Source organism: Streptomyces ruber, assembly GCF_014648075.1.
GTDB lineage: Bacteria > Actinomycetota > Actinomycetes > Streptomycetales > Streptomycetaceae > Streptomyces > Streptomyces ruber.
Map to the genome: position 1 here is coordinate 1 of NZ_BMQK01000022.1, position 56740 is coordinate 56740.

A 56740-nucleotide genomic window follows, 5' to 3' on the forward strand; every position below is an offset into this window, starting at 1 on the left:
GCTCCTGGCAGGAGGGCACCGTCATCCGCTCCTGGCTGCTCGACCTCGCGGTCAACGCCCTCGACGACGACGAGCACCTGGACAAGCTGCGCGGCTATGCGTCGGACTCCGGCGAGGGCCGCTGGACCGTGGAGGCGGCCATCGACAACGCCGTCCCGCTGCCCGCGATCACCGCGTCCCTTTTCGCCCGGTTCACCTCCCGCCAGGAGGACTCCCCGCAGATGAAGATGATCGCCGCGCTGCGCAACCAGTTCGGCGGCCACGCGGTCGAGAAGAAGTAGTCCACACCCTGGGGGTGGCATCCTGCCCTCAGGAGTGACCCGGTTGTCCACAGGTCGTGGACAACCGGGGGAGGAACCCGCAGCCCGGCGGGCCCCGGCAGCCGGGGACGCCCTGAGCACCACATTGGGGAGGTCGGCTCACGACCATGCACGTCACGCATCTGTCGCTGGCCGACTTCCGGTCGTACGCCCGGGTCGAGGTCCCGCTCGGCCCGGGCGTCACCGCGTTCGTGGGCCCGAACGGGCAGGGGAAGACGAATCTGGTCGAGGCGGTCGGCTACCTGGCGACCCTCGGCAGCCACCGCGTCGCCTCGGACGCGCCTCTGGTCCGCATGGGCGCCGAGCGCGCGTACATCCGGGCACAGGTCAGCCAGGGCGAGCGGCAGCAGCTCGTCGAGCTGGAGCTCAACCCGGGCAGGTCCAACCGCGCCCGCATCAACAGGTCCTCGCAGGTCAAGCCGCGCGACGTACTCGGCATCGTGCGCACCGTACTGTTCGCGCCCGAAGACCTCGCCCTGGTCAAGGGCGACCCAGGGGAGCGGCGGCGCTTCCTCGACGAGCTGATCACGGCGCGCTCCCCGCGCATGGCCGGCGTGCGCTCCGACTACGACCGCGTCCTCAAGCAGCGCAACACGCTGCTGAAGAGCGCCGCGCTCGCCCGGCGCCACGGCGGCCGCTCCATGGACCTGTCCACCCTGGACGTGTGGGACCAGCACCTCGCGCGCGTGGGTGCCGAACTGCTCGCCCAGCGCCTGGACCTGGTGGCCGCGCTCCAGCCGCTCACCGACAAGGCGTACGACCAGCTCGCGCCCGGCGGCGGTCCGGTCGCCCTCGAGTACAGGGCGTCGGCGCCCGGCGAGGGCCACACGCGCGAGGCGCTCTTCGAGCAGTTGACGGCCGCCCTCGCGGAAGCCCGCAAGCAGGAGATCGAGCGGGGCGTCACCCTGGTGGGACCGCACCGGGACGACCTGACCCTCAAACTCGGCCAGCTGCCGGCCAAGGGCTACGCGTCCCACGGCGAGTCCTGGTCGTACGCCCTGGCGCTGCGCCTCGCCTCGTACGACCTCCTGCGCGCCGAGGGCAACGAGCCGGTCCTCGTCCTCGACGACGTCTTCGCCGAGCTGGACGCCCGCAGGCGGGAGCGGCTCGCGGAGATCGTCGCCCCCGGGGAACAGGTCCTGGTCACCGCCGCGGTGGACGACGACGTACCGGACGTGCTGACCGGGACGCGGTACACCGTGTCCGACGGCACGGTGGAGCGCGCATGAGCGGCGACGGACCCGCCCCGGAGGCGAGCGGACCCGCGGCACGGAAGACGCCCGAGCCGTCCGGCGTCGACCTCGCGCGCGTGGCGCTCAGGGCGGCGAAAGAGGCCGCACGCGCGCGTGGCGATGCCGCGCAGCAGAAGCGGCAGGCCAGGCGCGGCGGCGGGTTGCGCTCCGGCGCGCGTGCCGACGGGCGTGATCCCATGGCGCTCGGCTCCGCCATCAACCGTCTGATCACCGAACGCGGCTGGGAGGCCCCCGCCGCCGTCGGCGGTGTGATGGGGCGCTGGCCCCAGATCGTCGGTGAGGACCTGGCCAAGCACTGCGAGCCGGAGCGGTACGACGAGGACGACCGGGTCCTGACGGTGCGCTGCGACTCCACGGCGTGGGCGACGAACCTCCGCCTATTGGCCCCGCAGCTGGTCGCCCGGCTCAACGAGGACCTCGGCCACGGCACGGTGACCGTGATCAAGGTGCTTGGCCCCGGCGGCCCCACCCGGCGCTTCGGCCCGCTGCGCGCCCCGGGCAGCACGGGGCCCGGGGACACCTACGGCTGACCCCGGGACACGCGAGGGTGACCGGAGTCACACAGAGGAATACGTCACGGCGGCCGAGCCCTCGGTGGGGCTTCCGGCCGCCGTTTCGTACCCGTTTGAGTCGGCGGAGCCGGGGGCGGACACCGACCTGACCCGGGGGTAGCCATGGGATCACGGCCCGAAGCGCTGAGTGGCGCTGTGAGCGTCTTGGAGCCCCGTTCCGCATATGGGGAGTCGCGCGAGACCGGTTCAGGGCGGCACATGCGGACTCAGGTACCGGCAAACCCCCATCACTGTCGGCGCTACCGGTAGACTGGAAGCTAATCCAGCCCCATTCGTGGGGACCGTTTCGGAAACACTGTGCAACGCTGACAAAAGCTTCCACCGCAACATGCCGCAGCCGCTCCGGCAGACCTGCCGGGAGTCTGGCTTGCGCTGTGCCAGAAAGGGCGCTTCGTGGCCGATTCCGGCAACCCCAACGAGAACATCCTGTCCACCGACGCCGGCGCCGACGGCGCGGCAGCCTCTTCCAACGGAGGAGTCGCCGCATCGTCGTACGACGCCAGCGCGATCACCGTCCTCGAAGGGCTGGACGCGGTCCGCAAGCGACCCGGCATGTACATCGGCTCGACCGGTGAGCGCGGTCTGCACCACCTGGTGCAGGAGGTCGTCGACAACTCGGTCGACGAGGCCCTGGCCGGTTACGCGGACACCATCGACGTCACGATCCTCGCCGACGGCGGCGTCAAGGTCGTCGACAACGGCCGTGGCATCCCGGTGGGCATCCACCCGGTCGAGAAGAAGCCGGCCGTCGAGGTCGTGCTCACCGTGCTGCACGCGGGCGGCAAGTTCGGCGGCGGCGGTTACGCCGTCTCCGGTGGTCTGCACGGCGTCGGCGTCTCCGTGGTGAACGCGCTCTCCACCAAGCTCTCCGTCGAGATCAGGACGGACGGCTACCGCTGGACGCAGGACTACAAGGGGGGTGCTCCGACCGCACCTCTCGAGCGCCACGAGGCCACCGAGGAGACCGGCACCACGGTCACCTTCTGGGCCGACCCGGACATCTTCGAGACCACGGAGTACTCCTTCGAGACGCTCTCCCGGCGCTTCCAGGAGATGGCGTTCCTGAACAAGGGGCTGCGGATCAACCTCACCGACGCGCGCGAGTCGGCGAAGGCCACGGCCGGGGCGGACGAGGCGGGCGAGGACGAGAAGCACGAGGTCAAGAGCGTCTCGTACTACTACGAGGGCGGCATCGTCGACTTCGTGAAGTACCTCAACTCCCGCAAGGGGGACGTGGTGCACCCCTCCGTGATCGCCATCGAGGCCGAGGACAAGGACAAGAACCTGTCCGTCGAGGTCGCGATGCAGTGGAACAGCGGCTACAGCGAGGGCGTGTACTCCTTCGCCAACATCATCCACACCCACGAGGGCGGTACGCACGAGGAGGGCTTCCGGGCCGCGCTGACCGGTCTGATCAACCGTTACGCGCGCGACAAGAAGCTGCTGCGCGAGAAGGACGACAACCTCACCGGCGACGACATCCGCGAGGGTCTGACCGCGATCATCTCGGTCAAGCTCGGGGAACCCCAGTTCGAGGGTCAGACCAAGACCAAGCTGGGCAACACCGAGGCCAAGACCTTCGTGCAGAAGGTCGTCCACGAGCACCTCACGGACTGGCTGGACCGCAACCCGAACGAGGCCGCGGACATCATCCGCAAGGGCATCCAGGCCGCCTTCGCGCGCGTGGCGGCCCGCAAGGCCCGTGACCTCACGCGGCGCAAGGGCCTGCTGGAGACCGCGTCCCTGCCGGGCAAGCTCTCCGACTGCCAGTCGAACGACCCCACCAAGTGCGAGATCTTCATCGTCGAGGGCGACTCGGCCGGCGGCTCGGCCAAGTCCGGCCGCAACCCGGAGTACCAGGCGATCCTCCCGATCCGCGGCAAGATCCTGAACGTCGAGAAGGCGCGGCTCGACAAGATCCTGCAGAACCAGGAGATCCAGGCGCTGATCTCCGCCTTCGGCACCGGGGTCCACGAGGACTTCGACATCGAGAAGCTCCGCTACCACAAGATCATCCTGATGGCGGACGCCGACGTCGACGGCCAGCACATCAACACCCTGCTGCTGACCTTCCTGTTCCGCTTCATGCGGCCGCTGGTCGAGGCCGGGCACGTGTTCCTGTCGCGTCCCCCGCTCTACAAGATCAAGTGGGGCAAGGACGACTTCGAGTACGCGTACTCCGACCGCGAGCGCGACGCCCTGATCGAGCTGGGCCGGCAGAACGGCAAGCGCATCAAGGACGACTCGGTGCAGCGCTTCAAGGGTCTCGGCGAGATGAACGCCGAGGAGCTGCGCGTCACCACCATGGACGTCGACCACCGCGTCCTCGGCCAGGTCACGCTCGACGACGCCGCCCAGGCCGACGACCTGTTCTCGGTGCTCATGGGCGAGGACGTCGAGGCCCGCCGCGCGTTCATCCAGCGCAACGCCAAGGACGTCCGCTTCCTCGACATCTGAGTCGGTCCCGCTGACCGCTCCAGGAAGGATCTTCACCGGCCATGGCCGACGACAACACCCCTGTGACGCCCGAAGAGGGCGGAGACACCACGCTGCGCATCGAGCCCGTCGGGCTCGAGACGGAGATGCAGCGCTCGTACCTCGACTACGCGATGTCCGTCATCGTCTCGCGCGCGCTGCCGGACGTACGCGACGGCCTCAAGCCCGTCCACCGCCGCGTCCTCTACGCCATGTACGACGGTGGCTACCGGCCCGAGAAGGGCTTCTACAAGTGCGCCCGCGTCGTCGGCGACGTCATGGGCAACTACCACCCGCACGGCGACTCCTCGATCTACGACGCGCTGGTCCGCCTCGCGCAGCCGTGGTCGATGCGGATGCCGCTGGTGGACTCCAACGGCAACTTCGGCTCGCCGGGCAACGACCCGGCGGCGGCCATGCGCTACACCGAGTGCAAGATGGCGCCGCTGTCGATGGAGATGGTCCGTGACATCGACGAGGAGACCGTCGACTTCACGGACAACTACGACGGCCGCTCCCAGGAGCCGACCGTCCTGCCGGCCCGCTTCCCGAACCTGCTGATCAACGGCTCTGCGGGCATCGCGGTCGGCATGGCGACCAACATCCCGCCGCACAACCTGCGCGAGGTCGCGGCCGGCGCCCAGTGGTACCTGGAGAACCCCGAGGCCACGCACGAGGAGCTGCTCGACGCGCTCATCGAGCGCATCAAGGGCCCCGACTTCCCGACCGGCGCCCTGGTGGTCGGGCGCAAGGGCATCGAGGAGGCCTACCGCACCGGCCGCGGTTCCATCACGATGCGGGCCGTGGTCGAGGTGGAGGAGATCCAGAACCGCCAGTGCCTGGTGGTCACGGAACTCCCGTACCAGGTCAACCCGGACAACCTCGCGCAGAAGATCGCCGACCTGGTGAAGGACGGCAAGATCGGCGGCATCGCGGACGTCCGCGACGAGACCTCGTCCCGTACGGGCCAGCGCCTGGTCATCGTCCTCAAGCGGGACGCGGTCGCCAAGGTCGTCCTGAACAACCTCTACAAGCACACCGACCTGCAGACGAACTTCGGCGCCAACATGCTGGCGCTGGTCGACGGCGTGCCGCGCACCCTCTCCCTGGACGCGTTCATCCGCCACTGGGTGACGCACCAGATCGAGGTCATCGTCCGCCGTACGCGCTTCCGGCTGCGCAAGGCCGAGGAGCGGGCGCACATCCTGCGCGGCCTGCTGAAGGCCCTGGACGCCATCGACGAGGTCATCGCGCTGATCCGGCGCAGCGACACCGTCGAGGTCGCGCGCGGCGGCCTGATGGACCTCCTGGACATCGACGAGATCCAGGCCAACGCCATCCTCGAGATGCAGCTGCGCCGGCTGGCCGCCCTGGAGCGCCAGAAGATCGTCCAGGAGCACGACGAGCTCCAGGCGAAGATCAACGAGTACAACGAGATCCTCGCCTCGCCGGTCCGCCAGCGCGGCATCGTCAGCGAGGAACTGGCGGCCCTCGTCGAGAAGTACGGCGACGACCGCAAGACCAAGCTGGTGCCCTACGACGGCGACATGTCCATCGAGGACCTCATCGCCGAGGAGGACATCGTCGTCACGGTCACGCGCGGCGGCTACGTCAAGCGCACCAAGACCGACGACTACCGCGCCCAGAAGCGCGGCGGCAAGGGCGTACGCGGCGCGAAGCTGAAGGAAGACGACATCGTCGACCACTTCTTCGTCTCCACGACGCACCACTGGCTGCTGTTCTTCACCAACAAGGGCCGCGTCTACCGGGCCAAGGCGTACGAGCTCCCCGACGCCGGCCGGGACGCGCGCGGGCAGCACGTCGCGAACCTGCTCGCCTTCCAGCCGGACGAGGCGATCGCGCAGATCCTCGCCATCCGCGACTACGAGGCCACGCCGTACCTGGTGCTCGCCACGAAGGGCGGTCTGGTCAAGAAGACGCCTCTGAAGGATTACGATTCGCCTCGCTCCGGCGGCGTGATCGCGATCAACCTGCGCGAGACGCAGGACGGGTCGGATGACGAACTGATCGGAGCCGAACTCGTCTCGGCAGACGACGATCTGCTTCTGATCAGCAAGAAGGCACAGTCGATCCGGTTCACGGCCACCGACGAAACGCTGCGTCCGATGGGCCGCGCCACCTCGGGCGTCAAGGGCATGAGCTTCCGTGAGGGAGACCAGCTGCTCTCGATGAATGTTGTCCGACCCGGTACGTTCGTGTTCACTGCCACGGACGGCGGGTACGCGAAGCGGACCGCTGTCGACGAGTACCGCGTCCAGGGCCGCGGCGGCCTCGGTATCAAGGCCGCCAAGATCGTGGAGGACCGCGGATCGCTCGTCGGCGCGCTGGTGGTCGAGGAGAGCGACGAGATCCTCGCCATCACGCTGTCCGGCGGTGTGATTCGTACGCGAGTCAGCGAGGTCAGGGAAACCGGCCGTGACACCATGGGCGTCCAACTGATCAACCTTGGCAAGCGCGACGCCGTCGTCGGCATCGCACGCAACGCCGAGGCCGGGCGCGAGGCCGAGGAGGTCGACGGTGACGAGGCCGTGGACGAGACGGCCGAGGGCGTCACGGACACCGGCACGGACGAGGGCGGGCAGTCCTCGGCCGAGTAGCGCGAGGAGTGAGTCATCGTGAGCGGAGCCACGGGCGCCGGATCGACCAGCAGGGAAACGGACGGCGACCGTGGCTCCGCCACGGACTCGACTGCCTCTCACGACTCCGAGGGATCCCAGGGGGGAACCGTGACGGACACCCGAGGTCCGCAGACGCAGGCGCAGGCGACCGGTGGGGGATCCGCTCCCGTCGACCGGCCCACGACCCAGTTCGCCTCGCCGCTGCCCGGCAAGCGCCGGTCACGACAGCAGTCAGGGCCGTACCACCCGCCGCAGGCCTACCGTACGGCCCCGGAGGGCCAGGACGGCATCGGTGAACCGGAAGCCGGACCGGAGGGCCAGGCGGGCCCCACGGGAGCTCCTGCGGGCGCCGTGCGACGCCCGCGCACGGGCGCGCGCACCATGCCGCGTACCCGCAAGGCACGCCTGCGCGTGGCCAAGGCCGACCCATGGTCGGTGATGAAGGTCAGCTTCCTGCTCTCCATCGCGCTCGGCATCTGCACGATCGTCGCGGCCGCCGTCCTCTGGATGGTCATGGACGCGATGGGCGTCTTCACGACGGTCGGCGGCACGATCTCCGAGGCGACCGGCTCCAACGATTCGAACGGTTTCGACCTGCAGTCGTTCCTGTCCCTCCCCAACGTTCTGATCTTCACGTCGATCATCGCGGTCATCGACGTGGTCCTCGCCACGGCGCTCGCGACTCTGGGCGCGTTCATCTACAACCTGTCCGCCGGCTTCGTGGGCGGCGTGGAACTGACGCTGGCCGAGGACGAATGAGCCTCGACCGATCGGGCGGCTGGGCCGGTACGGCCTCGGGGGACCCCTCGGAGGTCATCGATTTTGGGACTGCCCTCGTAGTGCGCTAATCTTCAGGAGTCAGCGCGCGGGACACACCGCAAAGCGCGGCGGGGCTATAGCTCAGTTGGTTAGAGCGCATCCCTGATAAGGATGAGGCCACAGGTTCAAATCCTGTTAGCCCCACCAGCAAGAGAACCCCCGGTCGGACACGACTGGGGGTTCTCTCCATTGCGCTCCATTGCACTTCATTGCACCTCGCAGAACCTCACAGCACGATTGCCCCCGACCGGTCACGGTCGGGGGTTCTCGCATTCGGCGTACGCAAGTCGCCTTGCGAGCGGGATCGGTGCGGATCAGGTCCCGGTCACGTCACTTCGTCACTGCGGATTCGAGGAGCGCGGGGAGCGGGGCGGGTCACTCCCGGAAGACCGGTGCCGGGGCGGAGGGCGTGGCCTCCGTGCGGTCTGTGACGTCGCTGGTGGCCGCCGCGGTGACCGTGGTCGGGCGGTGCCGGCAGGACGGTGAGGAGCCGTGGGCCTCGGCGCGGATGCGCTGTTTCATCGTGGGAGGCAACGAGCCGCCGCGGGACGGGGGCCGCGAGATCGTCGCGGGTACCGTCTCCGCCGGTGCGCTGTTGCACGTTGACTCGGCCTGGGGTACCGCGGCGGACGCCGTGGTCGTGATGAGTCCGAGCGCGGTGCACAGCGACAGGAAGGCGGTGACGAGGGCCGTCCACAGCCTCATGACCTTGTTCCGGGCCACGATCCCTCACTTTCGGGTTGGGCGATTTGCGTACTTTCCTCATGATGTGTATGCGGATCGCGAAGTGGTGGACCGACGCCCGTGGCGTGTCGACCTTCAGATGAACACCACCCGGACGGGCGCATGGGTGTCGATCGCCTCCAGCGCGGTATCCGAGTGGGGAGTTGGCCACCGACGCAGGTCACTGATCGATATCGATCGGTGTGTATAGTCGGGCGCCAGAAGTCCCCTACGTCAAGGAAAGACGAGGTCGCGCGGTGAAGAAGCTTCTCCTGGTCGCACTGGCCGCCATCGGCGGGCTCCTCGTGTACCGCCAGATTCAGGCGGACCGCGCCGAGCAGGACCTGTGGACGGAGGCGACTGACTCCGTGCCCACGGGTTCGTGAGTGGCGACACCTACATCGAAGCAGACCCCGACCGCCTTCTGCGCGGTCGGGGTCTTGCGTTGTACGGGCCGGAGTGATCAGGTCCGCGGAGGGGAGTGATCCGGGCAGTCCGCGGCGGCGAGCGGGTGCTTCCCCTTCCGGCGGGGCAGGATGGCGGGATCCAGGGCTACGACGAGGGGTGGCGCGTGTTGGGGAGGCGTACGTTCCGGTGGCGGGCGGCGGCGGCCACTGCGGTGTTCCTGTGCGCGGTCGGCGCGCCGGCCGGGTCCGCCGGAGCCGCCGGTACGTCCGGTCCGGGGCCGTACGCCTTCGCCGAGGACGCCCGTACGATCGAGGGCGCGACGAGCACCACGGGCGCCGCACGGCTCGACCCCGGAACGACGTACCGGAGCTCCGTCGGAGCGGACGGCAAGCTCTACTACCGGCTCGAACTGGGCAGCGCGGCCAACGCCTACGTCTCCGCCACGGCCGTTCCCGCACCGGGAGCGACGGTTGCCTCCTCCGACGGGCTCAAGGTGACGGTGCAGGACGTCGACGGTCACAGTTGCTCGTCCGACACGGCCCGCTTCGGCCCGACGCGCAGCCCGCACCCGGTCACCGCGTGGGTGGTGCGCGAGGTCGGCCGTGATCCGTACATGTGCCAGGCGTCCGGGACGTACTACGTGCTCGTCGAGCGGGTCAGGACGGTCACCTCGTCGGAGGGGACGCGGAGCGACGAGGGGGACTGGGGGATCGAGCTCACCCATGTGTCGGAACCGTCCTTGCGGAAGGCCGGTGCGAGTACGGCTCCGGAGAGCTGGAGCTCCGCGACCCCCGAGGCTGTCACGGGCGACGGCAGGCCCCGTACGGGCGGTACGGGCTTCGCCTCGGCGAGCCCCGTGGCCGAGGGCGTCTGGCGGGAGACGGGCGACCTGAGGCCCGGTCAGACGCTCTACTACAGGGTGCCCGTGGACTGGGGGCAGCAGGTGTACGCCACGGCCGAGCTGGGCAGCTCCGACGGCGATGGTGACGGCTACGCGGGCAACGCGGCGGTGGTGTCCCTCTACAACCCCGTACGGGCGCTCGTGGACGACGTGACGTCTCCCTACGACGGCCGCCAGCGGTCCGTCGCCCTGGACCCGCTGCCTCCCGTGCGCTACGAGAACCGCTTCGCCGTCGACGACAGGACGAGCGGCATGCGGTTCGCCGGCTGGTACTACCTCGCGGTGCACCTCGGGACGTCGGTCGCCGACCGTGTCGGTGACGGGCCGTACGGGCTGACGCTGCGGGTGCGGGTGGAAGGCTCGCAGGACGCGGCGCCCGAGTACCTCACCGACACCGAGCCGCGGGGTGTGTTCACGGTGACGGCAGAGGACCGGAAGGCCGCGGAGAACGGGGAGAACGGCGGACCGGCGGGCGGGGGCGGCTCCAGGGACTCCGGCGGGGGGAACGGCCCCGGCGGCAGCGCGGCGGCGTCGGGCGGCGACCGGGGGCCGGGGAGCGACACCACCGCCCTGACGGTGCTGGCCGTGGGAGGCATCGGCACCGGCAGCGTGCTGGTCCTGTGGCTGGGGCTGTGGGCGCTCGTGTCCCGGCGGCGCGCGGCTTCCTAGCCGGCCCGGAGCTCAGAGCCGGGCCAGGGCCCAGAAGCCCACGGCGAAGCAGAGCAGGGCGAGGAGCAGGACCGGGACGGCCACCTTGGCGGGCGGGCCGGGGCGGCGCCGTGACGCCTTCTTCTTCGGCCTGCGCCGCGAGTGGCGCGGGACGCCGGAGGACGGAACGCCGACGGAACCGCCGGCGGCGTGGGCGTGCCGCTGCACCGCCGCGCTCGGCTCCTGGGGGCGTACCGGGGGCACCGGGCTCACCGGGTCCAAGGGCGGGAGCGGCTGGGGGGAGAACGTGTGGGTGGAGTCCGCGTGCAGGGGAGCGTAGGCGGGAGCCGGGTTCGAACGCGCCGTCGGGGTGCGGGCGGCGGCCAGGTGGGGCCGGGGTTGCTCCTGGGGGTCGGGTGCCGGTACCGGTGACTGGGCCTGGGGCAGAGGTGGCGGCAGGTGGAAGCTGCCCGTGTCCGACATCGTGGACGGCCGCGAGGGCTCCGGGGCACGCGCCGGCCGCGGTGGTACGGCGGGAGGACCGGGATCGGTGGCGGGAGGCAGCCGTACGGCTCCCTGGGCGGCGTACGGGGACAGGGAGCCGTGGGGGGAGCCGGTCGGCGGGGGCGCGCTGCTCGGCATGGGCGGCGGTGTGACGGGGGGCCTGGGCAAGGGGGTCGCCGGGAGGGCCGGTGGGGTGGTGCCCGTGCCCGTGCCCGTTCCTGTTCCCGTGCTCGCGCCTGCAGCCGGACCCGTGCCCGTGCCGGTGCCCGTGCCCGTACCGGCGCCGGAGGGCCCGTCGGCGCCGCTCGTCGTGCCGCCCGTGGCGCGGACCGGCGCGCCTCCGGTGGTGCCCGTGTCCAGGCCGGAAGCCCTTCTGAGCGGCCCCGCGGGGGCGAATCCCTCAGGCAGCGGTCCCAGTTGGTCGAAGACCTCGACCGTCTCGTCCTCGTCGGGGTCCGGCTCCGGCAGGAGTTCCGCGGCCGCGGCGAGCGCCTTGCGGGCTCCTGTGGCGGTCCGGAAGCGGGCCAGCGGGTCGGGCTGGATGAGCGTGGCCACGACCTGCCACAGCGGCTCGGGGATGTTCTTCGGCGGACCCGGTGTGCCGTGGGCCGCGAAGTGCTCGATCAGCGACCTGGTGTCGGGCTTGGCGCCCTCCAGGAGATAGAGGGCGACCAGACCCACGGCGAACAGGTCGGCCGGGAAGTCGGGCTCCGCGCCCATCATCTGCTCGGGAGCGAGGTAACCGGGGGTGCCCACCACGTAGTTGGTCTCGGTCAGCCGGGGCTCGCCGAGGCGCATCGCGATACCGAAGTCGGACAGGCGCAGATGCGGCCGGGCCGTGCCGGTGGCCTCCAGCAGGACGTTGGCGGGCTTGATGTCCCGGTGCACGACGTCCTCGCTGTGGACGGCAGCGAGCCCGGAGAGGAGCTGGTCGAGCAGGGTGCAGACGAACGCGGGCGGCAGCGGGCCGTAGTCGTTGACCAGGTTGACCAGGGAGCCCCCCGCGACCAGTTGCATGGTGAACAGGACCTGGTCGTCGTCGGCGGCCCAGCTGGTCGGTGCGAGCACGTGCGGGTGATCGATCCGCAGGGCCTGCTCCCGTACGAAGCGCAGCAAGGAATGCGCGTCGCGCTGCTGGAGGACCTTGGCGGCCACGTAGCGGCGCCGCCGGTGGTCCCAGGCACGCCATACGGCGCCCACCCCTCCGTGCCCGATCGGGTCGACCAGTTCGTACCGGCCGGCGAAGACCTCACCCATGGCTGTGCGTCGCTCCCCCCTTCAGTCCCTCCTCGGCTGGTTGCCGTTCGGCGAGCGCTACGGCTCCCTTCGACCGGCTCGGGTGCGACGGCCCGGTCGTTCGGGTTCCCAGCGTTCTCGTTCTTCAGTTCTTCGCTTTTCCGCCTGTCGTGTCCCACTCCCCAGCTCCGCGAGCTGTTATGCCGTGGGCGTCCGGTTGCTTTCCCGGCCGCCGGACCCCCCTGTCGGCGACCGGGAGCCGGCTCAGCTCTGGTGGGCCTGGTAGTGGGCCACCGCGTCGGAGGTGCGGCCCGCGCCGTACACCCGGAGGAACTCTGCCAGTTCCGGGTGGGTCGGGGCGAGGGTGTCCGCCGCGTCGATGATGTCTCCGGCGGCCGCCACCGAGCGCAGCAACGACTGGATCTCACGGACCACCCGCTTGACGGTGGGCGCCCCCGAACTGGTTGTCGTCTGCGTCGTGTTGCTCAGTACCGAGCCCCCCTGTGACTTCTTGATCTCGTCCATGCGCTGGGTCGCCTCCGCGGCGCTCACGCTGCCGTCCGCGACCTGCCCTGCGAGGTCCTGCAGCAACTGCACCCGCTGGACCACCGCGGGGTTGCCGATCTTGGCGCGCTGACCGCTCATGAGCTGCGACAGCATCGGTGCGGACAGGCCCAATATCCCCGCCAGGCGTGCCTGGTTGAGCCCCAGATCCTCGATGAGCCTACGGAAGAGCGCCCCCAGCGGCTCCCCGTACCAGTTCCGCTGCAGCTCCCGGGCTCTTGCGGTCGCTTCCTGCTGTGCGGCGTCCATTGCGTCTCCCCATCGCTTCCCCAAAAACCGTGGTTCGCTGTAGCGAACCACGACGTGCATCTTACGGAGAGTGGTTGTTCACGGGGACCCCCAATCTTTTTGCGAGATCCCGGGGGTGACCCGGTACTCTGGTCTGCGGCGCCCCCGGTCGTGCGGTACTCCGGGCGGACGCTTCCCTTCCGGGGCCTTAGCTCAGTTGGTAGAGCGCTGTCTTTGCATGGCAGATGTCAGGGGTTCGACTCCCCTAGGCTCCACGGTCCGTACACCGGCCCGGTCGCTCTTCGGCGACCGGGCCGGTGTTTTTCCATGCGTGTGCGGGACGTCCGCGACGATCCGTCATCGCGATCGCGATCTGTGCGGATGCCGGGGAAGCCGGTGGTGTCCGGCGGCGAAGCGGGAGGCGTGTCGTGCGGTGTACGCATCTGCGAAAAGTGTGCGTCGGGTCACAGATGTGAGTGCGGGCGGAAGAGGTTGTTCACGATCCGTAATCGTGTTTGTGCGTCCGGCTCGGGTGGTCCGTTTCACGTGAAACAGCGCGGTGGGGCAGAAGACACCAAGTCTTCTGCCCCACCGCGCTGTTGAGTGCAGGTACTGCCGCGAGCGTGGAGATCTGTCGGGTCAGGAGCGGTCGTCCCGCTTCGCCGCCTCTTCCTCGGCCTCCTTGGCCTGGACCTCGGGGTCGAGGACGGACTGGCCGCTGCCGTCCACGGAGGTGAGACGGCCGCTGTCGGGCACCTCGGTCGCGGCCGGGGGCTCGACCAGCCAGTCGGGGTTGGCCTGCTTGTCCCACCACTTCCAGGCGGCGATGGCACCGCCCGTCAGAATCCCCAGGACGACGATCCCCTTCGTGAGACGGGCGGCCCGGGCCCGCCGCTCCTGGCGGCGGACGAGCTTCTGGATCTCCTTGGGCGACACCTGTCCGCGCAGCGCGGCGAGGGCCGCGGAGCCACGGGCCGCGGCCTCCTCCCGGACGGGTCCGGCCGCGGCCACGGCACGTTCCACACGGGGGGTGGTGAAGTCCGCGGCCTGGCGGGCCGCCTTGCGAGTGCGGGCAGCGGCCTCGTGGGCCACGAAGTCGACCTTCGGCGGCACATGCGCGCGGGCCTGCTCCAGACGCGGGGCCACATAGGCGCCGTACTGGAGTCGTGCCTGCTCCGCGGCCTGCGACACCTTGGGTGCCAGTCGCACACGTGCTTCGTGCGAGTAGTGAGCGGCCCTGTCCTTGGCCGTGTCGGCGTAGGGCGCCACCACTTCCGCGGCGTGCCGCACGCTGTCCTTCGCCGACTCGGCCGCTGCGCGCACGCTGTCTTTGCGTGTCACGGGATCCTCCTCCTCGGTGGCGTACGGTAATTCGACTTTCCACCCTTTTACGGATCATGCCTGTCCGCAGGCACTTGGGCATGCGAGAACGGGCATCCGGGTGGGCGTCCGGGGCCCCGGTCGACGGTCCCCGGTGCGGATCGGGTGGAACAGGTGGATCGATGCGATGGATCGCGTGTGCTGTCGATGGGAAGCCCGGCGGAGCCGACCTGGGAGACGATCACGTGCGATAGCGGATGAATGCGGGGCAACGGGCGCTTGTCGACGACAATGCCACGGATCGACGTGCCGCGCTGCTCTCCCGGCCCACTCGACCGGTTTTCATGGAGCGGGAACGGTGAGCCGTGAAGAAGGGCGCCGGAACCGTAAGCAGGCGCCCCGGATGTTCGCCCGGATGTGGTGGCCGGGCGACGCACGGCGCGGTCCGTGCGAGGATCGGGGAGTCACAGAGGACAACGGAAGGCAGATCGTGGCTGAGCAGCTTTACGCCACCCTGAAGACCAACCACGGCGACATCGAGGTACGGCTGCTGCCGAACCACGCGCCCAAGACGGTTCGTAACTTCGTCGAGCTCGCCCAGGGCGAGCGTGAGTGGGTCAACCCGGCCACCGGGCAGAAGTCCACGGACAAGCTCTACGACGGCACGGTCTTCCACCGGGTGATCAGCGGCTTCATGATCCAGGGCGGTGACCCGCTGGGCAACGGCACCGGCGGCCCCGGCTACAAGTTCGAGGACGAGTTCCACCCGGACCTCGGCTTCGACAAGCCCTACCTGCTGGCCATGGCCAACGCCGGCCCGGGCACCAACGGCTCGCAGTTCTTCATCACGGTCTCCGCGACGACCTGGCTGAACCGCAAGCACACCATCTTCGGCGAGGTCACGGACGAGGCCAGCCAGAAGGTCGTGGACGCCATCGCCGGCACGCAGACCAACCCGCGCACCGACCGTCCGCTCAAGGACGTGGTCATCGAGTCGGTCGTCGTGGAGACCCGCGAGGGCTGATCCGCTCCGGGCCGTGTCCCGGGAGGACGCGGCGTCCGAAGGGAACCATTCGCCCCGCTCATCCGTAAGGATGGGCGGGGCGCGGCGCTGCGCCGACGGAGCCTCGTACCGCCCGCCGTGTGCCGACGTACGGAGATGAGGAAACCCATGGACCAGGCGCCGGGCAGCCCGCAGGGCCCGCAGAACCGGGACCCGCAGCACGGCGGTCCGCAGGATCCAGGACCGCAGGACGCCCACAGCCTGCCCGGTTGCTACCGCCACCCGGACCGTGAGACCGGCGTGCGCTGCACCCGCTGTGAGCGCCCGATCTGCACCGACTGCATGGTGGACGCCTCGGTGGGCTTCCAGTGTCCCGAGTGCGTCCGTGAGGGCTCCGGCACGGGCCATGCGCCGGGTGCCTCGCGGCCCCGTACGGTCGCGGGCGGCACCGTCGCCGCGGATCCCCGGCTGGTGACCAAGATCCTGCTCGGGATCAACCTGTTCGTCTTCCTGGTCCAGTACAGGCTGGGGGACGAGTTCACCGACCGGTTCAACCTCATCGGTCTCGTGCTCGACCGTCAACTGGCCTCGCTCGAGGGGGTCGCGGAGGGGCAGTGGTACCGGCTGCTGACGGCGATGTTCCTGCACAGCAGCTACATCCACATCATGTTCAACATGCTCAGCCTGTGGTGGATCGGTGGCCCCCTGGAGGCGGCGCTCGGCCGGGCCCGCTATCTCGCCCTCTACCTGGTCTCGGGCCTCGCGGGGAGCGCGCTCACCTATCTGCTCGCCGAGCCCAACCAGCCGTCGCTGGGCGCCTCGGGCGCGATCTTCGGGATCTTCGGCGCCACCGCCATACTGATGCGGCGCCTGCAGTACGACATGCGCCCGGTCGTCATCCTGCTGGTGATCAACCTGATCATCACCTTTGGCTGGGGGAACATCGCCTGGGAGGCGCACATCGGCGGTCTGGTCGGCGGCGTGGTCATCGGCTACGCGATGGTGCACGCGCCGCGTGAGCGGCGGGCGCTGGTCCAGTACGGCGTCTGCGCGCTCGTTCTCATCGCGGTGGTGATCGTGACGGTCGTCAGAACGGCTCAGCTCGTCTGAGGGCCGAGGGCGACCGAAGTTGTCCACAGACGGTTGCGAATCTTGTGCACACTGTGCGGGAACAGGTGTGCCCCCTGCCGCTCACTCGCGTTTCCGCAGGTGAGGCAGGGGGCGAACACTCTTGCGATTGACGGTAGGTCTGTCGTACCGGCGTCAACGCCCAGACGGTTATCCACAGATCGTCGTTTCTTTTCCCCATGTGGAAAACGCCTGTGGATAACTCAGTGGACAGCTATGGGGAGAACTGGCGGACATCCCGGGTGCGGGCTGTGTTCACCAGGTGGTGACCGTCACTTCCACTGGGTGGAGACGCCGAACCCGGCCGCGATGAACCCGAAGCCGACCACGATGTTCCAGTTGCCGAGCGAGTCGATCGGCAGGGAACCGTCGGTCACATAGAAGACGACGATCCAGGCGAGACCGATGAGGAACAGGGCCAGCATGACCGGTGCGACCCAGCCGCGGCTGTTCAGCTTGATGGTCGCCGCCTGCTTCGTCGGCGGCGGCGTGTAGTCGGCCTTCTTGCGGATACGTGACTTCGGCACGAGGGTCTCTCCTGTCGATGCGCTGCGTGGCCGCGCAGGGATCTGGGGCGGGTGCCGGGGGCGGGGTGCACGGGGACTCCGGAGGCTCCCCCAGGCGTCCGTTAGCGTAGTGCTTCCGCGGCGCCGAAGGAGATAAGGGTACGTTGAGCAATTCCGCCGACACACCCGGGGTGGGGTCGGGCGACTCGCCCGCGAGGGGTTCCGCGCACCTGCCGGAGCCGGGATTCCCGGGCACCTCCGGGACGGACACCGAGGCCCATGACGCCGTTTCCGCAGCTCCCCGCAAGCATTCGGGGACCGCGTCCCGGCGCCGTTTCCCACCCGTCCGCATCCTCACCCTCGCCGTGTTCGCCCTCGCCGGACTCATTTTCTTCACCAGCTTCAACACGGCCAAGGGCACCGACATCCGTACGGACGCCTCCTTGCTGAAGCTCTCGGACCTCATCCACGAGCGCAGCCAGGAGAACGGCCGGCTGGACGAGTCCAACGCGGCCCTCCGGGAGGAGGTCGAGGCCCTCGCCGAAGGCGACGACGGCAGGACACAGGCCGACGCCGACCGGCTCGAGGCGCTGGAGAAGGACGCCGGCACGCAGGAGCTCACGGGCGAGGCGATCACGGTCACCCTCGACGACGCCCCGCCGGACGCCACCGCGAAGATCCCCGGCTACCCCGAGCCGCAGCCCGACTACCTGGTCATCCACCAGCAGGACCTGCAGGCCGTGGTGAACGCCCTCTGGCAGGGCGGAGCCGAGGGCATCAAGGTCATGGACCAGCGGCTCATCTCCACCAGTGCCGTGCGTTGTGTCGGCAACACCCTGATCCTCCAGGGCCGCGTCTACTCGCCGCCCTACACGATCCAGGCCGTCGGTGACCCCGAGGAGCTGCGGAAGGCACTGACCGCCTCCCCCGCGATCCAGAACTACATGGTCTACGTCAACGTCTACGGACTCGGCTGGAAGGTCAGCGAGGACGGGCCGGTGACTCTGCCCGGCTACTCGGGCACGGTGGACCTGCACCACGCGACTCCCGTTGAATAGACGGCGCAGGCAGCCGCCGTGAAGGACATCACAGGAGCCGCCGGTGCGCGTCGTCGTCAGGACCGTCAGCGAAATGTGCGTCACCCTCGGTGTACTCACCGTGCTCTTCGTGACCTACGTGCTGTTCTGGACCGGCGCGGACGCCGGCAGCGAGATGCAGCACCAGATCGCCACGCTGAAGAAGCAGTGGGCGGAGGGCGCCGCGCACCCCTACCGGGACGGTGCGCCCTTCGCCCTGATGTACATCCCGCGTCTTGGTTCCACGTGGAACAAGCCCGTGCTCGAAGGAACCGGGACCGACACCCTCAAACAGGGCCTCGGCCACTACGGGGCCACCGCTCGGCTCGGACAGCAGGGCAACTTCGCGGTCGCCGGCCACCGCCGCACGTACGGCGACCCCTTCAAGGACTTCCCCAGGCTGCGCCCCGGTGACGCGGTGGTCCTCAGGGACGCGACGACCTGGTTCACGTATCGGATCGACAAAGGCCCGTACAAAACCGTGCCCGCGGACGTCGGGGTGATCGATCCTGTCCCACGGGAGTCCGGGTACACCCGTTCGGGCCGCTATCTGACGCTGACCACGTGCGATCCGGAATGGGGTCACAGTCACCGGCTGATCGTGTGGGCGAAGTTGCGTTCCACACAGCCTGTGAACGCCGGGGAACCAGAAGCGTTGCGCCGTTAGTCTGGTGGAGCACGGCCTGAGTCCGGTGCCGTGGCACGAGGGAAGGGACGGCATGTACGGCTGGATCTGGCGGCATCTGCCAGGCAATGTTTGGGTCAGGGCGCTGATCTCCGTGGTGCTGGTGCTCGCCGTGGTCTACGTCCTTTTCCAGTACGTCTTCCCCTGGGCCGAGCCGCTGCTGCCCTTCAACGATGTGACGGTGGACCAACAGTGAGCGCGCGCATCCTCGTCGTGGACAACTACGACAGCTTCGTCTTCAACCTGGTCCAGTACCTGTACCAGCTCGGCGCCGAGTGCGAGGTGCTGCGCAACGACCGGGTGACCACCGCGCACGCCCAGGACTCGTTCGACGGCGTGCTGCTCTCGCCCGGCCCGGGCACGCCCGAGGAGGCCGGCGTCTGCGTCGACATGGTCCGCCACTGCGCGGCCACCGGCGTACCCGTCTTCGGCGTCTGCCTCGGGATGCAGTCGATGCAGGTGGCGTACGGCGGCGTCGTGGACCGCGCGCCCCAGCTGCTGCACGGCAAGACCTCACTCGTCGAGCACGAGGGCCGGGGCGTCTTCGCCGGGCTGCCCTCTCCCTTCACCGCGACCCGCTACCACTCGCTGGCCGCCGATCCGGCGACCGTCCCGGCCGAGCTGGAGATAACGGCGCGCACCCAGGACGGGATCATCATGGGCCTGCGCCACCGTGCACTCCCGGTCGAAGGAGTGCAGTTCCATCCCGAGTCGGTGCTGACCGAGCACGGTCACCGGATGCTGGCCAACTGGCTGGTGGAATGCGGCGACCGGGGCGCCGTGGAACGGTCGGCGGGGCTCGCCCCGGTGGTGGGCAGGGCCTCGGCGTGACGGCGCTGCGCCCCGAGCGCGACAGCTCCCCCTACGGCGGCGAGGCCGCGTACGGGGGAGCCGACGCGTTCGAGGCGGACGCCCGCCGGGCCGAGGCCCGTCTGGCGGAGGCCCTCCGGGCCGAGGCGCTTCTGCGGCAGGCCGTGGACGGACTGTCCGACCCGCTCACCGACCCCCTGCCGGGCCGGCAGGCGCCGCAGTCCCAGTCGCCGGGCCCGCAGGGACAGCGGTTCGCCGGCCACGACGAGACGATGCCGCTGCGGGTGGTGGAGACCCGCCACACGGTCGAGGCGCGGCGGCGCGCGGCACGGACGGGGCCCGAGTCCATGGCCACGGCTCCCACGGCCACGATGCCCATGGTCTCCGAGGCACTCCCGCCGCCCGGCCCCGCGTCTTCTGAGGGCGGCCGTGCGGCCCGCCGGAAGGCAGCCAAGCGGCGAGGGCGGCAAGGTGCGAACAGGGACCGGAACGGCGCTCAGGAGGGCGTCCAGGGCGGCGGGACGCCCGACAGTACGTCCTCCTCGGCGGCTCCCCTGTCGCGCGTGGAGGCACGGCGGGCCGCACGGGCGCGCAGACCCAGCGCCGGGACCATGGCCAGCCGGCTGATCGGCGAGGTGTTCATCACCACCGGCGTGCTGATGCTGCTGTTCGTGACGTACCAGCTGTGGTGGTCGAACGTACGGGCGCAGGCCCAGGCCGGGAAGGAGACCAGCAGTCTCCAGGAGCAGTGGGCGAGCGGCGAGCGTGCGCCGGGGGCGTTCGAGCCGGGGCAGGGCTTCGCCATCCTGCACATCCCGAAGCTGGACGTGGTCGTCCCGATCGCCCAGGGCATCGACAAGTCGACGGTCCTGGACCGCGGCATGGTCGGCCACTACGACGAGAACAGCATCGAGACGGCCATGCCCGAGGACAAGACGGGCAACTTCGGCATCGCGGGCCATCGCAACACCCACGGGGAGCCCTTCCGCTACATCAACCGGCTCCAGCCCGGCGATCCGATCGTGGTCGAGACGCAGGACACGTACTACGTCTACGACATGGCCTCCATCCTGCCGGTGACGCAGCCGTCGAACATCGCGGTGCTCGACCCGATCCCCGCGGACTCGGGCTTCACGGAGGCCGGCCGCTACATCACGCTGACCACCTGCACGCCGGAGTTCACCAGCAAGTACCGGATGATCGTGTGGGGCAAGATGGTCGAGGAACGGCCGCGCAGCGAGGGCAAACCGGACGCGCTCGTCCAATGAGCACCTGATGTCGTGAGAGCACGCGGTACTTGGAACAGACGGGGCAGATGCAGTGGCAGCCACCACCGAGCACGGGGAGCAGCAGCACGAGGAGCGGTCCGCCGACGCGGCCACGGCCACGACCGCGTCGCCGGCACCGGCGGCCCCGCGCCGCCGCGGCACCGGCAGGATCGCGACGGCCGTCAGCGTCTTCGGTGAACTCCTCATCACCGCGGGCGTGGTCCTCGGCCTGTTCGTCGTCTACTCGCTGTGGTGGACGAACGTCGTCGCCGACCGCGAGGCGGACAAGCAGGGCGACAAGGTCCGTGACACCTGGGCCCGGGAGGAGGGGGAGAACGGCGCGCCGGCCGAGTACGACGCCAAGAACGGCATCGGCTTCCTGCACGTCCCGACCATGACGAAGGACGAGATCCTGATCAGGAAGGGCACCTCGACCAAGCTCCTGAACAACGGCGTCGCGGGCTACTACACCGACCCGGTGAAGGCGGCCCTCCCGACGGACGGCAAGGACGGCAACTTCTCCCTCGCCGCCCACCGCGACGGCCACGGGGCCAAGTTCCACAACATCCACAAGGTCCGGGAAGGCGACCCGATCGTCTTCGAGACGAAGGACGAGTGGTACGTCTACAAGGTCTACGCGATGCTGCCGGAGACCTCGAAGTACAACGTCGACGTCCTCGACGCGATCCCCGAGGAGTCCGGCAAGAAGCAGGCCGGCAAGTACATCACCCTCACCACCTGCACGCCCGTCTTCACCTCGAACTACCGGTACATCGTGTGGGGCGAACTGGAGCGGGTGGAACAGGTGGACGAGGACCGGACGCCGCCCGAGGAACTGCGCTAGACGGTCCCCCACGGGGCGCACCAGCACAAACGGTACGACGGAGCCCCGGTGCCCTCTTCGAAGAGGGCACCGGGGCTCCGTCGTACCGCAGCGGTCGTACCGTCAGCCGAAGCCGCCGCCGAAGAAGCCGCCGCCGTTGTTGCCGCCGTTGTTGCCGCCTCCGTCGCCGCCGCCCACGTCCGCGGTCGTCAGGTTCACCGTGGTGCCCTTGGGTACCTCGCTGCCCGCCGCCTGGTCCTGGAAGAAGACGGTGGCGTCGTCGTTCTGCGAGCCGTTGACGTTGACCTGCAGGCCCGCGCCCTCCAGCGCCGCCCTGGCGTCCTTCAGCGACTTGCGGTTGACGTCCGGGACCTGCACCGTCTCCGGCTCGGTCTTCTTGCCGATCTGGATGGTCACCTTGGAGTTCTTGTCGACCGACGTGCCGCCCTGCGGCGACGTCTGGATCACCTTGCCGTCCAGGTTGGCGTCCTCGGTCGGCACCTCGGTGCACTCACCGACGAGGTCGTTGGCCTCCATCTGCTGCTTGGCCTCGTCGCAGGACTGGCCGGTGACGGTCGGAACGGTGGACCTCGCCACCTCCTTGGCCACGGTGAGGGTGATCGTGGAACCCTTCTCCACTTCCTCGCCCGCGGTCGGGTCCGTCTTCAGGACCGTGCCCGGGGTCTCCGCGGACTCCTTGGTCTCCGTCTCGACCTGGAGCTGGTAGTCGTCGCCCTCCAGCTCCTTCGTGACCTCGTCGACGTCGTCGCCGATGACGTTGGGGATGGCGACCTTGGGCGCCCCGGTCGACACCACGACCTTGATGGTGTCGCCCTTGCTGACCTCGGCCTTGGCCTCCGGGGTCTGCTCGCAGACGTTGCCCGTCTGCTGGTCCTCGCAGGGCTTCTCGGTGATCTCCAGCGTGAGGTCGACGTTCTCGGCCATCCGCTGGGCCTCCTCCTGCGTCGACCCGACGAAGTTGGGGGCCGCGAAGGGATCGTTGCCGTCGCCGTTGCCGCTGAACGCCAGCTTGCCGATCACGATGGCTCCGACGAGCACCAGCACACCCGCGACGACCAGCAGGATCGTCGAGGTGTTGTTCTTCTTCTGCTGACGCCGCCGGCCGGGGCGGTCGTCGTAGCCGTAGCCGCCGTCGTCCGGGTTCATCGGGGGCAGCATGGTGGTGGACTGCGCGTCCGTGGGGCGCATGGCCTGCGTCGGCTGCTCGTCCGGGTAGCCGCCGTAGCCGACCGATCCCATGGCCGCCGTGGCGGCGACGGGCTGACCGTCGAGGCAGGCCTCGATGTCGGCGCGCATCTCGTCGGCGGACTGGTAGCGGTAGTCCGGGTCCTTGGTCAGCGCCTTCAGCACGATCGCGTCCATCTCGGGCGTGATCTCGGGGTCGAAGACGCTCGGCGCCTGCGGTTCCTCCCGTACGTGCTGGTAGGCCACCGCGACCGGGGAGTCCCCGACGAAGGGCGGGCGGACCGTCAGCAGCTCGTACAGCAGGCAGCCGGTGGAGTACAGGTCGGACCGCGCGTCGACCTGCTCGCCCTTCGCCTGCTCCGGCGAGAGGTACTGGGCGGTGCCGATGACCGCGGCCGTCTGCGTCATCGTCATGCCGGAGTCGCCCATGGCGCGGGCGATGCCGAAGTCCATCACCTTGACCTGACCGGTGCGGGTCAGCATGACGTTGGCCGGCTTGATGTCGCGGTGGACGATGCCGCTGCGGTGGGCGTACTCCAGGCCCTGGAGGATGCCGATGGTCATCTCCATGGCCCGCTCGGGCAGCAGCTTGCGCCCGCTGTGCAGCAGTTCCCGGAGCGTCGAGCCGTCGACGTACTCCATGACGATGTACGGGATCGACACGTTGTCGATGTAGTCCTCGCCAGTGTCGTACACCGCGACGATCGCGGGGTGGTTGAGCGAGGCGGCGGACTGGGCCTCACGGCGGAACCGGGCCTGGAAGGTGGGGTCGCGCGCGAGGTCCGCGCGCAGCGTCTTCACCGCCACGGTGCGGCCGAGACGGGTGTCCTGCGCGAGGTACACCTCGGCCATGCCACCACGGCCGAGCACATGGCCCAGCTCGTACCGGCCGCCGAGGCGACGCGGCTCTTCCATAGCTACCTACCAGCCCTCTCCGTCGGTCCCGACCGCACCTGTGTGTGGTCCGGCGGTGTGCTGTCCGGGCTTACCGTACCCGGCTCGCCCTGCGTGACCTGGCCACAGTCGCCACCCGTGACAGGACCGGTATCGCAACGTGCGCCGTTGTGCGAGCGACGTGACCCGGGTCACTGCTTGCTGTCGAGTACTGCCTGCATGACGCTCTTCGCGATGGGGGCGGCGAGACCGCCACCGGAGATGTCGTCCCGGTTGGCGCTGCCGTCCTCGACGACCACGGCGACGGCGACGGGCGAGCTGCCGTCGTCGGCCTTGGCGTACGAGATGAACCAGGCGTACGGCTTCTCGCTGTTGTTCAGGCCGTGCTGTGCGGTACCGGTCTTGCCGCCGACCGTGACGCCGTCGATCGCCGCCTTGGAGCCGGTGCCGTCCTTGACGACCGTCTCCATCATCTCCTGCAGCGCCTGTGCGGTCTCCGGGGAGACGGCCTGCGAGTACTCCTCGGGCTCGTGCGTCTCGATGGCGTCGAGGTTGGGCGCCTTGAGCTGGTCGACCATGTACGGCTTCATCAGCTTGCCGTCGTTGGCGACCGCGGCGGCGACCATCGCCATCTGCAGCGGGGTGGCGCGGTTGGACGCCTGGCCGATGCCGGCCATGGCGTTCTGCGGCCGGTTGTCCTCGGGGTAGACGCTCTCGGCGGCCCGGACCGGGATGTCGAGCTCCGGGTCGTCGAACCCGAACTTCTTGGCCTGCTTGATCATCTCCTCGTTGCCCACGTCGTCGGAGAGCTTGCCGAACACGGTGTTGCAGGAGATGCGCAGCGCCTCGCGCAGGGAGACGTTCTCGCAGTTCCCGTGCTCGTTGGTGAGGGGCTTCGTCGACAGGGGCAGCGGGTACGGGTCCGGCGTGTCGGTGGCCGAGTCGATGCCGTCGACCTTGCCGCTCTCCAGCGCCGCGGCGGCCGTGACCACCTTGAAGGTCGAGCCGGGCGGGTACGTCTCGCGCAGCGCCCGGTTCAGCATGGGCTTGTCCTCGTCCTTGTCCAGCTTCTGGAAGGTCTCGCTGTCCTTGGTGCTGATGCCGGCGAACGTGGACGGGTCGTACGACGGCGTGGACGCGAGCGCGAGGACCGCGCCGGTGGTCGGATCGAGGGCGGCGACGGCACCCTTGCGGTCGCCGAGTCCCTCGAAGGCCGCCTTCTGCGCGGCGGCGCTGAGGGTGGTGACGACCTGGCCGCCCTCCTTCTTCTTGCCCGTGATCATGTCGAGCGTGTTGCGGAAGAACAGCCGGTCGTCGTTGCCGGTGAGGATGCCGTCCTCGAGGCTCTCCAGCTGGGTGGCGCCCACGATCTGCGAGGCGTACCCGGTCACGGGCGCCCACATCTCGCCGTTCTTCCAGGTGCGCTTGTACTTGTAGTCCGTGCCCTCGGTGGCGGCCGACCCGGTGATGGCCTGGCCGTCGACGATGATGTCGCCGCGCGGAGTGGCGTACCGCTCGATGGCGACCCGGCGGTTGAACTCGTGGCTCTTCAGCTGGTCGGCCTGGGCGTACTGGAGCCAGTTGTCCCGGATGAGCAGCGTCAGGACGAGCAGTCCGCAGAAGATCGCGATGCGGCGCAGAGGCTTGTTCACGGTCGGACCACCTGGGTCATCTCGGCATCGGGGTTCGAGGCGGGCGTCGGAGCCGGTCGGCGTGCGGTGTCGCTGATGCGGATCAGGATGGCGATGAGGGCCCAGTTGGCGATGACGGAGGAGCCACCGGCCGCGAGGAACGGCATCGTCATACCGGTCAGCGGGATGAGTCCCATCACACCGCCCGCGACGACGAAGATCTGGAGGGCGAAGGCGCCGGACAGACCGACGGCGAACAGCTTGCCGAAGGGGTCCCGGGCGGCCAGCGCGGTACGGATGCCCCGCTCGATGATCAGCCCGTACATCAGCAGGACGGCCATGACGCCGGCCAGGCCGAGCTCCTCGCCGAAAGTGGAGAAGATGAAGTCGGAGTTGGCGGCGAAGCCGATGAGGTCGGAGTTGCCCTGGCCGAGCCCGGTGCCCATGACGCCACCGGAACCGAAGGACATGATCGACTGCCCGATCTGCTCGCAGGCGCCGGAGGTCTTGTAACAGCCGAAGGGGTCGAGCCAGGCGTCGACACGGGCCTGCACGTGGCTGGCGAACGAGGCCACGCCGACGGCTCCGCCGGCGGACATCAGCAGACCGATCACGATCCAGCTGGTCCGCTCGGTGGCGACGTACAGCATGATCACGAACATGCCGAAGAACAGCAGCGACGAACCGAGGTCGTTCTCGAAGATCAGGATGAGCAGGCTGACGGCCCAGATCGTGATGATCGGACCGAGGTCGCGGCCGCGCGGCAGGTAGAGACCCATGAAGCGGCGGCTGGCCAGGGCCAGGGCGTCCCGCTTCACCATCAGGTAGCCGGCGAAGAAGATCGCGATGATGATCTTCGCGAACTCGCCGGGCTGGATGGAGAAGCCGGCGACGTTGATCCAGATCTTCGCGCCGAAGACATCGGCCCCGACACCGGGCACCAGCGGCAGGAGCAGCAGCACCAGCGCGACGGCCATCGAGATGTACGTGTAGCGCTGCAGGATGCGGTGGTCCTTCATGAACACGAGCACCGCGACGAACAGGGCGAGGCCGGCGGCCGAGAACATCAGCTGGTTGGGGGCCGAGGGGCTGAAGGTGCCGTAGGCGCGCTCCGCCAGCTGCTGCAGGCGCTCCGACTGGTCCAGCCGCCAGATGACCACGAGACCGAGCCCGTTCAGCAAGGTCGCCAGCGGCAGCAGCAACGGGTCCGCGTACGCCGCGAACTTCCGTACGACAAGGTGACCGACGCCCGCGAGGAGGCCGAGACCGAGGCCGTAGGCGAGCAGGCCGGACGGCACTTCGCCGTTGATGGCCAGCCCGACGTTGGCGTAGGCGAACACCGGGATGGCCACGGCGAACAGCAGCAGCCCGAGCTCGGTGTTGCGGCGGCTCGGCGCGCCGATGGCACCGATCGTGGACGTGTGCTGCGTCGACGTGTTGGTTGTACTGCTCATCGTATGACGGGGCCCCTCACGGCTTGCCTACTGCTTACCGCACCGCGAGACCAGCTGCTGCTCTTCTTCGGAGAGGCTGGGACCCGGGTCGGGCTCGGGTTCGGCTGTGTTCGTCGCTGATGGCGAAGACTGTGGTGACTCTGATGACGGCGTTGACGGCGACGAGGACGGGTTCGGCGCCGCTGTGGCCTTGGACGTGACGGAGGTCCGTGTGGTTCCCGTGACTCCGCCGGCCTCGCCCTCGCCGGTCTTCGCGTTCCGCTCGCTCTCGGCCTGGCGGCGCTGGGCGTCTTTGCGGCAGGCGGACGCCTGGGTGGCGAGCTCGGCGATCTTCTTCTCGGCGTCCTTCAGACTGCCCTCGGCAATGGTCGCCTCGACCAGCTTCTGCTGGTACGGCGGCAGGTACTTGAGTTCGATCTCGGGGTGGTCCGTCTGGACCTTCGACAGCGAGACCCAGGCGAGGTCCTGGCTGATGCCCCGGTAGAGCGCGATGTGGTCCTCGTTGGCGCCGACGTAGTACTGCGTCTGCGTCCAGCGGTAACCCCCGTACACACCGCCGCCGATCACGGCGAGGGCGAGCACGGTGTAGAACGATCTCTTCAGCCACCGGCGCTGCTTGCGCGGCTTCTCGAAGTCGCCGTCGGCGTAGTCGCCGAAGCTGCCCGCCTGGACGTAGCCGGTGGTGTCGCCCGATCCGGGCGGACCGAACTCGCCGCCGCCCTGGCCGGATCCCTGGCGGCCGAGGCCGGCCGCGCGGCCGGCCGGTGTCTGCATGGCGCCGTTGTCGTGCAGCTGGTGCTGGTTCTCGGCGACCGCGCCCACCACGACCGGGGTGTCGGAGAGCTGCCCGGCCAGGGTGTCGCCGGAGTCGATGTCGAGGACGTCGGCGACGATGACCGTGATGTTGTCGGGGCCGCCGCCGCGCAGTGCCAGCTCGATCAGGTTCTGCACCGTCTCCTGCGGGCCCTGGTAGCTGGCGAGGGTGTCCTCCATCGTCTGGTGGGACACGACGCCGCTCAGGCCGTCGGAGCAGACCAGGTACCGGTCGCCCGCGCGGACCTCACGGATGGAGAGGTCGGGTTCCACGTGGTCGCCGCTGCCCAGTGCGCGCATCAGCAGGGAGCGCTGCGGGTGGGTGGTGGCCTCCTCCTCGGTGATGCGCCCCTCGTCGACCAGACGCTGCACCCAGGTGTGGTCCTGGGTGATCTGGGTGAGGACGCCGTCCCGCAGGAGGTACGCGCGCGAGTCGCCGACATGGACGAGGCCGAGCCGCTGGCCGGTCCAGAGCAGGGCGGTCAGGGTGGTGCCCATGCCCTCGAGCTGGGGGTCCTCCTCGACCATCGCGCGCAGCTGGTCGTTGGCGCGCTGCACGGCGCTGCCCAGCGAGGTCAGGATGTCCGAACCGGGCACGTCGTCGTCGAGCGCGACGATCGTGGAGATCACCTCGGAGGACGCGACCTCACCGGCCGCCTGGCCCCCCATGCCGTCGGCGATGGCGAGCAGGCGCGGACCGGCGTAACCGGAGTCCTCGTTGCCCTCCCGGATCATGCCCTTGTGCGATCCGGCGGCGAAACGCAGTGACAGACTCATGCGCACCTCGCCCGTCGGCTCCGGGTACATCCGCACGGTGCCCACCCTCCGGTCGGGAGCGCGCCGGGGCCCGGGGTGTGGGCCGCCGCGTGCTCGCTCCGCTCGCGCTCTTTCATGACGTAGCACTACTTCCGCAGCTCGATGACGGTCTTGCCGATGCGGATCGGCGCACCCAGAGGGACCGGCGTGGGTGTCGTGAGGCGGGTCCGGTCGAGATACGTGCCGTTGGTGGACCCCAGGTCCTCGACGATCCACTGGCCGTCACGGTCCGGGTAGATCCTGGCATGCCTGCTGGACGCGTAGTCGTCGTCCAGCACGATGGTGCTGTCGTGCGCGCGGCCCAGCGTGATGGTCTGCCCCTGCAGCGCGACCGTTGTGCCCGTGAGGGTGCCCTCGGAGACGACGAGCTTGGTGGGGGCGCCGCGGCGGCCGCGGCTGCCGGAACCCTGCTGGCGCTGTTGCTGCTGCGGCGGTGGCGTCTGTCGCGCGGCCGCCTGCTGCCTGGGTGCCTCACGGCGCGAACCCCGCTGGGTGACGCGCGTACCGAACAGGTCGCTGCGGATGACCTGCACGGCCACGATCACGAACAGCCACAGTACGGCCAGGAAACCCAGCCGCATGACCGTGAGGGTCAGCTCTGACATTGCCCCCGCTTCACCCTTCGGCTTGCCGGTAAATGATGGTGGTGCTGCCCACGACGATCCGCGAGCCGTCGCGGAGCGTAGCGCGGGTGGTGTGCTGCCCGTCCACCACGATGCCGTTGGTGGACCCGAGATCCTGGATCGTCGAGGGCGTTCCGGTCCGGATCTCACAGTGCCGGCGGGACACGCCGGGGTCGTCGATCCGCACGTCGGCCTCGGTGCTGCGGCCGAGTACCAGCGTCGGGCGGGAGATCTGGTGGCGGCTGCCGTTGATCTCGACCCAGTAGCGCGTGCGACCGGCGGCCGTGGGGGCCGCCGGGGGCCGCTGGCCGCCCGCGGGCTGCGGGTAGCCGTAACCGCCGGGGGGCGCGCCGGGCGGCGGCGCGGACGGCATGGGCGGGGCGCCCGTAGGCGCGGCGGGCTGCGGGTAGCCGTAGCCACCGGTGCCGCCGCCCCCCTGGCCGGGCCGGCCGGCCGTGGGGGCCGACGGGGGCGCCTGCTGGCTGGTGGAGGAGGCGAGCGTACGGCTGCGCACCCGGTACAGGCCGGTGTCGAGGTCGTCGGCCTTCTCCAGGTGCACCTTGATGGGACCCATGAAGGTGTAGCGCTGCTGCTTGGCGTAGTCGCGGACCATGCCCGCGAGTTCGTCGCCGAGCTGGCCCGAGTAGGGGCTGAGGCGCTCGTAGTCCGGCGCGCTCAGCTCCACGATGAAGTCGTTGGGTACGACGGTCCGGTCGCGGTTCCAGATGGTCGCGTTGTTGTCGCACTCCCGCTGGAGCGCTCCCGCGATCTCCACCGGCTGCACCTCGGACTTGAACACCTTGGCGAAGGTGCCGTTGACCAGACCTTCGAGACGCTGCTCGAAACGCTTCAGGACTCCCATGGGGCACCTCCTCCGTCGTCGTCGTCCTGCGTACCGCGTACGTACTGCTTACTGATCGTATCCACGCGCCGGGAAATCGGCTGGTTCCCCCTGTCAGCCCGGTCGACGGGTGTCGACGCCCACTGAAGTCCCCTCCCGAATTCCCGTCGGAGCCCGTGTTCGAACTCCGTCGCGCCTTGTCCCGCAGCCGTTCGTGGCGCTGCTGCGGGTACGTCCTGCACAGGTTCTGCAGGAGGTCCTGCGGTTCTTCTGCCAAGGATCGTAGAGGTGACGCCAGACCAGTGTCCCGCACCCGACCACGGACCTTGTCCGTCTCCTGGGGAGATGGCCGGGACCGGTACGAGGTTGATACGTGAACCAGCGTGTGGCGACGTGTGTCGGTGTGCGTCGGCATGGGAGGAGGTGGCTGTGGAGGGGGGAGCTGAAGGAGGGGGGAGGAACGGGAGGGGGGGAAGGCGAGAGAGGGGGAGGGGCGGGTGCTGGTGGGGCGCTGTTGATCAGCAGGGTTGATCGGCCGGCGTGGTCGACAGGGGGAGCGGTCGTGGTCGGTGGCGGTGAGTGCCGGGCCGGACCAAGGGATGTGAATCCACCCGCTCCGGCGTGCTAATCTTCTGCATGTCGGAAGGCGCCAGCACCGAAAGGGGCGGGAGCCGGAGGACACACCCAATGCGCGGGTGGCGGAATAGGCAGACGCGCTGGATTCAGGTTCCAGTGCCCGCAAGGGCGTGGGGGTTCAACTCCCCCCTCGCGCACAGCGGAAGGGTCTCCACCAGGACGGAAGTCCGGTGGGGGCCCTTTCTCGTTGCCCTCCGCGCTCGTGCGAGGTGAGGTATCCGCGCTCGCGCTCGTGCGAGGTGAGGTATCTCACGGTCGGTCGGTGAGGTGGTCGCTGCGGATGGCGCCCAGCCCGCTCACAGTCCGCTCAGGGGTGCGGGTGGGGCTGTGGGTGCGGGTCCGGAAGGGTGGGGTGTTCCAGAGCACGCTGCATGAGGAGCGTGTCGATCCATCGGCCGTGTTTGCGGCCGACGGCCGTCAGGCGGCCGGCCTCGGTGAAGCCGAAGCGGCGGTGCAGGGCGACCGAGCCCCCGTCCCCCGTGTCGGCGATCACCGCGATCATCCGGCGCACCCCGGCCGCGGCGGACCCTTTCAGCAGGGCGTCCAGCAGGGCCGTGCCCAGTCCTCGGCCGGTGTGTCCCGGCGCGAGGTAGACGGTGTCCTCGGCCGTGTGCCGGTAGGCGGGTTTGGGGCGCCAGGGGCTGGCGTACGCGTAGCCGACCACTGATGCGGTGTGGTCGTCGGGGACGTGGGGAACGGCGAGTTCGGCTACGAGGAAGGGCAGCCCGCGGGCGTTCCGGTCCTCGAGGACGCGCAGCCACTCGTCCGTGCTCCGAGGCTCCTCGTCGAAGGTGGCCAGCGTCTCGGTGACGTAGTGGGCGTTGATCGCCGCGATGGTTCGGACATCCTCGGGCGTCGCCGGACGGATCAGCACGGACATGGCAGTTCCCTTCTTCAGCCCTTCCCCAACCCTTCTCCAGCCCCTTCGCAGGGACTCCTCGGGATCGCACGAGTATGTCGTCGTGGAGTCCGGAGCTCCCCGGTTGACCGGTGCCAGTGCCAGTGCCAGTGCCGGTGCCGGTGCCGTGCCGGTGCCGGTGCCGGGGCCAGTGCCGGTGCCGTCGGCGGACGGGCTGTGACTTCGAGGTTGTCCACAGGGTCTGACGCCTCACGTCGAGCGGCTGTACGGTCGTCGGGGGGCCGAGGTGGTGTTCGTGTACGGGGGAGGCGGTGCGGATGCCGGCGCAGGAGGCGGGCGGGGCGCGGTTGCCCTGGGTGCGGGGCTTCGCACGATGGCCCTCGCGGGACTCGCCCAAGGCGGAGGGGAAGGCGCTGCGCGAGCGGGTGCGTCGAGCGGCGCACGCCGAGCTGACGCTCGACGCCGGCCGGCCGGACGCGGTGGCCGCCGTCGAGGCTTCCAACCGGGGCCGGATCCCCGAGCTCATGCCGCTCCGGGTCGGCAGGATGGCCGCGACACCGTTCGCGTTCCTGCGCGGCTCGGCCGGTCTGATGGCGTACGACCTCGTGCGGACGCCCATGACGGGCATCGGCGCCCAGATTTGCGGCGACGCGCACGCGGGGAACTTCGGCCTGTACGGCGACGCGCGCGGCGGACTGGTCATCGATCTCAACGACTTCGACGAGACCGTCCACGGACCGTGGGAGTGGGACCTCAAGCGGCTCGCCACGTCGCTGGTGCTGGCCGGACGGGAGGCGGGCGCGTCCGAGCACCGGTGCCGGGAGGCGGCGCACGACGCGGCGGGGGCCTACCGTCGCACGATGCGGCTGCTCGCCAAACTGCCGGCACTCGACGCGTGGAACGCCATCGCGGACGAGGAACTGGTCTCCCACACCGACGCCCACGACCTGCTGGGCACGCTGGGGCGGGTGCAGGAGAAGGCACGGGCGAACACGAGCGGTCGGTTCGCGGCGAGGTCGACACGGGTGCTGGACGACGGCACGCGCCGTTTCGTGGCCGCGCCTCCGGTGCTGCGTCGCATCCCGGACACGGAGGCCGCGGCGGTGGCGGTCTCCCTGGAGGAGTACCTCGGCACCCTGCCCGAGGACAGGCTGCCCCTCCTCGCCCGCCACGCGGTGCACGACGTCGCGTTCCGAGTGGTCGGCACGGGCAGCGTGGGCACGCGCTCGTACGTCGTCCTCCTCCTGGACCACCGGGGTGAGGCGCTCGTCCTCCAGGTCAAGGAGGCCCGTCCCTCGGTGCTGGTACCGCACCTGGGCAAGGCCGGCTTCGACGTCCCGGAGGTGTCCCACGAGGGCCGCCGGGTGGTCCTCGGCCAGAAGCGCATGCAGGTCGTCAGCGACAACCTCCTCGGCTGGACCACGGTCGGCGGGCTCCCCTTCCAGGTACGCCAGTTCCGCAACCGCAAGGGCAGCGTCGACCCGGCCGAGCTGGCCACCGACCAGATCGACGACTACGCCCGCATGACCGGAGCGCTTCTGGCCCGTGCCCACAGCCACAGCGCCGACCCGCGCCTGGTCGCCGGTTACTGCGGCAAGAGCGAGGAGCTGGACGAGGCCGTCGCGTCGTTCGCCGTCGCCTGTGCCGACCGCACGGAGGCGGACCACGCCGAGCTCGTGACCGCCGTCAGGGAGGGGCGGGTGGCGGCGGAGCAAGGGGTCTGAGGGGCGGCTGCCGACAGTCCGCGGGAGGGGGAGCGGGTGGTGCCCGGAGGCGTGAGGGGGCGGTCCGCGGGTGGTGCCCGGACGTGTGCGGAGGCGGTCCGGTCGGACAGGTGTGGCCTACGCTGGTCGGGTGACGAGCCCGGAAGCCGATCAGTTTCAGTTCCAGCCCGAGACCGATGCCGGGTTCCCGGCCGGTGCCGCCGCCGATGACGGTGCCGCCGCCGAGACCGTCGCCGGCGAGCCGCAGGGGCAGGTGCGGGGCGGCGATGCCGGGGGCGAGCGGCCCGAGGCGCGGCTGGAGCGGGCCGTGCGCGCGGCCGAACATGCGTTGATCGAGTTCGAGATCGCCGTGGAGACCTTCCGCGTCGAGGTGGAGAACTTCTCGAGGCTGCACCACCAGAAACTGGGGCCGATGTACGCCCGGCTCGATGAGCTGGACGCGCAGATCGCCGAGGCGAAAGCCGCGCGCACCGGGGATCCGGAGGACGTACGCGCGGCTCACGAGGCCAGGGCGCGGGTGATGCCCATGCCGGGCGTGGAGGAGCTGTTCCACGGCTGGATGGACTCGGACGGCCTGTTCCCCGAGGCCGCCGCCATGCTCACCGACCAGCCCGTACGGCCGCCGGAGCGGGTGCGGCCGAGCGAGGAGGCCCGCAGGCTCTACCGGGAGCTCGCGCGCAGGGCCCATCCGGACCTGGCGCAGGACGAGGGCGAGCGCAAGCGGCGGGACGAGTTCATCGCCCGGGTCAACGCCGCCTACGGCCGTGGGGACGAGGCGCTGCTGCGGGAGCTGTCCGAGGAGTGGGACGCCGGTCCCGTCGCCGAGGAGAGCAGGCCCAGCCGCAGCGAGGAGCTCTACGCCCGCCTCGAATGGCTCGCCCGGCGCAAGGAGCTGCTCACCCTGGTCGCCCGGGAACTGGAGGAGGGAGCCATCGGCGCGATGCTGCGCCTGGCACCGGACGACCCCGACCGCCTCCTCGACGAGATCGCCGAACAGCTCCTCGCCCAGGTGGCCGAGCGCGAGGCGGAGCTGTCGCGGTTCCTGTCCCAGGGGTAGGCCGCGCTCGGGGCGCCCGCCGGTCGGGTAGCGCCAGCCGGTCGGGTAGCGTCGGACGCATGCATTTCGGAGCTGGTGTGCCCACGGTGGAGGTCGCGGACCTCAAGGACGGCGACTTCCTGCTGGACGTCCGCGAGGACGACGAGTGGCAGGCGGGCCACGCCGAGGGGGCGCTGCACATCCCCATCAGCGAGTTCGTGGCCCGGTACGGCGAATTCACCGAGGCGGCGCCGCAGGACGGCCGGGTTCATGTGATCTGCCGGAGCGGCGGACGATCGGCGCAGGTCACGATGTACCTCGCCCAGCAGGGCATCGATGCCGTGAACGTCGACGGCGGCATGCACGCCTGGGCGGCCGCCGGACGCCCGGTCGTGGACGACAAGGGACAGTCGGGCTTCGTGCTCTGACCGGTCGGCGATCACCTATCGAAGATCACCGATCAGCGGTTACCGATCAGTGGTTACCGGTTACTGGTTACCGGTCGAAGTCCAGCTCCACCTCCTCCGTGGCCGGGTGCGACTGGCAGGCCAGTACATAGCCGGCTCCGAGCTCCTCCGGTTCCAGTGCGTAGTTCCGGTCCATCCGTACCTCGCCCGACACCAGGAAGGCCCGGCAGGTCCCGCACACTCCGCCCTTGCAGGCGTAGGGCGCGTCGGGACGGTTGCGCAGCACTGTGTCCAGCAGGGACTCGCGCTCCCGCACGGGCCAGGTTCCGCCACGGCCGTCGAGACGGACGGTGACCGTGCTGTGTGCGGGAGCGGTCGTGGCGGTGGGGGCGGCGGAGGCCGGCGCCGTTGCGGCGTCGACGTGGAAGATCTCCTCGTGGATCCGGGCGCGGGGCACCCCGAGGCCGCGCAGCGCCCGCTCCGCTTCCTGCACCAGGCCGAACGGCCCGCACAGGAACCACCCCGCCACCCGCCGCACGGGCAGCAACGCCGGGAGCAGTCCGGTCAGCCGCTCCCTGTCGAGCCTTCCGGACGGCAGGCCCGCCTGTTGCTCCTCCCGCGAGAGCGCCGTGACCAGCTGCAACCGCTCCGGGAAACGGTCCTTGAGGTCGGCGACCTCCTCCAGGAACATCGTCGACGCCGAGGTCCGGTCGCTGCGTATCAGACAGAACCGGGCTGTCGGCTCCCGCTCCAGCAGGGTCGTCACGATCGACAGCACGGGAGTGATTCCGCTCCCGCCCACCACCGCCGCGTACAGCCCTGGCGCGGGCTCCAGGGTGAAGCGCCCCGCGGGCGTCATCACCTCCACCTCGTCGCCGACGGCGATCTCCTTCAGCGCGTACGTGGAGAACGCGCCGCCCTCGACCAGCCGCACCCCGACCCGGAGCGTCCGCGGGCCCTCGGTGCCGGGCGCCGGAGCCGGGGAGCAGATCGAGTAGGTGCGGCGGACGTCGGTGCCGTCGGCGGTGCGGCGCAGTGCCAGGTGCTGGCCGGGGGTGTGCCGGTACTCCTCGCGCAGACCGGGCGGCACCGCGAAGGTGAGTGCCACGGAGTCGTCCGTCGGGCGGTCGACCGCGGCCACCCGGAGCGTGTGGAAGCGGGCCATCACAGCTCCTTGAAGTGGTCGAACGGCTCACGGCAGGACAGGCATCGCCGCAGCGCCTTGCACGCGGTGGACGAGAAACGGCTGAGCAGCTCGGTGTCGGCCGACCCGCACCGAGGGCACCGCAGCGGCTCCGTGTCCGGAGCTCCGGTGATCGTCCGGGTCGGGCCGAGTGTCAGCGGTACCGGTGCCGGCGCCGGAGCCCGGGTCGCACGTGGTGGTGCTATGCCGGACTCACGCAGCTTGCGCCGTCCCTCGGGCGAGATGTCGTCCGTCGACCAGGCGGGCGTGAGCACCGTGTGGACGGAGATCTCCCGCACGCCATGCTCCCGCAGGACGCGCTCTATGTCGGAGGACATGGCCTCCACGGCGGGACATCCCGTGTACGTCGGTGTCAGCTCGACCTCCACCGACCCCGCCGAGCCGACGTGCACCGCACGCAGCACGCCCAGCTCCTCCAGGGTGAGCACGGGCAGCTCGGGGTCGGGTACGGAGCCGGCCAGCCGGAGCAGCTCCGCCTCCGACAGGGTCGGCGGGGTCGGCGGGGTCGGCGGGGTCGGCGAGGGCGATGGAGTCGATGGAGTCGATGGGGGCGATGGAGTCGATGGGGTCGTGGGGGTCACCATGACGCCCCCGGGTGGCTGCGGTGCAGGTGCTGCATCTCGGCGAGCATCCGCCCGAAGGGCTCGGTGTGGACGCCCTGGCGCCCGGCACCCGCCGTCCACGCTCCGGTCCGTGGCCCTTCGGGGACCGTCAGGGTGGCCCGACCGAGCACCTGCCCCACGGACTCCTCCCAGGCGGTCCGCAGCTCTTCCCGGTCGACCCCGTCCAGGCCGTCCACCGGCTGGAACATCTCCCCGGTGAAACGCCACAGCGCCGCGCACGCCCGGTCCATCCGCTGATGACTCTCGTCCGTCCCGTCACCGAGGCGCAGCGTCCATTGCTCGGCGTGGTCCTGGTGGTACGCGACCTCCTTGACGGCCTTGGCCGCCAGTCCGGCGAACCGGGTCTTCCCGGCGGCCAGTTGCCCGTAGAGCAGCCGCTGGTACGTGGAGAAGTACAGCTGGCGGGCGATGGTGTGGGCGAAGTCGCCGTTCGGCTGTTCCACGAGCTGGAGGTTGCGGAAGGCGCGCTCCTCGCGCAGATACGCCAACTCGTCCTCGTCGCCGGCCATGGACAGCAGCACTCTGGCCTGGCCGAGGAGATCCAGCGCGATGTTGGCGAGGGCGACCTCCTCCTCGAGGACGGGAGCGTGGCCCGCCCACTCCCCCAGCCGGTGGGAGAGCACCAGGGCGTCGTCACCGAGGGCGAGGGCTGCCAGGGGGGCGGTGGTGGCCGTCACAGGTGCCGCACCCCCTCCGGGATCTCGTAGAACGTCGGGTGCCGGTACGGCTTGTCGGCGGCCGGTTCGAAGAAGGGGTCCTTCTCGTCCGGCGAGGACGCCGTGATGGCGGCGGACGGGACGACCCACAGGGAGACGCCCTCGCCGCGGCGGGTGTACAGGTCGCGCGCGTTGCGCAGGGCCAGCTCGGCGTCCGGGGCGTGCAGGCTGCCGGCGTGGGTGTGCGAGAGGCCGCGCCGGGAGCGTACGAAGACCTCCCACAGGGGCCAGTCGGTGTCCGTCATGCTCGCCTCACTCCCGTCTCGCCGGTGTGTGCGGTCCCGGTGCGCCCGGCTGCCGTGTCCCCGGCTGAGGTCTCCCCGGCTGAGGTGGTCTCGGCTCCGTTGTGCTTGGTCGCGTACGCCGCGGCCGCCTCCCGCACCCAGGCGCCCTCCTCGTGGGCGCGCCTGCGGCGGCTCATCCGCTGTTCGTTGCAGGGGCCGTTGCCCTTGAGGACCTGCTTGAACTCCGACCAGTCGATGGGGCCGAAGTCGTAGTGCCCCCGCTCCTCGTTCCACCTCAACTCCGGATCGGGGAGCGTGAGGCCCAGCGACTCGGCCTGGGGGACGCATATGTCCACGAAGCGCTGGCGCAGCTCGTCGTTCGAGTGGCGCTTGATCTTCCAGGCCATCGACTGTGCGGAGTGCTGTGACTCGTCGTCGGGCGGACCGAACATCATCAGGGACGGCCACCACCAGCGGTCCACCGCGTCCTGCGCCATGGCGTGCTGTTCGGGGGTGCCGCGGCTCAGGGTGAGCAGAAGCTCGTACCCCTGGCGCTGGTGGAAGGACTCCTCCTTGCAGATGCGGACCATCGCGCGTGCGTACGGGCCGTACGAGCAGCGGCACAGCGGGACCTGGTTGGTGATCGCGGCGCCGTCCACCAACCAGCCGATCGCACCGACGTCCGCCCAGGTCAGGGTGGGGTAGTTGAAGATCGAGGAGTATTTCTGGCGGCCGCTGTGCAGTTTGTCGAGGAGCTCTTCGCGGCTGGTGCCGAGGGTTTCGGCCGCGCTGTACAGGTACAGCCCGTGGCCCGCCTCGTCCTGGACCTTGGCCATCAGGATCGCCTTGCGGCGCAGGGACGGCGCGCGCGTGATCCAGTTGGCCTCCGGCTGCATACCGATGATCTCGGAGTGCGCGTGCTGTGCGATCTGCCGGACCAGCGTGGAGCGGTAGGCGTCGGGCATCCAGTCGCGGGGCTCGATGCGCTCGTCGGCCGCGACGGCGGCGTCGAAGGCCGTCTCGTACGCGGACGCGAGCACATCCTCGTCCGACCGGCCGTCCGTCCGGTCGTCCTCCCGCGTCCGGGCCGTCCGGTGCGCTGTTGTCGCCATCGGTCCCCCTTGACCTCTCGCTCCCGACCGATCGTTCGGTCCGCTCTGTGTCCATGGTGAGTGGACGCGCCGTAAGGTGTCAACCGCTGTGGATAACTCCCGTCGACCCGTGTGAGCGGTGTGTTGAAACGACCGCTGTGTCCACAGATGCTGCGCGGGCGGTCACGTCTGAGTACCGTTCCGATGCGAACACCGCGGCGCGGTCGGGCGAACGTACATATGTGCGGAGGGGCTGCGCGGCCGTCAGGGACGGGCCGGGCACGACCCGGACTCGGTGAGAAGCCAAGCGACCGGACATCGGGGATCGGGGCGGAATGAACGCGCACGACAAGGGCTCGGACGCCTCGCGGGGCCCGGACGCCGCGTCCGTGACCAACGCGTCTGGCGGCTCCACCTCCGGCAGGTCACCGGCCCCGGAGCCGGGTGCTCCCGGCATATGTGGCCCCGCGACCCGCTCGCCCGACGGCCACGCCTCGGCGCAATCCCCGACATCGCACGACCGAGCGGCAGACGACCGAGCGGCAGATGATCGACCGGCCGACGCGCCATCGCCGAGCGTCCCGACGGCCACCGAACGATCAGCCGACGGTCCGGCCTCCGACGCCCTGCCGCCAGTCGACGGTCCGGCCCCTGGCGTCCCGTCATCACCAGCCGACCATCCGACCCCCAGCACCTCTCCGAACACCGACGTCCCGGCAATGGACATCCCGGTAATCGACGTCCCGGCCTCCGACGCCCCGTCCCCCCGCGGAACACCGCCGGTCGGCGATGCCTCCGTCGCCGGGAACGGCGGCATCGCCCGGCTCTCCCTTCCCTCCCAGATCCTTGCCGTGTTCGCGCTGGCGGTGGTCGTGGTGGTGGCCTGTGTACATCTCGGGATGGTGTTCCTGCACGTCGCGCCCCCGAACACGATCACCAAGCAGCACGGCCGGGCGGTCGACGCATGGATCTACCCGGAGTTCGAGCAGAACTGGAAGCTCTTCGCGCCGAACCCGCTGCAGCAGAACATCGCGGTGGAGGCACGCGCCGAGGTGTACACCGCGGACGGCGGCGTCCGCACGACCGGCTGGTACGACCTGTCGGCGCTGGACGGCCAGGCCATAGAGGGCAACCTGCTGCCGAGCCACACCCAGCAGAACCAGCTGCGCCGCGCCTTGGACTTCTACGTCGCCTCGCACGACGAGAAGAACCGGTCGACGGGTTTGCGCGGCGACCTGTCCGAGCAGTACCTGCGCCGCGTCGTCGTCATGCGTCTCGAGCGGGAGGACGCCCCGGGGCGGGGCGGGACCGTCGAACGTGTCCAGGTGCGCTCCCGTACCACCCCTGTGCCGCCGCCGGAGTGGAGCGAGGAGAAGGTGCCCGACAGGCCCCTCATACGTGAGCTGCCCTGGTGGACGGTGACCGAGGACGACCGGACGGGGGAGGGCACGTGAGGGCGGGCCGGTTCGCCGCCGCGATCGGCCGCGGCATCGCCCGTGTCACGGACCGTCCGCTGGCGTCGTACCAGACGGCCGTCGTCCGTATCGGGTTCGCGGGGACCTGGCTGTTGTTCCTGCTGCGCGAGTTCCCGCACCGGCACGAGATGTACGGGCCCGACGGACCCTGGAGCTGGGACCTCGCCCAGCAGCTCATCGCGGGGAACGGCGCCTTCAGCGTCCTGATGTGGTCGGACAGCCGGACCTGGTTCGAGACCGTCTACGCACTCGCCGTGCTGTCCAGCGTCCTGTTGCTCCTGGGCTGGCGCACCCGCACCATGAGCGTGCTCTTCATGGTCGGCGTCCTCTCGCTGCAGAACCGCAGCGTCTTCATGGGGGACGGCGGGGACAACGTCGTCCACCTGATGGCGATCTACCTCGTCTTCACGCGCTGCGGCCTGGTCTGGTCCCTGGACGCGCGCCGGGCACGGCGCTCGCGTGCGGCACGCGCGCGTGGGGAGCGGGCCTCACCGGACAGAGCGGGACCCGCCCTGTGGGCCGTGCTCGGTTTCGCGCTGCTCCTCGTGTCGCTCGCCGGCTGGCTGAGTGCCTGGTGGGCGGGCTTCTTCTGGAGCCTGTGGGCCATACAGGGACTGTGGTGGTCCGTCGGGCGCCGGGCACCCGGTCATGAACTCCGGTCGCTGCTCGATCTGATCGCCGACGTCGCCCACAACGCGGCTCTCCTGGTGATCATGGCCGAGACGTGTCTGATCTACGCCACGGCGGGCTGGTACAAGATCCAGGGCTCGCGCTGGCAGGACGGCACCGCGGTCCACTACCCCCTGCACCTCGACTACTTCTCGCCCTGGCCGGCCCTGTCCGAGCTGCTGGCGGCCAACGGCATCCTGGTGATGCTGGTGACGTACGGAACGGTGATCGTGCAGGTCGCGTTCCCGTTCACGCTCTTCAACCGGCGCGTCAAGAACGTCCTGCTGGCGGTGATGATGATCGAGCACGCCGCGATCGCCGTCGTCCTGGGGCTGCCGTTCTTCTCGCTCGCGATGATCGCCGCCGACGCGGTGTTCCTGCCGACGTCCTTCCTCGGCAGGCTGGGCGCGGGGGCGGCCCGCGCGCGGGAGAGACTGTTCCGGCGCCGTGACCGGAGGGACGTCGGCAAGGGCGAGGACAGGGGGGTGTCCTGGCCGGGGGCGCGGCGGCCCGGGGCCCCCGGGCCGGCCGAGCCCGCGCACGTAGGCTTCGCACATGAACGATCCGGTACGTGACTGGCGCAGGCTCGCCGGTACCGCCGTCCTGCTCGACGGCTTCCACGCCCTCAAGCACGCGGTGCGCTTCGGGGCCGAGGTGCCGCTGGCCGTCACGACCGACCGGCGGGCGGCGCTCGCCCTCGCCGACGAACTCGCCCCGGACGTGCGGGACACGCTCGACGGACTGCTGACGGAAGTCCCGGAGACCGCGTACGCGACGCTGGTGCCGCGCCCGCATCCCACCGCCGTCGCCGCCCTCGCGGTCCGCCCCTCCAGGGAGGCCGGTCTGCGGACACTGGCGCGCACGCCGCGCACCGCACCCGTGGTCGTCCTCGACAACCCGCGCAACCTCGGCAACGCCGGAGCCGTGATCCGGCTCGCGGCGGGCTTCGGGGCGACCGGGGTGGTCACCACCGGAACGCTCGACCCCTGGCACCCCACCGTCGTACGGGGCGGGGCGGGCCTGCACTTCGCGACCACCGTGGAGCGGCTGGGCGTGGACGAGCTGCCGCCGGGGCCGGTCTTCGCGCTGGATCCGGAGGGTGCCGACATCCGCGGGGTGGAGATCCCGGACGGCGCCGTGCTCGCCTTCGGCTCCGAGCGCAGCGGGCTGTCCGCGGAACTCCGGGACCGCACCGACCACCTGGTGTCGCTGCCGATGCGCCCCCAGGTCTCCAGCTACAACCTCGCCACCAGCGTGGCCATGACGCTGTTCCACTGGAGCGCCGTCGGGGGCGCACCGCTCGCCTCCTAGGCCTGCCGGCGCACCTCGACCACCCGGAAGCGGTTCGCCACGAACGCTCCGTCGCACAGGGCCGCGTTGGCCGCCGGGTTGCCGCCCGAGCCGTGGAAATCCGAGAACGCGGCCGTCTGGTTGACGTAGACCCCGCCCGTGAGGTTCAGGGAGAGCTGGGCCGCCTCCTCCAGGCACACCTCCTCGACGTCCCGCTCGACGTCCTGCGAGGTGGTGTACGCGGCGACCGTCATCGCGCCCTTCTCGCGGATCGTCCGCCGCAGCAGGTCCGCCGCGTCGGCCGCCGAGTCCACCGCGACGGCGAACGAGACCGGCCCGAAGCACTCGCTCATGTAGGCGGCCTCGTCGTCCGGCTTCGCGCCGTCGAGTTTGACGATCACCGGGGTGCGCACGACCGCCTCCGGGAAGTCGGGGTGGGCGATCTCCCGGGAGGCGAAGGCGACCTCGCCGAGCCCCGCCGCGGCCTCCAGACGTGCCTTGACGTCCGGGTTCACGATCGCGCCGAGCAGGGCGTTCGCGCGCGTGTCGTCCCCGAGCAGGGCGTCCACCGCCTTCGCGAGGCCGGCGACGACCTCGTCGTACGTCTTGGGGCCCTCGTTCGTGGTGATGCCGTCGCGGGGGATCAGCAGGTTCTGCGGGGTGGTGCACATCTGGCCGCTGTACAGGGACAGCGAGAAGGCCAGGTTGGCGAGCATGCCCCGGTAGTCGTCGGTCGACTCCACGAGCACCGTGTTGACGCCGGCCTTCTCCGTGTACACCTGCGCCTGGCGGGCGTTCGCCTCCAGCCAGTCGCCGAAGGCGGTCGAGCCCGTGTAGTCGATGATCCGGATCTCCGGGCGCACGGCGAGCGTCCTGGCGATGCCCTCACCGGGCCGCTCGGCGGCCAGCGCCACCAGGTTCGGGTCGAAGCCCGCCTCGGTGAGCACCTCGCGCGCGATGCGCACGGTGAGCGCGAGCGGCAGTACCGCGCGCGGGTGGGGCTTCACCAGCACCGCGTTCCCGGTGGCCAGGGAGGCGAAGAGGCCCGGGTAGCCGTTCCACGTGGGGAAGGTATTGCAGCCGATGAGCAGGGCGATACCGCGGGGGACGGGCTTGAACTCCTTGGTCAGCACCAGCGGGTCGCGCTTGCCCTGAGGCTTGGTCCACTCGGCGGTGGCGGGGGTGCGGACCTGCTCGAAGTAGGCGTACGCCACCGCCTCGAGACCGCGGTCCTGCGCGTGCGGGCCGCCCGCCTGGAACGCCATCAGGTACGCCTGGCCGCTGGTGTGCATGACCGCGTGCGCGAGCTCGTGCGTACGGTCGCCGATCCGCCCGAGGATCTCCAGGCAGACCGCGGCGCGCAGCTCCGGGCCCGCGTCGCGCCACGCGGCCTGTCCCGCGCGCATGGCGGGGAGCAGCACGTCGACGTCCGCGTGCGGGTACGTGACGCCCAGCTCGATGCCGTACGGCGACACCTCGCCGCCGACCCAGTCGTCCGTGCCCGGCTGGCCGAGGTCGAGACGGGTGCCCAGGAGGGCGTCGAAGGCCGCCTTGCCGTCCGCGACGCTCAGGCTGCCGTTCTCGCCGTACGCCTTGGCGTGCTCGGGGTGCGGGGACCAGTACGCGCGCGTGCGGACGGCTTCCAGGGCCTGGTCGAGGGTGGGCCGGTGGGTGGCGATGAGTTCGTGGTCGGTGAGTTCGGTGGTGGCCATACGGACCAACTCCTCGTCTCATGAGCTCTCCGTCGAACTCATGACTGGGCGGAAACCGGGACGGGAACGGGCGACGGGGTTAGAGTAACCGAACGATCGGTCGGTACAAGGGGGTCCGCCGCATCTGTGGACAATGTCGTGCGGGAGGATCGCGCACATGACAGCACTCGACCTCAGCAGCCCCGTTGCCGTCGTCGGCACGGGCACCATGGGCCAGGGCATCGCCCAGGTCGCGCTGGTCGCGGGAAACCCCGTACGGCTGTACGACGCCGTTCCCGGCCGCGCGCGTGAGGCGGCCGAGGCGATCGGGGCCCGCCTCGACCGGCTCGTCGAGAAGGAGCGGCTCACCGGCGCCGACCGGGACGCGGCACGGGCCCGGCTGCACCCCGCCGACGGCCTCGCCGAACTCGCGGACTGCGGCATCGTCGTCGAGGCGGTGCTCGAGCGTCTCGACGTGAAGCAGGAGCTCTTCCGCGAGCTGGAGGACGTCGTCGCCGAGGACTGCCTGCTCGCCACCAACACCTCGTCCCTGTCCGTCACGGCCATCGGCGGCGTCCTGCGCCACCCGGGCCGGTTCGTCGGGCTCCACTTCTTCAACCCGGCACCGCTGCTGCCGCTCGTCGAGGTGGTCTCCGGGTTCGCGACCGACGTCACCTCGGCCACGCGCGCGTACGAGACGGCCCGTGCCTGGGGCAAGGCCCCGGTGGCCTGTGCGGACACGCCCGGGTTCATCGTCAACCGCATCGCACGGCCGTTCTACGCCGAGGCCTTCGCGGTGTACGAGGCGCAGGCCGCCGACCCGGCCACCATCGACGCGGTGCTGCGGGAGTCGGGCGGCTTCCGGATGGGCGCCTTCGAACTGACCGACCTGATCGGGCAGGACGTCAACGAGGCGGTCACCCACTCAGTGTGGGAGGCGTTCTTCCGGGACGTGCGCTTCGCGCCCTCGCTGGCACAGCGGCGGCTCGTCGAGTCCGGCCGCCACGGCCGCAAGACCGGCCGGGGCTGGTACGACCACGCGGACGGCGCCGAGCGCCCCGAGCCGAACACCGCGGAGGCGGCCCAGGCACCCGCGTACGTCGTCGCCGAGGGCGATCTGGGCCCGGCCTCCGAGGTGCTCGCGCTGATCCGTGAGGCGGGCATCCCCGTCCGCGAGGAGGACGAGGACCACGGCACGCGTCTCGTGCTGCCGAGCGGTGGCCAGCTGGTCCTCGCCGACGGGCAGACCTCGGTGGAGTTCCGGGACGTCGTCTACTTCGACCTGGCGCTCGACTACCGCAGGGCCGGCCGCATCGCCCTGTCCGCCTCCCAGGACACCTCACCGCGCACCCTCTCCGAGGCCGTCGGGCTGTTCCAGGCGCTCGGCAAGGACGTCAGCGTCATCGGTGACGTGCCCGGCATGATCGTGGCCCGCACGGTGGCCCGCATTATTGACCTCGCGCACGACGCCGTCGCCAAGGGCGTGGCCACCGAGGAGGACGTAGACACGGCCATGTGCCTGGGCGTCAGCTACCCCCTCGGGCCGTTCGAGTGGAGCCGGAAGCTCGGCCGGGGCTGGGCGTACGACCTACTGGACGAACTGCACCTGCGCGACCCGTCGGGGCGCTACGCGCCGTCCCTCGCGCTCTACCGCCACGCGTACGCCTCCGAGAAGCGGGAGGGCACCGCATGACCACCGCCAAGCGCGACACGTACACCCCGGAGACACTGCTCTCCGTCGCCGTCCGGGTCTTCAACGAACGCGGCTACGACGGCACGTCCATGGAGCACCTCTCCAAGGCCGCCGGAATCTCGAAGTCGTCGATCTACCACCATGTCGCGGGCAAGGAGGAGTTGCTGCGCCGCGCCGTCAGCAGAGCGCTCGACGGGCTCTTCGGAATTCTGGACGAGGAGCACGCGCGCGTGGGGCGCGCCGTGGAGCGCCTGGAGTACGTGGTGCGGCGCATGGTCGAGGTGCTGACCGCCGAACTGCCCTACGTGACACTGCTGCTGCGGGTCCGGGGCAACACCGGCACCGAACGGTGGGCGCTAGAGCGGCGGCGCGAGTTCGACCACCGGGTCGCCGAGCTGCTGCAGGCCGCGGCCGACGACGGGGACGTGCGCGCCGACGTGGAGGTACGGCTCGCCACCCGGCTGGTCTTCGGAATGATCAACTCGATCGTCGAGTGGTACCGGCCGGACGGGCGGGGCATGGGCGAGCGGGAGGTCGCCGACGCCGTCGTCCGGCTGGTGTCCGGGGGGCTGCGCGCGGAGCGCTGAGACGGAGGAGGAACGTACCCGCTCATCCCTGGCGGCCGGGAGTCTCGCCCGGCCGGCCCTCGGGCTCCAGGTCCTCCTCCTCGAAGACCAGCAGTGTGCGTGTGCTGAGCACTTCGGGAATGGCCTGGAGTCTGGTGAGCACCAGCTCGCGCAGTGCTCTGTTGTCCGGGGTGTGCACCAGCAGCAGCACGTCGAAGTCGCCGCCCACCAGGGCGATGTGGGAGGCCCCCGGCAGCACCCTCAGCCGCTCGCGGACCGTGCGCCAGGAATTCTGGACAATCTTCAGGGTGATGTACGCGGAGGTGCCTTGACCCGCGCGCTCATGGTCGACACGGGCGCCGAACCCGCGGATCACGCCGTCCTCGACGAGGCGGTTGATCCGCGCGTAGGCGTTGGCGCGCGAGACATGGACGCGCTCGGCGACGGACCGTATCGAGGCGCGGCCGTCCCCCTGGAGTATCTGCAGGATGTCCCGGTCGATCGCGTCCAGCGGGCGCGGGGGCGGCAGGGGCGGGACGGGCTCCGGTGACTCGGCCATTTGTTCAGGTGTCATGTCCCCCCGCCTCCCTACCATGGACGTACTGCGTCCATCACAGGCTGTGGAGAACCGTTTGTCCACAGCCTGACAGTGCCTGTAGCCAAAATGTGCCGACGACCGAACAATCGGTAGGGAGGCGCATCGCATCCGGCGCGCCAGACGAAGCCGCTCCCACGAGGAGGTGCCGTCATGACGGTCACGGAGCAGCGGGGGGCCCACCGGCCCGCGCCGCCGTCCGCCTGGCAGCCCCGTACGGACCCCGCGCCGCTCCTGCCCGACGCGCGCCCGTACCGCGTCCTGGGCACCGACGCGGCCGCCGAGGCGGATCCCGCCCTGCTGCGCCGGCTGTACGCGGAGCTGGTGCGCGGCCGCCGCTACAACGCGCAGGCGACCGCCCTGACCAAGCAGGGCCGGCTCGCCGTCTACCCCTCCAGCACCGGCCAGGAGGCCTGCGAGGTGGCCGCCGCGCTCGCGCTCGCGGAGCAGGACTGGCTCTTCCCGAGCTACCGCGACACGCTCGCCGTCGTGGCGCGCGGCGTGGACCCGGTCGAGGCCCTCACCCTCCTGCGCGGCGACTGGCACACCGGCTACGACCCGTACGAGCACCGCGTCGCGCCGCTCAGCACACCGCTCGCGACCCAGTTGCCGCACGCCGTCGGGCTCGCGCACGCCGCGCGGCTGAAGGGCGACGACGTGGTCGCGCTCGCGCTCGTCGGCGACGGCGGCACCAGTGAGGGCGACTTCCACGAGGCGCTGAACTTCGCGGCCGTGTGGCGCGCCCCGGTCGTCTTCCTCGTCCAGAACAACGGCTTCGCGATCTCCGTCCCGCTGGACAAGCAGACCGCCGCCCCCTCCCTGGCCCACAAGGCCGTCGGCTACGGGATGCCGGGCCGCCTGGTGGACGGCAACGACGCGGCCGCCGTGCATCAGGTCCTGACCGAGGCGCTGGCCCACGCGCGCGCGGGCGGCGGTCCGACGCTGATCGAGGCCGTGACCTACCGCGTCGACGCCCACACCAACGCCGACGACGCGACGCGCTACCGGGGCGACGCCGAGGTGGAGGCCTGGCGTGCGTACGACCCCGTGGCGCTCCTGGAACGGGAGCTGACCGCGCGCGGACTCCTCGACGAGGACGGGATACGGGCCGCGCGCGAGGACGCCGAGTCGATGGCCGCGGACCTGCGCGAGCGCATGCACCAGGACCCGGTGCTCGACCCCATGGACCTGTTCGCCCACGTGTACGCCGAGCCGACCCCCCAGCTCGTCGAGCAGCGGGACCAGGTACGGGCCGAGCTGGCGGCCGAGGCCGAGTCGGCGGGGGCGGGCCGATGACCACCGTCGCCGTCAAGCCCGCCACCATGGCCCAGGCCCTCACATGCGCGCTGCGCGACGCCATGGCCGCCGACCCGGCGGTCCACGTCATGGGCGAGGACGTCGGCACGCTCGGTGGTGTCTTCCGCATCACCGACGGGCTCGCCGAGGAGTTCGGCGAGGACCGCTGCGCGGACACGCCGCTCGCCGAGGCGGGCATCCTCGGCACGGCCGTCGGCATGGCGATGTACGGGCTGCGACCCGTCGTGGAGATGCAGTTCGACGCCTTCGCCTACCCGGCCTTCGAGCAACTCGTCTCGCACGTGGCGCGCATGCGCAACCGCACGCGCGGGGCGATGCCCCTGCCCATCACCGTCCGCGTTCCCTACGGGGGCGGCATCGGCGGCGTCGAGCACCACAGCGACTCGTCCGAGGCGTACTACATGGCGACTCCGGGGCTCCATGTGGTCACGCCCGCGACGGTCGCCGACGCCTACGGGCTGCTGCGCGCCGCCATCGCCTCCGACGACCCGGTCGTCTTCCTGGAGCCCAAGCGGCTGTACTGGTCCAAGGACGCCTGGAACCCCGAGGAGCCGCAGACCGTCGAGCCCATAGGGCGAGCGGTGGTGCGCCGCCGGGGCCGCAGCGCCACGCTGATCACCTACGGGCCGTCCGTCCCCGTCTGCCTGGAGGCGGCCGAGGCGGCACGGGCCGAGGGCTGGGACCTCGAGGTCGTCGACCTGCGTTCCCTGGTGCCGTTCGACGACGAGACGGTCACCGCGTCGGTGCGGCGCACCGGGCGGGCGGTGGTCGTGCACGAGTCGGGCGGGTTCGGCGGGCCGGGCGGCGAGATCGCAGCCCGGGTGACCGAGCGGTGCTTCCACCACCTGGAGGCGCCCGTCCTGCGCGTCGCCGGCTTCGACGTCCCGTATCCGCCGCCCATGCTGGAGCGGTACCACCTGCCCGGTGTGGACCGGATCCTGGACGCCGTGGGGCGCCTGCAGTGGGAGGCGGAGAGCTGATGGCCCAGGTGCTGGAGTTCCGGCTGCCCGACCTCGGCGAGGGGCTGACCGAGGCGGAGATCGTCCGCTGGCTGGTGCGGGTCGGGGACGTGGTCGACGTCGACCAGCCGGTGGTGGAGGTCGAGACGGCCAAGGCCATGGTCGAGGTGCCGTGCCCGTACGGAGGCGTGGTCACCGCGCGCTTCGGCGAGGAGGGCACGGAACTGCCGGTGGGCGCGCCCCTGCTGACGGTCGCCGTGGGCGCCCCGTCCGGCGAGGACCGGGGCGGCTCGTCCGACGGGGACGGAGGCGGCTCCGGGAACGTGCTGGTGGGCTACGGCACCGGGGCACCCCCCGCGCGGCGCAGGCGGGTGCGGCCCGCCGACGGTACGGCGGTCGCCGGGACCCTTGCGGCGCCCTCGCCCGCGGCGCCCCGGACGCCGTCCCCGGGCGCGGCCCCGGCGCGCCCCGACGGACCCGTGCCGGTCATCTCCCCGCTCGTCCGCCGCCTGGCCCGGCAGCACGGCCTGGATCTTCGGACCGTGCCGGGGTCGGGCCCCGAAGGGCTGATCCTGCGAGCCGACGTGGAGGGCGCGCTCCGCGCCGCCGCCACCCCCGCCCCGGCCCCGGCCCCCGCCGAGGCACCCGTGGTGGAGCACGGGGCGGCCGCCGCCCCCGGCACCCGCGTCCCGCTCCGCGGCGTCCGGGGTGCCGTCGCCGAGAAGCTCTCCCGCAGCCGGCGGGAGATCCCGGACGCCACCTGCTGGGTGGACGCCGACGCCACGGAGCTGCTGAACGCCCGCGCGGCCATGAACGCGGCCGACGGGCCGAAGATGTCGCTGCTGGCCGTGCTGGCCCGGATCTGCACCGCGGCGCTCACCCGGTTCCCCGAGCTCAACTCCACGGTGGACACCGAGGCACGCGAGGTGGTCCTGCTGGACGAGGTGCACCTGGGATTCGCCGCGCAGACCGGGCGCGGGCTCGTCGTCCCCGTGGTGCGGGACGCGCACACGCGGAGCGCCGAGTCCCTGACCGCCGAGTTCGCGCGGCTGACGGAGGCCGCACGGGCCGGGACGCTGACCCCCGCGCAGCTCACCGGAGGGACCTTCACGCTGAACAACTACGGCGTCTTCGGAGTCGACGGGTCCACCCCGATCGTCAACCACCCGGAGGCGGCCATGCTCGGCGTCGGCCGGATCGTCCCCAAGCCGTGGGTGCACCGCGGCGAGCTGGCCGTGCGGCAGGTCGTCCAACTCTCGCTGACCTTCGACCACCGGGTGTGCGACGGCGGCACGGCGGGAGGGTTCCTGCGGTACGTGGCGGACTGCGTCGAGCAGCCGGCGGTGCTCCTGCGTTCCCTGTGATCCCCACGGGTCGCATACTCGGGGGGTGACCACGTACGACCCTCCGGGCGGACCACGGCCCGGCACCTCCGACGTGTCCAGCCGTACCGGGCTCGCGTTCGACGCCGTCGTGCTCGCCGGGGGCGCCGCCCGGCGGCTCGGCGGCGCCGACAAGCCCGGCGTCCGCGTGGGCGGCCGGGCCCTGCTCGACCGGGTACTGGCCGCCTGTTCCGGGGCCGCGACCACGGTGGTGGTCGCCGACCCCCGGGAGACCCGGCGGCCCGTGGTCTGGGCGCGCGAGGAACCGGCCGGCGGCGGTCCGCTCGCCGCGCTGGCGGCGGGCCTGGAACACACCACCGCGCCGTACGTCGTCGTGCTCTCCGCCGATCTGCCGTTTCTCGGCCGGATGACGGTGGGGAGGCTGCTGGACGCCCTTCGAGGGAAGGAGGGCCGGGGTGACGGTCCCGACGGCGTACTGCTCAGCGACTCCGGCGGCCGTGACCAACCCCTGGTCGCCGCCTACCGGTCCGACGCCCTGCGCCGCGAACTGGCCGCGCTGGTCACCGAGTACGGCAGCCCGGCCGGACTGCCCCTGCGGCGGCTCACCGGCGCGCTGGAGCTGACCCGCGTCACCGACCCCGTCGCGTCGTTCGACTGCGACACCTGGGAGGACATCATCACCGCCCGGGCACGCATCAGGGAGCATGGTCACGTGTTGGATGAATGGATTTCCGCAGTCAAGGACGAACTGGGCATCGACCTGGACGTCGACACCGGCGTGCTGCTCGATCTCGCCCGGGACGCCGCCCACTCGGTGGCCCGCCCGGCGGCCCCGCTGACCACGTTCCTCGTGGGGTACGCCGCCGCCCGCGCCGGGGGAGGAGCGGAGGCCGTCGAGGAGGCCGCGCGCAAGGCCGCCGCCCTGGCGCTCCGCTGGGCCGACGAGGCCGCCGCCGACGCGGCTCCGGGCACGGCGCCCGAGGCCGGGGCGGCTCCCGCACCCGGCACCACCACGGACGCCGGATGACCGCCCAGGACGCCGAGGAACTGTATGTGGAGGAGGCGCTCGCCTTGGTCAACAACAGGCCCGGACCCGCCTTCTCCGCCACGGCGCAGGCCCCCGCATCCGTCTCCGGAACACCGCACGCGGCCGAGGCACCAGGCCACCGGACGACCCCCTGGCCGGAGGCACGGGCCCTCGCCGAGCGCGCCGCCCGCTCGGCCGGGCGGCGCGCCCCGGTCACCGTCGCCCTGGGCGACGCCCTCGGCGCGGTGCTCGCGGAGCCCCTCACCGCCCTCACCGACCTGCCGTCCTTCGACACCTCCGCCATGGACGGCTGGGCGGTGGCGGGTCCCGGCCCGTGGACCGTACGCGACGGGGGCGTACTGGCCGGGCACGCGGAACCGGACCGCCTCGGCGACGGCGAGGCCGCGCCCATCGCCACCGGTGCCCGCATCCCTCCGGACACCACCGCCATACTGCGCAGCGAGCACGGCCGCACCGACGCGGGGGGCAGGCTGCACGCGACCCGTGAGGTCAACCACGGGCAGGACATCCGGTCGCGCGGCCAGGAGTGCCGTGACGGCGACCAACTGCTGCCGCTCGGCACACGGATCACACCGGTGGTGCTCGGGCTCGCCGCGGCCGCCGGCTACGACACGGTGTCCGTCCTCCCCCGGCCCCGCGCCGAAGTCCTGATCCTCGGCGACGAGTTGCTCACCGAGGGTCTCCCGCACGACGGGCTGATCCGCGACGCGCTCGGCCCGATGCTGCCGTCCTGGCTGCGAGCGCTCGGCGCCGAGGTGACGGCGGTGCGCAGACTCGGGGACGACGCCGACGCCCTGCACGAGGCCCTGCGGACCTCCTCCGCCGACCTGGTCGTCACGACGGGAGGCACCGCCGCGGGCCCCGTCGACCATGTCCACCCCACGCTCGACCGCATCGGCGCCGAACTCCTGGTGGACGGTGTCAAGGTCCGCCCGGGGCACCCCATGCTCCTGGCGCGGATCGGGGAGAGCCGGCACCTCGTCGGGCTGCCCGGTAACCCTCTGGCGGCCGTCTCGGGCCTGTTCACCCTTGCCGAGCCCCTGCTGCGCATCCTCGCGGGACGCGCGGCCCCCGAACCGTACGCGCTGCCCGTGCGGGAGGCGGTGCACGGGCACCCGTACGACACACGGCTCGTCCCCGTCGTCGTGCGCGCCGACCGGGCCGTGCCGCTGCGTTACAACGGTCCCGCCATGCTGCGCGGCATCGCCGCCGCGTCGGCCCTGGCCGTCGTGCCACCCGGCGGAGCGCGCCCTGGAGAAAATGTGGAGCTGCTTCAACTACCGTGGAGCACCGCGGGTATTCAGGTGTGTTTCACGTGAAACAGAGCAGGGGAAACGGCGTGCATTCGACGGGGGAGTGTTTCACGTGAAACTCCCGGGCCATGACGTGATAGCTCGGCAGGCGGACGAGCACCTCGTCACCCATCAGGTGAAACTTCCGAGACAGACGGTCGAGCGTCCCATCCGCCAGGTCGTCAAACGGCTCTTGATGGCCCTGGTCGTGCTGGTCGCGACCGCTTTCATCGTCTATCTCGACCGCGATGGCTACAACGACAACTCCGACGGTCCCGTCGACCTGCTCGACGCCTTCTACTACGCGACCGTCACCCTCTCCACCACCGGATACGGCGACATCACTCCGGTCAGTGACTCCGCCCGGTTCACCAACATCTTCGTCGTCACGCCCCTGCGCGTGATGTTCCTGATCATCCTGGTCGGCACCACGCTCGAGGTCCTCACGGAACGAACTCGCGAGGAATGGCGACTCAACCGCTGGAGGACGGCCTTGAGGGACCACACCGTTGTCATCGGCTTCGGGACGAAGGGGAAGTCCGCGCTGCAGACCGTCCTGGCGACGGGCCTGAGCAAGGAGCAGGTGGTCGTCGTCGACCCCAGCTCGAAGGCGATCGACGCCGCCACGGCACACGGGTACGCGGGGGTCATAGGGGACGCCACCCGCAGCGACGTGCTGCGACGGGCCGAGGTGCACAGGGCGCGCCAGATAATCATCGCCACCCAGCGGGACGACACCGCCGTTCTGGTGACGCTGACCGCCCGGCAGATCAACCGCGCGGCGAAGATCGTGGCCGCCGTGCGGGAGGAGGAGAACGCGCCGCTGCTCAAGCAGTCCGGTGCCGACGTGGTCATCACCAGCGCCAGCGCGGCCGGCCGGCTGCTCGGACTCTCCGTGCTCAGCCCCGCCGCCGGCATGGTCATGGAGGACCTCATCCAGCAGGGCAGCGGCCTGGACATCGTCGAGCGGCCGGTCATAAAGGCCGAGGTCGGACGCGGTGTGCGGGAGATCGACGACCTCGTGGTGAGTGTCGTACGAGGGCACCGGGTGCTCGGGTACGACGACCCGGCCGTCGGTGAGCTGCATCTGACCGACCGGCTCATCACCATCGTCCGGGCCACGCCGAGCACCAAGGTCGCCCCCGGCATGCGGCCGCTTCCCCAGGACCAGTGAGCCGGCGCCGGACCTCCGGTGCGCAGGGCCGAGGGCGCTCCCGTCACGGGGGCGCCCTCGGCCGTACGACGGCCGTCACCTGCGGTTGTACAACCGCATCGTCACCGGGCCGAAGACCAGGACGAACAGTGCCGTCCACCCCAGGGTCCAGACGGTCGCCGCGGCCGGCCAGCCGCCGGCCATCAGTCCCCGCACCGCCGAGGCGAGGTGCGTGACCGGGTTGTTGTCGACGAATGCCTGGAGCCAGCCCGGCATGGTCCGTGGATCGACGAAGACGTTGGACAGGAACGTCAGCGGAAAGATCACCATCATGCTGACGCTCATCACGGACTTCTCGGTGCGCAGCAGCAGCCCGAACATCGTCCAGATCCACGAGAACGCGAACGAGAAGACGAGCAGCAGCGCGACCCCGGCGGCCACCCCTCCGACTCCGCCCGCCGGGCGGTAGCCCAGGACCAGGCCGACCGTCAGCATCACCATCGACGCGATCGTGTAGCGCAGGGCGTCCCCCAGGAGGTACCCGACCATCGTCGACGGCCGCCAGATCGGCAGCGTACGGAAGCGGTCGAAGACGCCCTTCTCGATGTCCGCCTTCACGGAGACACCCGTGTACATCGTGATCATCACGACGGACAGCACCAGGATGCCCGGCAGCAGGTACTGCAGGTACTCCCCCGGGGTCCCGGCCAGGGCGCCGCCGAAGAGGTACGTGTACATCAGCACCATCATGACCGGGAAGGCGGTGACGTCGAAGAGCTGCTCCGGCACGTGCTTGATCTTGAGAACCGCCCGCCAGCCGAAGGTCAGCGACGCCGACAGGGCGCTGGGGCGCGCCGGCCGCTCCATGGCGACCAGCAGGGCGGCCAGCGACTCCGCGCTCACGGAGGCGAGGTCCTTGCTCCCGGCGGGGGCCGTGGTCGTCATGCCGCCACCTCGTCCTTCGTGCCGCGCCCGGTGAGGGCGAGGAACACCTCGTCGAGACTGGGCTGCCCCAGGGAGAAGTCGTCGACGGTGACACCGCTGCGGGCCAGTTCGGCGAGCGCGCGGGCGGCCTGCTCCGCCGCGCCCCGTCCGCCCGCGCCGACGCGCGCCGTCAGGGCCACCGGATCGGACTCCAGCTGCACCTCCGCGTCGAGCACCAGCCGCAGCACCTCTCCGGCCCGCCGGCGCTGCGCCGCGTCACGCAGCCGCACATGCACCGAGCCCGCGCCGACGGACGCCTTCAGCTCGCCCTTGGTGCCCTCGGCGATCACCGTGCCCCGGTCGATGACGGCTACCCGGGACGCCAGCCGGTCCGCCTCGTCCAGGTACTGCGTGGTCAGCAGGACGGTGGTGCCCTGGGCGACCACCGCGCGCACGATGTCCCAGACCTGGTTGCGGCTGCGCGGGTCGAGACCGGTCGTCGGCTCGTCCAGGAAGAGCAGGTCGGGTGTGTTCAGGATGGACGCGGCGATGTCGATGCGGCGGCGCATACCCCCCGAGTAGTGCTTGACCTGTTTCGCCGCGGCGTCGCCCAGCCCGAAGGCCGTCAGGAGCTGGTCGCCGCGCTCCCGCGCCGCCCTCCTGCCGTGCCCGAGGAGCCGGCCGAGCAGCACCAGGTTCTCGGTGCCGGTCATGTCCTCGTCGACGGACGCGTACTGACCGGTCAGGCTCACCCGGCCGCGCACCGCGTCGGCCTCCCGTACGACGTCGTGGCCGAAGACCCGGGCCCGGCCGCTGTCCGGGCGCAGCAGGGTGGCCAGCATCCGTACGACCGTGGTCTTGCCCGCGCCGTTGGGGCCCAGGACCCCGTAGACCGTGCCGGCCGGCACGGAGAGGTCGACGCCGTCGACGGCCCGGGTCTCGCCGAACGTCTTCACCAGACCCGCGGTCTCGACCGCGAGACCGTCCGTCCGTCCGCTCATCTGTGGGTCCTTCCGCGGGACGGGTCCCGGTGGGCGGGGCCACGCAAGGGAGACCACCGTGGTCTCCGGACTCATCGGTCGCCATCGGGACCCATCGGTTGCCGTCGGGTGCCGGGCTCGCACAGCCGTGTGTCTCCACGGTCCCTCTCCCGGACACCGGCCGCATCACGAGGCGGTCGCGTACCTCCGCACGGGCCGCCTGCCCGGGGAGTAGCGTCCCTACCATGTACGCGATCACGATTCCTGAACCCGGTGGGCCCGAACAGCTGGTGTGGGCCGAGGTACCCGACCCCGAGCCCGGCGAGGGCGAAGTACTCCTCGAAGTGGTGGCGGGCGCCGTCAACCGCGCCGACATCATGCAGCGTCAGGGCCACTACGACCCGCCGCCCGGCGCCTCCCCGTACCCCGGCCTGGAGTGCTCCGGACGGATCGCCGCGCTCGGGCCCGGCGTCTCCGGATGGGCGGTGGGCGACGAGGTGTGCGCGCTGCTCTCGGGCGGCGGGTACGCGGAGAAGGTCGTCGTCCCGGCCGGGCAGCTGCTGCCCGTGCCCACGGGCCTCGACGTCCGGCAGGCGGCCGCGCTGCCCGAGGTGACCTGCACCGTCTGGTCGAACGTGTTCATGGTGTCCCACCTCCGTCCCGGTGAGACGCTCCTCGTGCACGGCGGCACCAGCGGCATCGGCACGATGGCGATCCAGCTCGCCAAGGCCGTCGGCGCCCGGGTCGCCGTCACGGCGGGCACCCGGGAGAAGCTCGACACCTGCGCCGGTCTGGGCGCGGACATCCTGATCAACTACCGCGAGCAGGACTTCGTCGAGGAGATCGGGCGGGCCACGGACGGTGCGGGCGCGGACGTCATCCTCGACAACATGGGCGCCAAGTACCTCGACCGCAATGTGCGCGCCCTCGCCGTCAACGGGCGCCTCGCCATCATCGGCCTGCAGGGCGGGGTGAAGGGCGAGCTGAACATCGGGATGCTGCTCGGCAAGCGCGCCGCGGTCAGCGCGACCTCGCTGC

51 protein-coding genes, 3 tRNA genes and 1 pseudogene (1 of these 55 cut by a window edge) are annotated in these 56740 nt (G+C 70.8%); 34 read left to right on the top strand and 21 right to left on the bottom strand.

What is annotated here, in order from left to right:
* The 7 genes and pseudogenes from IEZ04_RS30590 to IEZ04_RS30620 all read left to right on the top strand — a co-directional run.
* Positions 1-281, top strand: a pseudogene (locus IEZ04_RS30590) (6-phosphogluconate dehydrogenase); the annotation flags it as partial.
* Between the two features lie 146 nt (positions 282-427).
* The gene (recF, locus tag IEZ04_RS30595; protein ID WP_189220231.1) at positions 428-1549 is read left to right on the top strand and encodes a DNA replication/repair protein RecF; all 1122 of its coding nucleotides are present in this window, start codon (positions 428-430) and stop codon (positions 1547-1549) included.
* Positions 1546-2103, top strand: a complete 558-nt coding sequence (locus IEZ04_RS30600; protein ID WP_189220232.1) for a DciA family protein — start codon at positions 1546-1548, stop codon at positions 2101-2103. The genes recF and IEZ04_RS30600 overlap by 4 nt, the downstream gene beginning before the upstream one ends.
* A gap of 435 nt (positions 2104-2538) precedes the next feature.
* Positions 2539-4602, top strand: coding sequence for a DNA topoisomerase (ATP-hydrolyzing) subunit B (gene gyrB / locus IEZ04_RS30605; RefSeq protein WP_189220233.1), 2064 nt, complete (start codon positions 2539-2541; stop codon positions 4600-4602).
* 41 nt (positions 4603-4643) lie between these two features.
* The gene (gene gyrA / locus IEZ04_RS30610) at positions 4644-7238 is read left to right on the top strand and encodes a DNA gyrase subunit A (protein WP_189220234.1); all 2595 of its coding nucleotides are present in this window, start codon (positions 4644-4646) and stop codon (positions 7236-7238) included.
* Positions 7239-7256: 18 nt separating this feature from the next.
* Complete coding sequence (locus IEZ04_RS30615) at positions 7257-8018, top strand: DUF3566 domain-containing protein (RefSeq protein WP_189220235.1); 762 nt, start codon at positions 7257-7259, stop codon at positions 8016-8018.
* 130 nt (positions 8019-8148) lie between these two features.
* Positions 8149-8225 (top strand) — tRNA-Ile (locus tag IEZ04_RS30620).
* Between the two features lie 228 nt (positions 8226-8453).
* On the opposite strand, the gene IEZ04_RS30625 is transcribed toward IEZ04_RS30620, so the two are convergent.
* Positions 8454-8801, bottom strand: coding sequence for a DUF6344 domain-containing protein (locus IEZ04_RS30625; RefSeq protein ID WP_189220236.1), 348 nt, complete (start codon positions 8799-8801; stop codon positions 8454-8456).
* 257 nt (positions 8802-9058) lie between these two features.
* Here IEZ04_RS30625 and IEZ04_RS35390 point away from each other — a divergent pair, with 257 nt between their 5' ends.
* A complete protein-coding gene (locus tag IEZ04_RS35390) occupies positions 9059-9187 on the top strand; it encodes a DLW-39 family protein (RefSeq protein WP_003999697.1) in 129 nt (42 codons plus the stop codon).
* 185 nt (positions 9188-9372) lie between these two features.
* Positions 9373-10779 carry a hypothetical protein gene (locus IEZ04_RS30635; protein ID WP_189220237.1) on the top strand — a complete coding sequence of 469 codons (1407 nt, stop codon included), beginning with the start codon at positions 9373-9375 and terminating at the stop codon, positions 10777-10779.
* Between the two features lie 12 nt (positions 10780-10791).
* On the opposite strand, the gene IEZ04_RS30640 is transcribed toward IEZ04_RS30635, so the two are convergent.
* Both IEZ04_RS30640 and IEZ04_RS30645 read right to left on the bottom strand, forming a co-directional pair.
* Entirely contained in the window at positions 10792-12519 is a 1728-nt protein-coding gene (locus tag IEZ04_RS30640) for a serine/threonine-protein kinase (protein ID WP_189220238.1), read from the bottom strand.
* A gap of 243 nt (positions 12520-12762) precedes the next feature.
* Positions 12763-13311, bottom strand: coding sequence for a helix-turn-helix domain-containing protein (locus IEZ04_RS30645; protein ID WP_189220239.1), 549 nt, complete (start codon positions 13309-13311; stop codon positions 12763-12765).
* Between the two features lie 181 nt (positions 13312-13492).
* On the opposite strand from IEZ04_RS30645, the gene IEZ04_RS30650 reads away from it, so the two are divergent.
* Positions 13493-13565: transfer RNA gene (locus IEZ04_RS30650), tRNA-Ala, on the top strand.
* Positions 13566-13929: 364 nt separating this feature from the next.
* On the opposite strand, the gene IEZ04_RS30655 is transcribed toward IEZ04_RS30650, so the two are convergent.
* The gene (locus IEZ04_RS30655; protein WP_189220240.1) at positions 13930-14631 is read right to left on the bottom strand and encodes a DUF5324 family protein; all 702 of its coding nucleotides are present in this window, start codon (positions 14629-14631) and stop codon (positions 13930-13932) included.
* A 469-nt stretch (positions 14632-15100) separates the two neighbouring features.
* Between IEZ04_RS30655 and IEZ04_RS30660 the strand changes: the two genes are divergently transcribed.
* On the top strand, positions 15101-15634 hold the full coding sequence (locus IEZ04_RS30660; protein ID WP_189220241.1) for a peptidylprolyl isomerase: 534 nt from the start codon (positions 15101-15103) through the stop codon (positions 15632-15634).
* A 147-nt stretch (positions 15635-15781) separates the two neighbouring features.
* Positions 15782-16723, top strand: a complete 942-nt coding sequence (locus IEZ04_RS30665) for a rhomboid family intramembrane serine protease (RefSeq protein WP_189220242.1) — start codon at positions 15782-15784, stop codon at positions 16721-16723.
* A 290-nt stretch (positions 16724-17013) separates the two neighbouring features.
* Here the strand turns inward: IEZ04_RS30665 and crgA are convergent, their stop codons facing one another.
* Entirely contained in the window at positions 17014-17268 is a 255-nt protein-coding gene (gene crgA / locus IEZ04_RS30670; RefSeq protein WP_189220243.1) for a cell division protein CrgA, read from the bottom strand.
* Positions 17269-17411: 143 nt separating this feature from the next.
* Between crgA and IEZ04_RS30675 the strand changes: the two genes are divergently transcribed.
* The 6 genes from IEZ04_RS30675 to IEZ04_RS30700 are packed head-to-tail and all read left to right on the top strand — an operon-like array spanning position 17412 to position 21930.
* Complete coding sequence (locus tag IEZ04_RS30675; protein ID WP_189220244.1) at positions 17412-18305, top strand: DUF881 domain-containing protein; 894 nt, start codon at positions 17412-17414, stop codon at positions 18303-18305.
* A gap of 43 nt (positions 18306-18348) precedes the next feature.
* The gene (locus IEZ04_RS30680) at positions 18349-18990 is read left to right on the top strand and encodes a class E sortase (RefSeq protein ID WP_189220245.1); all 642 of its coding nucleotides are present in this window, start codon (positions 18349-18351) and stop codon (positions 18988-18990) included.
* A gap of 4 nt (positions 18991-18994) precedes the next feature.
* Entirely contained in the window at positions 18995-19204 is a 210-nt protein-coding gene (locus tag IEZ04_RS30685) for a hypothetical protein (RefSeq protein ID WP_189220320.1), read from the top strand.
* Positions 19201-19839 carry an aminodeoxychorismate/anthranilate synthase component II gene (locus IEZ04_RS30690; RefSeq protein WP_189220246.1) on the top strand — a complete coding sequence of 213 codons (639 nt, stop codon included), beginning with the start codon at positions 19201-19203 and terminating at the stop codon, positions 19837-19839. Before IEZ04_RS30685 ends, IEZ04_RS30690 begins: the two co-directional genes overlap by 4 nt.
* Complete coding sequence (locus IEZ04_RS30695; RefSeq protein ID WP_229821399.1) at positions 19836-21086, top strand: class E sortase; 1251 nt, start codon at positions 19836-19838, stop codon at positions 21084-21086. The genes IEZ04_RS30690 and IEZ04_RS30695 overlap by 4 nt, the downstream gene beginning before the upstream one ends.
* A gap of 52 nt (positions 21087-21138) precedes the next feature.
* On the top strand, positions 21139-21930 hold the full coding sequence (locus IEZ04_RS30700; protein WP_189220248.1) for a class E sortase: 792 nt from the start codon (positions 21139-21141) through the stop codon (positions 21928-21930).
* Between the two features lie 102 nt (positions 21931-22032).
* On the opposite strand, the gene pknB is transcribed toward IEZ04_RS30700, so the two are convergent.
* From pknB to IEZ04_RS30730, 6 genes are all read right to left on the bottom strand, one after another.
* Positions 22033-24030, bottom strand: a complete 1998-nt coding sequence (pknB, locus tag IEZ04_RS30705) for a Stk1 family PASTA domain-containing Ser/Thr kinase (protein ID WP_189220249.1) — start codon at positions 24028-24030, stop codon at positions 22033-22035.
* Between the two features lie 170 nt (positions 24031-24200).
* Positions 24201-25661 carry a penicillin-binding transpeptidase domain-containing protein gene (locus tag IEZ04_RS30710; RefSeq protein ID WP_189220250.1) on the bottom strand — a complete coding sequence of 487 codons (1461 nt, stop codon included), beginning with the start codon at positions 25659-25661 and terminating at the stop codon, positions 24201-24203.
* The gene (locus tag IEZ04_RS30715) at positions 25658-27094 is read right to left on the bottom strand and encodes an FtsW/RodA/SpoVE family cell cycle protein (protein WP_189220251.1); all 1437 of its coding nucleotides are present in this window, start codon (positions 27092-27094) and stop codon (positions 25658-25660) included. Before IEZ04_RS30715 ends, IEZ04_RS30710 begins: the two co-directional genes overlap by 4 nt.
* A gap of 27 nt (positions 27095-27121) precedes the next feature.
* Positions 27122-28684: a Stp1/IreP family PP2C-type Ser/Thr phosphatase gene (locus IEZ04_RS30720; RefSeq protein WP_189220252.1), complete on the bottom strand. Its 1563-nt coding sequence runs from the start codon at positions 28682-28684 to the stop codon at positions 27122-27124.
* Positions 28685-28809: 125 nt separating this feature from the next.
* A complete protein-coding gene (locus tag IEZ04_RS30725) occupies positions 28810-29328 on the bottom strand; it encodes an FHA domain-containing protein FhaB/FipA (protein ID WP_189220253.1) in 519 nt (172 codons plus the stop codon).
* A 10-nt stretch (positions 29329-29338) separates the two neighbouring features.
* Positions 29339-30208: an FHA domain-containing protein gene (locus IEZ04_RS30730; RefSeq protein WP_189220254.1), complete on the bottom strand. Its 870-nt coding sequence runs from the start codon at positions 30206-30208 to the stop codon at positions 29339-29341.
* Positions 30209-30876: 668 nt separating this feature from the next.
* Here IEZ04_RS30730 and IEZ04_RS30735 point away from each other — a divergent pair.
* A tRNA-Leu gene (locus tag IEZ04_RS30735) sits at positions 30877-30960 on the top strand.
* Positions 30961-31130: 170 nt separating this feature from the next.
* Here the strand turns inward: IEZ04_RS30735 and IEZ04_RS30740 are convergent.
* Entirely contained in the window at positions 31131-31703 is a 573-nt protein-coding gene (locus IEZ04_RS30740) for a GNAT family N-acetyltransferase (RefSeq protein WP_189220255.1), read from the bottom strand.
* A 296-nt stretch (positions 31704-31999) separates the two neighbouring features.
* On the opposite strand from IEZ04_RS30740, the gene IEZ04_RS30745 reads away from it, so the two are divergent.
* From IEZ04_RS30745 to IEZ04_RS30755, 3 genes are all read left to right on the top strand, one after another.
* Positions 32000-33406: a DUF2252 domain-containing protein gene (locus IEZ04_RS30745; protein ID WP_189220256.1), complete on the top strand. Its 1407-nt coding sequence runs from the start codon at positions 32000-32002 to the stop codon at positions 33404-33406.
* A 130-nt stretch (positions 33407-33536) separates the two neighbouring features.
* The gene (locus tag IEZ04_RS30750; RefSeq protein WP_373296385.1) at positions 33537-34463 is read left to right on the top strand and encodes a J domain-containing protein; all 927 of its coding nucleotides are present in this window, start codon (positions 33537-33539) and stop codon (positions 34461-34463) included.
* 77 nt (positions 34464-34540) lie between these two features.
* The gene (locus tag IEZ04_RS30755) at positions 34541-34870 is read left to right on the top strand and encodes a rhodanese-like domain-containing protein (protein ID WP_189220313.1); all 330 of its coding nucleotides are present in this window, start codon (positions 34541-34543) and stop codon (positions 34868-34870) included.
* Between the two features lie 67 nt (positions 34871-34937).
* Here IEZ04_RS30755 and IEZ04_RS30760 read toward each other — a convergent pair whose 3' ends face one another.
* From IEZ04_RS30760 to paaA, 5 genes are read right to left on the bottom strand one after another with little or no spacing between them, the layout of a single operon-like run.
* Positions 34938-36014 carry a 2Fe-2S iron-sulfur cluster-binding protein gene (locus IEZ04_RS30760; protein ID WP_189220258.1) on the bottom strand — a complete coding sequence of 359 codons (1077 nt, stop codon included), beginning with the start codon at positions 36012-36014 and terminating at the stop codon, positions 34938-34940.
* Complete coding sequence (paaD, locus tag IEZ04_RS30765) at positions 36014-36637, bottom strand: 1,2-phenylacetyl-CoA epoxidase subunit PaaD (RefSeq protein ID WP_189220259.1); 624 nt, start codon at positions 36635-36637, stop codon at positions 36014-36016. Before paaD ends, IEZ04_RS30760 begins: the two co-directional genes overlap by 1 nt.
* The gene (gene paaC, locus IEZ04_RS30770) at positions 36631-37353 is read right to left on the bottom strand and encodes a 1,2-phenylacetyl-CoA epoxidase subunit PaaC (RefSeq protein ID WP_189220260.1); all 723 of its coding nucleotides are present in this window, start codon (positions 37351-37353) and stop codon (positions 36631-36633) included. The genes paaD and paaC overlap by 7 nt, the downstream gene beginning before the upstream one ends.
* Positions 37350-37637: a 1,2-phenylacetyl-CoA epoxidase subunit PaaB gene (gene paaB, locus IEZ04_RS30775; protein ID WP_189220261.1), complete on the bottom strand. Its 288-nt coding sequence runs from the start codon at positions 37635-37637 to the stop codon at positions 37350-37352. The genes paaC and paaB overlap by 4 nt, the downstream gene beginning before the upstream one ends.
* On the bottom strand, positions 37634-38728 hold the full coding sequence (gene paaA, locus IEZ04_RS30780; protein ID WP_229821400.1) for a 1,2-phenylacetyl-CoA epoxidase subunit PaaA: 1095 nt from the start codon (positions 38726-38728) through the stop codon (positions 37634-37636). The genes paaB and paaA overlap by 4 nt, the downstream gene beginning before the upstream one ends.
* A 605-nt stretch (positions 38729-39333) precedes the next feature.
* On the opposite strand from paaA, the gene IEZ04_RS30785 reads away from it, so the two are divergent.
* Genes IEZ04_RS30785 through IEZ04_RS30795 form a run of 3 tightly spaced genes read left to right on the top strand, consistent with a single transcriptional unit; the run spans position 39334 to position 42162 of the window.
* Positions 39334-40161: a DUF5819 family protein gene (locus IEZ04_RS30785; RefSeq protein WP_308429847.1), complete on the top strand. Its 828-nt coding sequence runs from the start codon at positions 39334-39336 to the stop codon at positions 40159-40161.
* Positions 40158-41426 (top strand): HTTM domain-containing protein, encoded by a 1269-nt coding sequence (locus tag IEZ04_RS30790; RefSeq protein WP_189220263.1) that lies wholly within the window; start codon positions 40158-40160, stop codon positions 41424-41426. Before IEZ04_RS30785 ends, IEZ04_RS30790 begins: the two co-directional genes overlap by 4 nt.
* Positions 41407-42162 (top strand): TrmH family RNA methyltransferase, encoded by a 756-nt coding sequence (locus IEZ04_RS30795; protein WP_189220264.1) that lies wholly within the window; start codon positions 41407-41409, stop codon positions 42160-42162. Before IEZ04_RS30790 ends, IEZ04_RS30795 begins: the two co-directional genes overlap by 20 nt.
* Here the strand turns inward: IEZ04_RS30795 and paaN are convergent.
* Positions 42159-43853 (bottom strand): phenylacetic acid degradation protein PaaN, encoded by a 1695-nt coding sequence (gene paaN / locus IEZ04_RS30800; protein ID WP_189220265.1) that lies wholly within the window; start codon positions 43851-43853, stop codon positions 42159-42161. The two genes, IEZ04_RS30795 and paaN, sit on opposite strands and share 4 nt — an antisense overlap.
* Positions 43854-44010: 157 nt before the next feature.
* Here paaN and IEZ04_RS30805 point away from each other — a divergent pair, with 157 nt between their 5' ends.
* Both IEZ04_RS30805 and IEZ04_RS30810 read left to right on the top strand, forming a co-directional pair.
* A complete protein-coding gene (locus IEZ04_RS30805) occupies positions 44011-45525 on the top strand; it encodes a 3-hydroxyacyl-CoA dehydrogenase (RefSeq protein ID WP_189220266.1) in 1515 nt (504 codons plus the stop codon).
* Positions 45522-46112 carry a TetR/AcrR family transcriptional regulator gene (locus tag IEZ04_RS30810; RefSeq protein WP_189220267.1) on the top strand — a complete coding sequence of 197 codons (591 nt, stop codon included), beginning with the start codon at positions 45522-45524 and terminating at the stop codon, positions 46110-46112. The genes IEZ04_RS30805 and IEZ04_RS30810 overlap by 4 nt, the downstream gene beginning before the upstream one ends.
* 22 nt (positions 46113-46134) lie before the next feature.
* Here the strand turns inward: IEZ04_RS30810 and IEZ04_RS30815 are convergent, their stop codons facing one another.
* Positions 46135-46650 carry an Lrp/AsnC family transcriptional regulator gene (locus IEZ04_RS30815; protein ID WP_189220314.1) on the bottom strand — a complete coding sequence of 172 codons (516 nt, stop codon included), beginning with the start codon at positions 46648-46650 and terminating at the stop codon, positions 46135-46137.
* 189 nt (positions 46651-46839) lie between these two features.
* Between IEZ04_RS30815 and pdhA the strand changes: the two genes are divergently transcribed.
* The 6 genes from pdhA to IEZ04_RS30845 are packed head-to-tail and all read left to right on the top strand — an operon-like array spanning position 46840 to position 53819.
* Complete coding sequence (gene pdhA, locus IEZ04_RS30820; protein WP_189220268.1) at positions 46840-47982, top strand: pyruvate dehydrogenase (acetyl-transferring) E1 component subunit alpha; 1143 nt, start codon at positions 46840-46842, stop codon at positions 47980-47982.
* A complete protein-coding gene (locus IEZ04_RS30825; protein WP_189220269.1) occupies positions 47979-48983 on the top strand; it encodes an alpha-ketoacid dehydrogenase subunit beta in 1005 nt (334 codons plus the stop codon). The genes pdhA and IEZ04_RS30825 overlap by 4 nt, the downstream gene beginning before the upstream one ends.
* Positions 48983-50326, top strand: a complete 1344-nt coding sequence (locus tag IEZ04_RS30830; RefSeq protein WP_189220270.1) for a dihydrolipoamide acetyltransferase family protein — start codon at positions 48983-48985, stop codon at positions 50324-50326. Before IEZ04_RS30825 ends, IEZ04_RS30830 begins: the two co-directional genes overlap by 1 nt.
* Before the next feature lie 25 nt (positions 50327-50351).
* Positions 50352-51332, top strand: coding sequence for an NTP transferase domain-containing protein (locus IEZ04_RS30835; RefSeq protein WP_189220271.1), 981 nt, complete (start codon positions 50352-50354; stop codon positions 51330-51332).
* Positions 51329-52672 (top strand): molybdopterin molybdotransferase MoeA, encoded by a 1344-nt coding sequence (locus tag IEZ04_RS30840; protein WP_189220272.1) that lies wholly within the window; start codon positions 51329-51331, stop codon positions 52670-52672. Before IEZ04_RS30835 ends, IEZ04_RS30840 begins: the two co-directional genes overlap by 4 nt.
* A 46-nt stretch (positions 52673-52718) precedes the next feature.
* Positions 52719-53819 carry a potassium channel family protein gene (locus IEZ04_RS30845; RefSeq protein WP_189220273.1) on the top strand — a complete coding sequence of 367 codons (1101 nt, stop codon included), beginning with the start codon at positions 52719-52721 and terminating at the stop codon, positions 53817-53819.
* Between the two features lie 75 nt (positions 53820-53894).
* Here IEZ04_RS30845 and IEZ04_RS30850 read toward each other — a convergent pair whose 3' ends face one another.
* Together IEZ04_RS30850 and IEZ04_RS30855 are read right to left on the bottom strand one after the other, a co-directional pair.
* On the bottom strand, positions 53895-54743 hold the full coding sequence (locus IEZ04_RS30850) for an ABC transporter permease (RefSeq protein WP_189220274.1): 849 nt from the start codon (positions 54741-54743) through the stop codon (positions 53895-53897).
* On the bottom strand, positions 54740-55723 hold the full coding sequence (locus tag IEZ04_RS30855; RefSeq protein WP_189220275.1) for an ATP-binding cassette domain-containing protein: 984 nt from the start codon (positions 55721-55723) through the stop codon (positions 54740-54742). The genes IEZ04_RS30850 and IEZ04_RS30855 overlap by 4 nt, the downstream gene beginning before the upstream one ends.
* 224 nt (positions 55724-55947) lie before the next feature.
* Between IEZ04_RS30855 and IEZ04_RS30860 the strand changes: the two genes are divergently transcribed.
* A protein-coding gene (locus IEZ04_RS30860; protein ID WP_189220276.1) for an NAD(P)H-quinone oxidoreductase crosses the window boundary here: on the top strand, positions 55948-56740 show its 5' portion. The gene runs 188 nt beyond the window's last position; only the first 793 of its 981 coding nucleotides appear in the window; it begins with the start codon at positions 55948-55950; its stop codon lies off the right edge, out of view.

Bases quoted from the DNA above. Each gene is read 5' to 3' on its own strand.
- recF (WP_189220231.1), top strand. From the start codon at position 428: ATGCACGTCACGCATCTGTCGCTGGCCGACTTCCGGTCGTACGCCCGG.
- IEZ04_RS30600 (WP_189220232.1), top strand. From the start codon at position 1,546: ATGAGCGGCGACGGACCCGCCCCGGAGGCGAGCGGACCCGCGGCACGG.
- gyrA (WP_189220234.1), top strand. From the start codon at position 4,644: ATGGCCGACGACAACACCCCTGTGACGCCCGAAGAGGGCGGAGACACC.
- IEZ04_RS30640 (WP_189220238.1), bottom strand. From the start codon at position 12,519: ATGGGTGAGGTCTTCGCCGGCCGGTACGAACTGGTCGACCCGATCGGG.
- IEZ04_RS30645 (WP_189220239.1), bottom strand. From the start codon at position 13,311: ATGGACGCCGCACAGCAGGAAGCGACCGCAAGAGCCCGGGAGCTGCAG.
- IEZ04_RS30665 (WP_189220242.1), top strand. From the start codon at position 15,782: ATGGACCAGGCGCCGGGCAGCCCGCAGGGCCCGCAGAACCGGGACCCG.
- pknB (WP_189220249.1), bottom strand. From the start codon at position 24,030: ATGGAAGAGCCGCGTCGCCTCGGCGGCCGGTACGAGCTGGGCCATGTG.
- IEZ04_RS30715 (WP_189220251.1), bottom strand. From the start codon at position 27,094: ATGAGCAGTACAACCAACACGTCGACGCAGCACACGTCCACGATCGGT.
- IEZ04_RS30720 (WP_189220252.1), bottom strand. From the start codon at position 28,684: ATGAGTCTGTCACTGCGTTTCGCCGCCGGATCGCACAAGGGCATGATC.
- IEZ04_RS30725 (WP_189220253.1), bottom strand. From the start codon at position 29,328: ATGTCAGAGCTGACCCTCACGGTCATGCGGCTGGGTTTCCTGGCCGTA.
- IEZ04_RS30730 (WP_189220254.1), bottom strand. From the start codon at position 30,208: ATGGGAGTCCTGAAGCGTTTCGAGCAGCGTCTCGAAGGTCTGGTCAAC.
- IEZ04_RS30740 (WP_189220255.1), bottom strand. From the start codon at position 31,703: ATGTCCGTGCTGATCCGTCCGGCGACGCCCGAGGATGTCCGAACCATC.
- IEZ04_RS30745 (WP_189220256.1), top strand. From the start codon at position 32,000: ATGCCGGCGCAGGAGGCGGGCGGGGCGCGGTTGCCCTGGGTGCGGGGC.
- IEZ04_RS30760 (WP_189220258.1), bottom strand. From the start codon at position 36,014: ATGGCCCGCTTCCACACGCTCCGGGTGGCCGCGGTCGACCGCCCGACG.
- paaD (WP_189220259.1), bottom strand. From the start codon at position 36,637: ATGGTGACCCCCACGACCCCATCGACTCCATCGCCCCCATCGACTCCA.
- paaB (WP_189220261.1), bottom strand. From the start codon at position 37,637: ATGACGGACACCGACTGGCCCCTGTGGGAGGTCTTCGTACGCTCCCGG.
- paaA (WP_229821400.1), bottom strand. From the start codon at position 38,728: ATGGCGACAACAGCGCACCGGACGGCCCGGACGCGGGAGGACGACCGG.
- IEZ04_RS30795 (WP_189220264.1), top strand. From the start codon at position 41,407: ATGAACGATCCGGTACGTGACTGGCGCAGGCTCGCCGGTACCGCCGTC.
- paaN (WP_189220265.1), bottom strand. From the start codon at position 43,853: ATGGCCACCACCGAACTCACCGACCACGAACTCATCGCCACCCACCGG.
- IEZ04_RS30805 (WP_189220266.1), top strand. From the start codon at position 44,011: ATGACAGCACTCGACCTCAGCAGCCCCGTTGCCGTCGTCGGCACGGGC.
- IEZ04_RS30810 (WP_189220267.1), top strand. From the start codon at position 45,522: ATGACCACCGCCAAGCGCGACACGTACACCCCGGAGACACTGCTCTCC.
- IEZ04_RS30815 (WP_189220314.1), bottom strand. From the start codon at position 46,650: ATGGCCGAGTCACCGGAGCCCGTCCCGCCCCTGCCGCCCCCGCGCCCG.
- pdhA (WP_189220268.1), top strand. From the start codon at position 46,840: ATGACGGTCACGGAGCAGCGGGGGGCCCACCGGCCCGCGCCGCCGTCC.
- IEZ04_RS30825 (WP_189220269.1), top strand. From the start codon at position 47,979: ATGACCACCGTCGCCGTCAAGCCCGCCACCATGGCCCAGGCCCTCACA.
- IEZ04_RS30830 (WP_189220270.1), top strand. From the start codon at position 48,983: ATGGCCCAGGTGCTGGAGTTCCGGCTGCCCGACCTCGGCGAGGGGCTG.
- IEZ04_RS30840 (WP_189220272.1), top strand. From the start codon at position 51,329: ATGACCGCCCAGGACGCCGAGGAACTGTATGTGGAGGAGGCGCTCGCC.
- IEZ04_RS30850 (WP_189220274.1), bottom strand. From the start codon at position 54,743: ATGACGACCACGGCCCCCGCCGGGAGCAAGGACCTCGCCTCCGTGAGC.
- IEZ04_RS30855 (WP_189220275.1), bottom strand. From the start codon at position 55,723: ATGAGCGGACGGACGGACGGTCTCGCGGTCGAGACCGCGGGTCTGGTG.